Genomic DNA, 57,671 nt, shown 5'->3' on the forward strand with positions numbered 1-57,671 from the left:
ATCCAGAATCCAGGTATCGGGGCTGAGGTTTTCTAGATTCTTGGCTCCGGTGGTGTAATACCGTTTTGTGGCATCCGCTGTCATCGTCTGGCGCACCCAATCAGCATTCTCAGGTGTCCGGTTCTGCCAATAGGCTCGCATGGGCTTCCAGAAGTCGCCCAATCCCTCCTCGTAGGCGTTGCCATTTTGCACAATCAGCGTTTCCACCCGCTCTGGATGCTGCGTAGCAAGGCGATAGCCAATTGGAGCGCCATAATCCATCAAGTAAAGACTATAGTGTTTTAAGCCGATCGCATCGATAAAGCCTGCCATCACTTCGGCAAGGCGATCGAAGGTGTAATCAAACTCATCCACAGAAGGCATGGCACTATAACCAAAGCCAGGGTAATCAGGGGCAACCAGATGGAATTTATCCGCAAGCGCAGGTATGAGATTGCGGAACATGTGAGACGACGTTGGGTAGCCATGCAATAGCAAAATTGTTGGATTATCACGGGAACCAGCTTCGCGGTAGAAGATATCTAAACCATCGATTGAGATTGTGTGATATGTAGTCATGAGATTACTCCTTGACAGCATCTATTTCACATCCTGACGACGACTTTGCTCCCGGAAGTAGTCGCGCCAGCTTTCGGGTAAGGCTTCAAGTTGAGCCGCTTGGTGAAGTAACTCTGGATTGTTCTGCTCATGAGTATAAAGCTGAGTGATATTAGCAACAGTAATATTGTTGTCATCCCGGCTCACCAACTCTAAAGTGTCTCCGGCTCCAACTTCGCCCTCTTGCAAAACACGAAAGTAAAATCCAGTTCGACGACTTGCAAGAAATCGTTTAACCATATCAGGTCGTCCAAACCGAATCCTCAGTTTGTAACAAGGTAGACGAGGTTGTGTCACCATCAGTTTTACAGTGCCGAGATGGAAGCAATCCCCAATGTTCACTTCCTCTTCTCTCAGCCCAGTGGTCGTGAAATTTTCGCCAAAGATACCTAATGGCAGCTCTGTGTCAGGCAATTGACCTCGCCAGTAATCGTAATGCTCGAACGGATATACATAGACTGCTTTGTCTGCTCCTCCATGAACGGTGAGATCGGCTTGCCTATCACCGTCTAAATTGAGCGATCGCAGCATCACCCGTTCGCTGACTGGTTCTTTGAAAATTCCAGTGCTAACTGTTTTCCCTTTCCAAGTCACTTCACGCGGCAGTCCGACGTTTACAGAAATGAGTTTCATGAGAATTTTAAATTGAGTCAATAGTCAAGTATCTAAATTGAATCAACAAATAAGTTAATTAAAGAGTGCTTGATGAATTAAAGGTGTAATGATAGCGATGTTCTTCGCCAACTCATCGGAGAGAGAAAATCGCTGTTTTAAGTAATTAGGAGCGTTGTAACTCACCCACACCTTGCCATCAGTAGTTTCCCATGCCAGTACTTTCAAGGGTAAATCCAGGGCGATTGTTGGTTCTGCCACTAGGAGGGGAGTTCCGGCTTTCGGGCTGCCAAACAGCAACAACTGCGTCGGACTAAGCTTGTGTCCGACTTTTTCGGCTTCAGCCTGTTGATCAATACGGGCAAAAACTGTGATGCCTTTTGCTTGAAGGATGGCTGCAAAGCGATCAATAGTTTCAGTCACTGCATACGGGCTGAACTGGTTGATGATGCCGTTGTTTGCATTCATAGCAGTAGACTCCTTACAGGATAAAAACTAGGTGATATGGTCGTTGCTCCGGCTTCTCAAAGATTGAGGTCTGACAATCCGGGATGATCATCGGGACGACGACCCAGTATCCAGTGGTATTTGCGATCGCTCTGGTGAATTGGCAGGTCATTGATGCTGGCAATACGCCACCGCATGAATCCGTGTTCGTCGAACTCCCAATTTTCATTGCCGTAAGAACGGAACCAGTTGCCGGAATCATCATGCCATTCGTAAGCAAACCGGACAGCAATTCGGTTGTCCCGAAAAGCCCAAAGCTCTTTGATCAGACGGTAGTCCAATTCTTTAAGCCACTTACGTGTCAAGAACTGTACGATCGCCTCACGACCAGATAGAAATTCTGAGCGGTTGCGCCAAATGCTATCCGACGTGTAAGCGAGTGATACTTGTTCAGGGTTACGTGTGTTCCAAGCATCTTCTGCGATTCGGACTTTTTGGATGGCGGATTCACGATCGAAAGGCGGCAGGGGTAGTCGAGGATTTTCGGCATTGTTCATATTTAGTATAAAATATTACAGAAAATTTGATGCCTACTTATCGCTCAGGATTGGGCAGCGTGAACATCACCGTTTCGCTGGTAATTACCTTGTGCGTGGGGTCGGCTAGTTCGATCAGTACCTTGTGTGGGCCAGGTTCCAGTCCGACCAGGATCAACGTTTCGCCGCTGGTATCGACAAAGTGCCACGGCAAATCGTCAACGGTGATGTGGATGTGACCGATGCGCGGCGATACTTCCAGGGCGGCTTTGCCGAACACTGGCAACACACGCAGATTCTCCGTCCGGTACTGGATGAAAACGCGGCCCTGGGTCAACGGTTCGGGAAGCGGTGGATCGACAATCAGCTTGGCCGGTTCTTCATTTTCGATTGCAATCAACGGTGATGATCCGATAATGTCCCTGGCGCTCGGTGTGTAGGTGTTCATGGCGGTTAAATGCATGAGAGTGGTCGATAGATCCCTTTGAAGGTAAAGAGGTCTATGGTCGTCATAGCTGTGGAGAAGTCATCAACGTTTCTTTGATGCGAGTTCCCAGACCGCATCTGCGAATGCTGTGGGATATTCCTGGGGCAGGTTATGACCGATATTTGGAATGACCCGATGCTGGCGATCTCCGCTAAACTTCGCTGCCGTCGATTTCCCATCGGTTGCTGGAACGACACCATCTGCGTCCCCGTCCAGCGTGATCGTCGCCACCGTAATGGTCGGTTGCGCGGCGAGCCGCTGCTCAAGCTGCTCATACATGGGATAGCCGGCAGCAAGTCCAAGGCGATGGCGGTAGGAATGGATGACGACCTCCACATAATCGGGGTTGTCGAAGGCGCTGGCGTGTTGATCGAGCGTTGCCTCGTCAAAGCGCCAGTTCGGCGAATTGCGAGTCCAGAGAATCCTCGCAATCTCACGTCTGTTAGCCGTCAGTCCGGCGCGTCCGCGCTCGGTCTGGAAATAGTATTGATACCAGATCCCGGATTCGATCGCGGGTGAAAGTGGCAGCCCTGCCTTGGCAATGTCCTGGATCAGGTAACTATTGACGGACACCAGACCGGTGCATCGTTCAGGCCAGAGAGCCGCAACAACGCAAGCGGCTCGTCCACCCCAGTCATAGCCAGCAAGCACAGCACGGTTCAACTGCAATGCATCCATCAAGGCAATCACATCGACACCGATCGCGGCTTGCTGCCCGGAGCGTGGTGTTTCGCTGTCGAGAAAACGGGTTGATCCATGTCCCCGCAGGTAGGGAACAATCACCCGACATCCACGTGTAGCAAGCATTGGTGCAACGTCAATGTAGCTATCGATGGAATATGGGAATCCATGCAGCAGCAACACCGGAGATCCATCGCTCGATCCTGTTTCATAGTAACCGATGTCGAGGACACCCGCCTTGATCTGCTTGATGGGAGTAAACCTAAATTCAGATCGTTTGGGCTTGTCGAAGCTTGCGTGTGCGTTACCCATGAGTGCCATTTCTGTGAGAATGCTTGCTGCTGCCGTTCCCAGAAAGCGGCGGCGGTTATGTTTAATTGCTTTGAGCATAGGGTTGACTCTTTGGATTGATTGATGAGGCGATTGCACAAGGCGCAGTGCTGAAAGCAAGCGCCGAGCATATTCCCCTCAGTTCGCAATCAGTTGGCGAGAATGAGATGTGGTGAATGGATTTACCGCTACAACATTGCTGCCACAATGTCGTCTGTAGACAGAACGGCGTTAGCAACATAGCCAAAGTTGATCAGTGCTGCCTTATAGCCATCACCGAGATCCGGATGGCGCGGGGCAGCCGTTGCATCCTTGACGACAAGGACCTCAAATCCCTGTTCGATCAGATCGCGCAGGTGAGCTTCAACACAGAGATTTGCCAACATTCCGAGCAAAATGACTTTGCTCAGGTTGCGCTTACGCAGTTGCAAAACGAGATCATTACTTTGCGGTCCATAGACTTTATGGGGGCTGACCACGATGGTTTTACCATCCTCAATAAAAGGCTTGTAGCGATCGAGCCAGTCGGCGCCCGATCCTAAGAAACCATCCAGGCTTAAGGGTCCAGTGCGAACAAACTCCTTTACCCCAAGCATCATCTGCTCCAAGGTTCCGGCAAATTTCCAGTTGTAGTCAGTGGGGTAGTAATAGTGCGGAGAGATGAAAACCTCAAAACCATTCTGCTTTGCGGCTTTGAAGATGCGCTCGATGTTCTCGACCGTCTTGTTCTCCTTAACACTGCCACCCACCAAATCCCAGGAGACTCCTGTTTCACTCAAGACATCGTTCTGCGGATCGATAACGACGATTGCGGTGTCATTTTTGTTGATGTTCATGTGTCTCCTGATGTGTTCATGTTCACATTTTTCTCTGTTCTGGAGCGATCGCACTGAACTTTCTCAATCCCCTTGCCCGGACTCTCAAATGCGAACTGTGGAGCTTAACTCTGACTTACCCAACGAAGATTGAATAAGTCATTGAAGAGGAAAGGGGGCAGGGAGCAGGGAGCAGGGGGGAGAACCCCATAAATAAACTTAGGCGCTTGAAACTCCTTTTGGCAGGGAAATTCCAGAATCTTTCTCCCCTGCCCCCTGCCCCCCTGCCTCTTCGGTCAGAGCAATCTCAAGCCCGCGACACCAAAACCTGGCAAGAACGAGGATTCATTGCAACTGGCGGTTAAAGAAGCGATGCCTGCGGCGGTAAACTACGCATCCTATTGCAGATGTTTCTTCAATTCAGCAGCAGCTTGAACAAACAGAGAACGAACTGCCGGAACCTCAGCTAAACCATTCAGCAGTCCGAAGTCATGAATCATGCCGTTGTAACGCACGGTTGTTACTTTTACCCCAGCTTCATCCAGCTTGCGCCCATACGCTTCGCCTCCATCACGCAGAATATCGCTTTCTGCCACCTGGATTAACGTCGGAGGCAATCCTTTCAGTTGCTCAACAGTAGCCTGTAGGGGAGAGGCGTAGATTTCTTTGCGTTTTTCCAGGTCGGTCGTATAAAGGTCATACATCCACTTCATCAACGGTGTAGTCAGGAAACGCTTATCACCAAATTGGTGATACGACTCTGTTTCAAAACTAGCGTCTACGATCGGCCACATCAGGATTTGCAGCTTAATGTGCGGCCCTTGTTTTGCTTTCGCCATCAAAGTAGTTACAGCCGTCATATTACCGCCCACACTGTTGCCTACAACTGCCAGATTTTTGCCGTCAACATCAATCTCCTCACCATGCTCGGCAACCCATTTGGTCGCGGCATAGATTTCATTAATAGCTTGTGGATACTGAGCGTCTGGAGTGCGAGTGTAGTTGACAAAGACAGCCGCAAAACCTGAAAGCACAACGAGATCGCGAACCATGCGCTTGTGCGTTGGGTAATCGCCCAGTACCCAACCGCCGCCATGAATAAAGATGAAAACAGGCAATGTGCCTTTGACCCCTTCAGGTCGCACGATGTTGAGCGTAATTGGATAACCGTCAGAGGTAATCGTCTTCTCAGACTCCTCAATGCCTGAAAGATCGACTTTAACGGAAGCCTGTGCATCCACAAGTACTTGACGTGCTTCGAGTGGAGTTAATGTCTCTAACGCCACACCCCCTGAATTCAGCACTTTCAAAAATTCCTTCACCTCCTTGGAAAGACGCGGATCATCTGCGACTTCCAAAATTTTTGCTGCTTGCGAGTTTACTTGAGCAACCATGACATTCTCCTTTTGATGAATAGTAAACAATCTGTTGAAATAGCACTGTTAAGCTAATGAACTTGACAGTGTTAATTGATGGGCAATGATTGTAGATTACAATAACTTTCTATCGACATCGCTACCCAGTCGAAATTATTTCCTGCTGGTAGTTAGTATGGTGTCCTCCTTTACAACGTGAGTGGTCAGAAAGCGACGAATATGGTCTGCGATCGCATCTCCTTCCTCTTCCAAGGCAAAATGTCCGGTATCGAGTAAATGAAACTCAATGTCTTTCAGGTCGCGTTTGTAGGGATCAGCGCCTTCAGCAGGAAAGATGTAGTCATTCTTACCCCAAACAATCAGGGTAGGTGGTTGATGTTTGCGGAAATACTCCTGCCATTGCGGGTACAAGGGCGGATTTGTGCCATAGCTATAAAACAGCGCCAGTTGAATCTCAACATTTCCTGGGCGATCGAGGAACGGTTGATCCATGTTCCAGGTATCAGGGCTGATCGCTTCCAGATTGCGAACGCCGTTAGTATATTGCCACTTAGTTGCTTCCAGTGTGAAAAGGTGTCTGAGCTTGTCAGCATTCTCAGGAGAACGGTCTTGCCAGTAAGCCTTGATTGGGTCCCAAAATTCGCGCAGACCCTCTTCGTAGGCATTCCCATTTTGGACGATGAGTGCTTCCACTCGCTCTGGATATTTAGCTGCAATCCGATAGCCAATGGGAGCGCCATAATCCATCACGTAAAGGCTATAGCGTTTGAGATCGATCGCGGTAATAAATTTCTCCACGATCTGAGCTAGGTGATCAAACGTGTAATCAAACTCATTCACAGTTGGCATCGCACTGTTGCCGTAACCCGGATAATCGGGTGCAACCAGATGGAAGCGATCGCCAAGCGCAGACATCAGATTGCGAAACATGTGAGAGGAGGTTGGGAAGCCATGCAACAGCAGAATTGTCGGATTATTGCGGGAGCCAGCTTCTCGATAAAAGATATCTAAACCATCAATCTCGATTGTGTGAAATGTGGTCATGACTTTACTCCTTGTAAGGTTATTTGAATCTTCAATTCCATTTTCCAAAATTTAAACATCGTAAATTCGGTGAGGATTTTATCTAAGTCTTCAAATCTGTGCCATACCGCCATCGACAAACAGCTCGATACCGTTCACAAAGCTGCTGTCGTCTGAAGCGAGAAAGACAACGGCTTTGGCAATCTCATCGGGCGTGCCTACTCTTCCCAACGGGATGGTGCTGGCTTGGCTGGTCACGAATTCCTGCACCTGCTGATCACTCAGTCCCAAGAGATTGTAACCGGGAGTAGGAATCACGCCAGGACTAATGGCGTTAACCCGGATCTTGCGCTCTTTGAGGTCGAGTGTCCAATTACGGGCAAACGATCGCACGGCGGCTTTGGTAGCGCTGTAAACACTGAAGGCTGGAGTGCCCTTTATGGAAGTGACCGAGGCGTTCAGAATAATGGAAGCACCTTCTGGCAACAGAGGCAGTGCCTTCTGCACGGTGAACAGCAAACCTTTGACGTTAGTGTTGAACGTTTTGTCAAAGTGTTCTTCGGTGATTGAGCCGAGTGGGGCGAGTTCTCCACCGCCAGCATTGGCGAAGATTACATCGAGGTGTCCTTGCTCTTGTCTGATCGTGGCGAACAGGCGATCAATATCTGCGAGATTCGACACATCACCCTGAAGAGCGGTGACATTTTCTCCAATCTTCTTCACCGCAGCATCAAGTTCGTTTTGACGACGACCAGTGATAAAGACGTAAGCCCCTTCTTCTACGAACCTCTGGGCTGTCGCTAGTCCGATCCCACTGTTACCACCCGTCACGAGTGCGATCTTACCTGTAAGTTTACCCGCCATAAAACTTCTCCGTTTGTGTGAATTTCGCATTGAAGTTTGCCCTCAATGCGCTGGATAATTACCCCGATAATCGAGGGCACTGGTAACGATCGCGCTGACAAAACCACCCGCGATTGTGGGTAGGTAAAAAATAGGTGTTATCGTTTCTGACTGATCAAAGATGCAACTCCACCATTCGTCCGCAGAGTGAGTACTTATCGGAGTGCTTGATTGATTAAAGGTGCAATGACAGCGACGTTCTTAACCAACTCATCACAGAGAGAAAATCGCTGTTTTAAGTAATTGGGATCGTTGTAACTCAGCCACACCTTGCTGTCAGCCGCTTCCCATGCCAGTGCTTTCAGGGGTAAATCGAGAGCAATTGTCGGTTCTGCCACCATTAAAGGTGTTCCGGCTTGCGGGTTGCCAAATAGTAACAACTGCGTCGGACGTAGGCTGAGTCCGACTTTTTCAGCTTCAGCTTGTTGATCAATGCGGGCAAAAATGGTGATGCCTTTTGCCTGAAGGACGGCTGCTAATCGATCAATGGTTGCAAGTACTGAATAAGGGCTGGGCTGGTTGATGATGCCGTTATTTGCATTCATAGCAGTGGACTCCTTACAGGACAAAAACTGGGTGATTATGAGAAACTCCGCACCTTTATGTACAGGGTAGCTTTCCGGGCAAACCCAGCATTTCGTCGCCGATCTCGGTGGAAATGCGCTCAAATAGCGCCATGTCCGGTGTTTCATTCTCATCCAGTGTACCAACTGCTGCGATTAGCCGAGCAAAGCCACTCGGCGCAGCAACGACCAACCCGCGAGCTGGCTGATCACTGAGCGCAGCAACCACATGGGGTGTGCCAGCAGAAATCAGAAAGCTGTCGCCAGCACTCAGCACAACCTTGTTCTCACCCGCCCAGACCGTGAACTCCCCTTCCAGCACGTAGAGTTGTTCGGAATAGCGCGTGTGGCGATGGGGGGGTGTTTGTGTGCCGGGAGGAAAGTAGCCTTCGATCAGATCGTACTGACCTCCGGTAGTAGCGTGGTCGGCAACGATATTGAGACGAGTGCCAAAAAGCCAGAGAGATTGTGCCATCAGATTACTCCTGTTGATTAATTGCTTGCGTAATAAGCAGTAATTTTGATTGTGTGGTTAAGAACCTGGAAACTTAATGATTTGCAGTGACAATAGCTGCCATCAACTGCTCAATGTTCCAGCGATGCCTGGGTTGGGCTACGCCTACGCTATACCGAATTCCATTAATAAACAGTGCTGGGGTAGCCGTTACTCCACTGTGTAATCCACTTTTAATATTTTCATTGATCCGATCAATGTACACTTTTTTAGATATATCTTGCAGAAATTGGGAAATATCAAGTCCTAGATTATTAGCATATTCCACCAGATAGCCGTTTCCCAACTCTTGTTGATGGGTGAACAGCATTTCATGCATCTGCCAAAATTGACCTTGGACAGCAGCCGCTTCCGCCGCTTCCGCCGCACGTTGAGCATGAGAATGGATCTGTATCTGTGGAAAATGACGGAAGATGAAGCACAAATAATTCTCCCCCAAAGAAACACTAAGCTGTCGCCCAATGACTTTAATCAGCCTGTAAACGTCCGCACTCTCTTGACATTGATAGTCCCCATACATCACCAGCACTACGATGGCATTCAGCACACCTTGTATGTGATCTTGTGTTGAAGGTGGGATGAATAACGAACTGCGTTCAAGGTCAAAGCTCACTAATACCTCCGACGGTTGTATATTCAGCGCTGGCGATGAGCATACAACCCTCTTTCTACTTTCTTTGTGTAAAATAAACTTAGATATTGCAACTAAATTGCTATCAATGTTTGCCTGAATTAAACATATGCAATTAACTCTAACTTGTCATCCACTAAAAGTTGAAACTTTTGCTCAATAGAGTGATTGATAAATCAGTCCATCTCAAAATGGAAAGTTGGCTCCAACTAAAGTTGAAATTTGGATTCCAACTTTAGTACAACTTACTTACAAATTGACAATCCCTCGTTTAACAGCAATAATGACGGCTTGAGTGCGATCGCTCACTCCCAATTTACTTAAAATTCGATTAACGTGAGATTTGACGGTGCTTTCACCGATACTTAAAGTAGTGCTAATTTCTAAATTACTCATTCCTTGCGCCATTAAACGGAGTACATCTAGCTCTCGCTCACTCAGTTCTGGATTGCTCATCCTCTGCACCAGTTTTGCGCCCACTTCTGGTGGAATATACTGCTGACCGCGATGAAGCGTGCGAATAGCACTCAGAAGTTCGTTGGGTTTAGCATCCTTGAGCAAATATCCTTTAGCGCCTGCTTGTAATCCGCGATAGATATCTTCATCACCATCGTAGGTAGTTAGCACAACAATTCGGGCAGCTTTAAATTCAGCACAAATAACACTAATGGCTTCAACTCCTGCTATCTGCGGCATTCGTAAATCCATTAGCGTTACATCTGGTTGGTATTCACGAAAAAGAGCGATCGCCTGTTGTCCATCTTCTGCTTGAGCAATCACCGTCATCTCTGGATCACGGTTAATGATGGTTGCCAATCCTTGCCTGACAATGGAATGATCGTCAACAATCAGAACTCGAATAGTCGTTGATTGGCTCATAATTATTAATTATTTTTAGTCTCGATTGATAATGACAACAATTTCTGTTCCTCGTCCAGGTTGGCTGTGAATCGTCAGCTGTGCTCCCAGGTGTTCTACCCGCTCGCTCATTCCCAGCAATCCAAATCCGCCAACAGATGGGATGCTACCAACCCCAAAGCCCCGTCCATCGTCTTTAACACGCAGGATACATTGGGCATTGTCATACACCAACTCAACACGAATTTCGCTAGCATCAGCGTATTTTATGGCATTGGTTAAAGCTTCCTGTCCAATTCGTAGTAAGTTATTTTCAACCTCGGCAGGCATTGAATAGGCTGTGCCTTTGATTTCGTAGATCAGATCTGTATCGGCAGCCGCTCTCATTTGAGTCACAAGGCGATGAAGGGCACTTTGTAAATTGCTATCTTCCAAGAGATGAGGGCGTAGCGCTGCCACCGATCGACGCGCCTCAGCAAGCCCTGTTCGTGCGAGTTCATCAATCATTTCCAGATGTACTTGGGTTGCCTCGGGATCGTCCGCTAGCACTTGCGTTGCCGCTCCCACTTGGAGCAGAATGCCTGTGAAGGACTGGGCTAGCGTATCGTGAATTTCTCGCGCCATGCGGTTGCGTTCTTCCAGAATTGAGGCTTTCTCGGCGCGTTTTTGATCGCTAATGTCTGTGATTAGACTATAGAATCCTCTCACTTGAGCATTGCGATCGCAATCGGGGAGCAAGGTAGCGCTGATGCACCTTTTACCAAGCGAAAAAGGAATTTCTGCTTCCAGGGTTACAGTTTGCCCTTCAAACACTTGATTAATAGACGGCTCAACCCGTTGATAAACCGTCTCACCTAAAAGTTCATGAACAGACTTGCCCAAAATCTCATCTCGACTAAGGTTAAACCAGACCTCATAGGTGCGGTTGACAAACTGATAGCACTGATTTGTATCCACATAGCTGATCAGAGCAGGTAGAGCGTCGGTGATCAGCCGTAATTCCTGTTCTCGCTCGCGCAGTGCGGCTTCGCTTTTTTGTAAAGCCACCGTTCGTTGGGCTACCTGTTGCTCTAAGGTGCGGTTGTAATCGGCTAGCAATTGCTCTGCTTGTTTGCGCTCTGTGATGTCTTGAAAGGCGACGATCGCATAAGCCACATTGCCCTGTTCGTCAAAAACTGGAGTTCCCCACGCCTCAACTGGAATGGTTGCGTTATTTCGATGAATTTCCATATCATCAACTGTGGTGCATTCACCGTTCAAAGCCCGGATGATTGGCAGTTTATCAGTTGGATATTTTTGATCCGTTCCTGCCAGATAAAATTGATAAACCTCTGAGAATTGCTCTGGTGTTACGCAAGGATCAATTCCTTTACCCACTAACTGAATTCTCCGTTGATTGGCGTAGTAGGGGCGACCCGCCGCATCCAATACTACAATTGCCACTGGAATCGCTTCTAGAAATTGAGCCATCTGACTTTCGCTAGCGCGTAGCTGTGAGTAGAGTTTGGCATTTTCGATTCCAATGGCTGCCTGAGATGATAAGAGATGCAAAACTTGCGTTCGCTCTGGTGTAAATGCTCCAGTCGCTAACTGATTTTCCAGATACAACACACCCACGAGTTTAGCTTGATTCAGCAGAGGTAAACATAAGATTGATTGAGTTTGATTGTGTTGAATATATGACTCATTAATAAAATTACCTTCACGAGTAGCATCATTTAAGATGACAGATTCATGAGTACGAATAACATAATTAATAATTGATTCAGGTAGATGATTTGCAGTTGAGATAGATTGCAGCACTTGTGTAGTATAGACATTCTCACCCTCATTGAGTTCACCAGATGCTTCAATCACCCATTTTCCTGAGTTTTCCAAAATCAAAAATCCGGTTTTTGCGCCAGCATTCTCGATTAATATCTTCATTAAGGAACTAAGTAACTGATCCAGTTCAATTTGACTCGAAATCGCTTGTGCTGCTTTCATCACCGCCGCTAAATCGAAAGCGATGTCTGAGCGATTAGAGGTGGTTCCAGAAGTTTTGGGGATTGGCGCGTAAGCCATGCCCGACGACTGAGGAAATAGCTGCGGATATCGAGTTTCTAAATCTTTGACCTTTGCAGTTGCTCCCCAGCGATCGTAGCAGTAGTGCGCTTCTTTCATATAGGTTTGGGCAAACTTTTCCCGACCACGAGATAGATAAAATTTGGCAGCTAATTCGTAGGCTAAGGCTTCTTCTTGCAAATACTCGTTGTCTTTAGCCCTTTGAATGGCTTGCTCGTAGAATTCTTCTGCCTCAAGCAACTGACCCAAAACTCGTGCTGTCTCTGCTTGCACTAAATAATATTTATGCAAATGATTCATGGGCGCGTAATGTGCCCATTGCTTTATTTTCTCCTGGCTAACCGCAATTTTTTTGAGGATTTCCTCTTGCGCTTGAGTACTGCTTTCAGGGTATATTGCGAGTCTTGTCAAAGCATCATATAGGTAGTAAAAAGGCGCAATAGGTGTGCCTATTATTCGGATTAAATAACGTTCTGCTATGGTTGAGTTTTCAACTGCCTGAGCATACTCAGAAAATAGGTAGCACAGGAAAAGTTTATTGAAATAGACATCAAAGATTGCAGTTCCATCATTTGCTGCTTCGTGTTGTGGCAATCCATTCTCCTCATTGTAGAATTTGCCAACTAAACGGGTTGGATTGACCGAGTATCCCATCAAATTTGCGATCGCCTGATGAAATATTTGATTCCAGGTTAGTGCTGTTTCCTGTTTGATTTGACGAATTGCTTCATTGTATTCCCTCATCTCGTGTTCAACCTCCAAGAGTTCGTTTCCGACAATATAGGAGTTAAAGCAATAAGAGTGAGCGCTATAGGCAGCAAACTCTAAATCTCCGGTTTCTAGCCCACTTTGATAGGCTTCTACTAATGGCTGTAATGTGTCTCTCACATGATCTTTCCAATGAATGATGAAGGTATTCACGATGAGCAATGTTCTAGCTCTGAGTGAATGGGACTTAGGTTGTGACAACTGCCTTAAAGCTAACTGTCCAAACTCGTAGCCCGTCTCGATGTCTTCGACCTTTCCACACAGAACTAATCCAAAGTTGGCATAAGCAAAGGAAGATGCAAACGAATTTCCATGCTCGAATGACAAGCTGACTTGTTTAGATACCAGTAAGGTCATTAAATCAGGAGCGGCAATCCAGGCCGCAATCGTAATTCTAGATAGGATTCGCATTGCTGCTAACTTGTCTGGCTCAGTCAATTCCGGCAAATGGAGCAAGTCCTTAATCTGTTTCTCACTAAAGAGTGATGTGATTGCGTCTAGTTCAAGCTGAATATCTAACTGACTGGGCGTTACGCAAAAACTGATCCCCAGTTGCTGCAACACTTGTAATCCAGTGTTAATTGCTTTTAATAAGTGGTTCTGCGCGATGTCAGTTTGAATTTTAACTTCGTAAACTTTCGCAATGTCGAGAACAGTTTTAGCTTCTTGGACAACGATCGCCACCCAGTATTCTACCTGTTCAAAATCGCCACACAAATATGCTAATTCTGTTGTTTCTAAATATAAATCTAAGGTCAAGTCATAGTTTGTTTGCCAACTAGACGCTGCCAGCCAAACTCTTGCTGTGGCTAAATATTTTTTCCCTACAATATAGGCGATCGCAGCTTTTGCTTTCTGCCCTGCAATTAAATTTAATCTCGCAATTTCATTGCGTTCGGGTTGATCTGTGACAAGCTCAATCCCATGATTAAGATGATCAACAATTTCAAACAGCCTGTCTGATAGTCGCTCCGGCAAGGTTTTTCCGAGGAGATTACGACCAATTTGTAAATGAACAACTTGTTTCTGCGACTCATCGATTAAGATATATGCTGCTTGCTGCACGCGATCGTGCAAGAACTTATACTCTTGAATTAACAAGTCTTCGTCTAATTCAGATAGAGGTTGAATTAACCCAGCTTGGATGGCTGCCAGTAAATCCCGGAAAATTGCTTTAGGACTTTTATCACAAACAATCGACAATGTATCTAAATTAAATTCAGCTCCAACACAAGCGGCTAAACGGAGAATTTGCTGTGTAAACTCTGGTAGTTTCTTCAACTTGTGAAGCATCAACTCCACAACATTATCGGTAATATTTTGGGCTTGAATCTGAGCAATATTCCACTGCCAGCTTAAGTTTTCAACATCAAATATCAGCAGATTTTCGCTATACAGCATTCTCAAAAATTCACTGACAAAGAAAGGATTACCCTCAGTTTTACGCAACACTAACTCAGCTAAGGAGCAAACAGTGTCTGCATTTTGATGTAGCGTCTCGGCAATTAACTGAGATAACGGCTCAAGCATTAAGGGTGCTAAGATAATTTCCGGAAGCACTGCCCCTTGTTTTCGCAGTCTTTCTAATGTTAATACCAGTGGATGCGTTGGATTTACTTCATTATCTCGATAGGCTCCAATCAAAAATAGAAATTGGGTTTGCTCATCCAGCAGCATCAGTTCGATTAACTTCAGCGTTCCTGAGTCTATCCACTGCAAATCATCTAAGAAGATCGCCAGGGGATGTGACTCTGAACAAAACACCCGCAAAAACTGCCCAAAGATTCGATGAAAGCGATTTTGAGCTTCATCGGCTCCAACGGACGGTACAGGTGGCTGTTTGCCGATAATTAATTCCACTTCCGGGATGATATCAATGATAATTTGTCCGTTGCTTCCCAAAGCTGTTAGAAGGTACGATCGCCACTGTTGCACTTGTTCGTCTGATTCACCGAGTAGTTGCTGCACCAATTTTTGCAGGGCATCCGCGATCGCACTGTAGGGAATATTGCGCTGGAATTGATCAAATTTACCAGAGATAAAATAGCCGCGTTTTTGGGTAATTGGTTTATATATTTCCTGCACTAACGCAGATTTCCCAATTCCAGCATAGCCAGATACCAACATCATTTCGACTGGGAATTTTGGATTGCCCGTTTGTTCCCTTTGTGAAGTTGTTTCGGAATTGTTTGGTAAACAAGCGACGCGATTTGACTCTGGACACGCTACGCGAACAAAAGCCGCCAGTAACATTTCAACTTCCTTGTCCCGTCCATATAGTTTTTGGGGAATTTGAAACTGATCCGAAACGTCTTGAAACGCCAGTTGAATGCTAGAGATTTGACCGATTTCTGCTAATTGATCGGCACAGATTTCTAAATCTGCTTTGATTCCCCAGCTACTCTGATAGCGATCTTCGGCATTTTTCGCCATCAGTTTGAGAATGATATCTGAAACTGGCTTGGGAATTGTTGTATTTATTTCATCAGGCAAAACCGGATGTTTGGCAATATGACAATGGACTAGCTCAAGGATGTCCGTTGTTGGAAATGGCAGGTGTCCGGTTAGCAGTTCGTAGAACGTCACACCAAGGGAGTAAAAATCGGTGCGGTAATCGAGTAAACGGTTCATGCGCCCGGTTTGCTCTGGAGATAGGTATGGGAGTGTCCCTTCTAAAACATGAGGGTTCTTGAAAGTCGGATTCGTGCGGTGAAATTGGGTGGCAATTCCAAAGTCAATAATTTTAACAACGCCAGTATCCAGATTCAGGACTATGTTTCCAGGGTTGATATCTTTATGAATGACATTGGCTGCATGGATTCTGCCCAGAATGTCGCTGATCGCGATGGCAAGACTTAGAAAAGTGGATAAAGGCATGGGGCAGAAGATATCTGGGCGCTTGTGCATCCATTGTTCTAGAGACTCTCCCCCAAAATCTTCTAAGAGAATTACCAGAGTACGTTGATAGTCCTGCTGGCTGTATGCCTTGACAACTCCTTCTAAATTGAGGGAACGGGTAATTTTATATTCCTGTCTGTAGCGAGTTAGTTCTTGAGGTGAGGGATAATCAAGCTTTAGCATTTTTACAACGATCGCTACTCCATCGTCTCTGATGCCTCGATACACTAGAGAATTAGAACTTTCATAGATTTTTTTTTTGATGGCAATACCAGGTAGAGCAATCATAAAGCAACTCTTGAGAGTATGATCTGGCATACCTCAAACTATACAGCAATTCTCATTATGAGAATTATTACTCCCCAGGTATCGGTTGAGGATGCTCTGCGAATTAGTGGTGCCGATGCCGTCTATTATGGTACTCAGATGCCAGGTGCATCGAATGCTAAAGCAAAACGCGAATTAAATTTTCAGCCTCGACCCTTGGAATGGATGGTTAACACCGCCGTGGCTCATGCCAGTTAACAATTTATAGGGAGAAGTTTAAAGATGAAGATTGCTCAATATGGAACAGCGATTGTGGTAATCCATGCGATCATAAACGGATTGCATGGTTTAGCACATGTGGAAATCCCAGTTACCCTTTCTCTTGTTCAGAGTTTATTTGTAGGTATTGTGATTTTTCCGATTCCGATCATTGCAGCCGTTTTACTTTGGACACAGTTCTACCGCATTGGTAGCTGGCTATTGCTCGGTTCAATAGCAGGATCGCTGCTTTTTGGAATCTACAATCATTTAATCGTGATTAGTCCCGATCATCTGTCTCAAGTTTCCTTTTCAGGTTGGGGTCTGGTTTTCCAAATCACAGCCACCCTGATATTAATTGTGGATGGATTAGGCTGTTGGATTGGTATCTGGGCATTGAAAACGATTCGGCAACCAGAAACGGTTATATGAGTTATTTCATATTTTCCCTAAATACCACTGCTGGCTCTAAATGGGGAGCAGTTTTTTCATTAGACACACACAGCGAATTATCCAATTTCTCATGGCACGGTATCAAACATGAACCACACACTCAAGAATAAACGCGCACTCATTACCCAGAGCAATTGAAAATAGGAGAAAAACCATGACTCATGCCAACTTATCTACAGCTACACAGGAAGCGGCAACTGATACTATTCTGGATATCGATCTCGATGTTCAAGCTGAAAAAGGACCAGACCTGCGGAAAGATCATCCCAAAAGCCACGGCTTAGTTTGGGGAGAATTTATTATTGAAGACAACATTCCCGAATCATTACAGGTTGGTATTTTCGCCCAGTCTCAGACTTATCCAATTTGGGTGCGTTTCTCAAATGCTTCCGATGCCGAGAAGCGCGGTAAATTCAAGTCTGATTTAGAACCCGATATTCGAGCAATGGCGATCAAACTCATGGATGTAGAGGGTCAAAAAGTACTGGATGATGAGCAGGAAACTCAAGATTTTCTGCTGCTTAATACTCCGATCTTTTTTGTGAAAAATGCTCAAGGGTTTGCCATGCTCACCAAAGCAAGTGTTGGTAAGGCAGATCCAGAAGAATTGCGATCGCTAGCCCCCACTTTTGAAATCCTTAAGGCCGTGACCAGCAAACAAGTTGCCAATCCTTTGCTGATTCAATACTGGAGTACAACGCCCTATCAATTGGGTTCTCAATCGATCAAATTTTCCGTAAAACCTCAACAGCAAGAGTCTCCCAATTCGATCCCCGACTCCGAGATTTATTTGCGTGAAGCAATGGTCGCCTATCTGTCGGCAGACTCTCAAGAGGCCACCTTTGACTTTCTGGTGCAGTGCTATGTCAATGACGAGAAAACCCCTATCGAAGATCCGATGCAAGAGTGGAAAGAGGAAGACTCACCGTTTATTAAGCTTGCAACTATTAGAATTCCCCCTCAGAAATTCGACTTCCAGGAGCGGGATCGGTTGAATGAGGGACTCTCCTTCAACCCCTGGCATACCCTGACTGAACACGCGCCCCTGGGTAGCGTTAACTTAGCTCGCAAGAAGGTTTATCAAGAAATTGCAAAGGCTCGACGGGACTATATACAACACCGCATTCAAGAACCACAAACTCACAGTTCAGTCTTGGATGACCCTCAGTAGTCTCTCTTTAGGGATATTCCAAGAAATCTATTATCCAATCTTCTGGGGTGGGCATCCTGCCCGCCTTTGGCTACGGACGCTCTAAAAGTTGGAAAATTTTTCATCAATATTTTGGGATTGCAAAAATAATCATGCATGAAAAAATTTTCTTTAAAAGTTTTGTCGTCCTGGCAATTTTATTTACCTAAAAACAGCAGAGGTACAAAAGGAGGATATCATGACTCAATATGACTACATTGTGATTGGTGCAGGTTCGGCAGGCTGCGTTGTCACTAACCGTCTGACAGAAGACAGTGAAACAACAGTGTTATTACTCGAAGCTGGCAACCCAGATACTAAACCGGAAATTAAAATCCCGTTGGAATGCACAAATCTACTAGGCTCCGAGGTGGATTGGGGATATTTCTCTGAACCAGAACCGTACCTCAATAACCGCAAAATCTTTTGTCCTCGTGGCAAAGTTTTGGGGGGCAGCAGTTCGATTAATTTCCTGCTTTATGTCCGAGGCAATCATCACGATTATGACCACTGGCAGGAATTGGGTAATCCCGGTTGGAGTTACCAAAATGTACTGCCAGATTTCTTGAAATCTGAGAACCAGCAACGCGGTGCCTCCGAATACCACGGTGTGAATGGCGAGTTGAGCGTGACCGATATCATTTCCCCGGCTGCAATCTCCCAACGATTTGTAGACGCATCTGTGGCAATGGGATATGACAACAATCCTGATTTTAACGGAATGCAGCAGTCAGGGGCAGGATTCTATCAGTTCACGGTCAAGGATGGTAAACGGCACAGTGCCGCAGCAGCATTTCTTCTGCCCATTCTCCAACGTCCCAATTTGACAACGATGACAGGAGCATTAGTGACTCGATTATTGTTTGAGGGAACCCGCACCGTTGGGGTGGAATATATGCACGAAGGAAGGTTGCACCAAGCCAGAGTCAACCAGGAAGTGATTTTAAGTGCTGGCGCGTTCGATTCGCCCAAGCTGCTGATGCTTTCCGGCATTGGTAATGCAGAACACCTGCAAGCTATGGGGATTTCTGTAGTCGTTGACTTGCCAGGTGTCGGTCAAAACCTCCAAGACCATGTTTTAGTTCCTATGGCATACGAGGCAGCTCAGGATTTACAACCTGCAATCACTAGTAATGGCATTGCTGAAGCTGGATTATTTTTGCATAGTGAGGGAAATCAGGAGGTTGTGCCAGATTTACAGCTTTTTTTCGGGCCGATTCTGTGGGCACCTCCTGGCTATCTCAACTCTGGTGTAGGCTTCACGGGTCTAGTCAGTTTGACCCATCCCCAAAATATTGGAAGTGTCAAGTTGCGTCCTGCCGGAGGCAGCAGCGCTTCGCTATCGCCTGACCCCAAAGACGCACCAATCATTCGGATGAACTATCTCCAAAGTCAATCCGATGTGCAAAAGCTCGTTGAAGGAGTTAAATTAATGCGCCAATTATTTCATACCAGTGCCTTTGATCAGTTTCGAGGCAGAGAAGTCGCGCCTGGTGCCGACGTTCAGAGCGATGAGGCACTCGTTGCCTACATCCGGGAAACTTGCGGTACTGTGTTTCATCCGGTCGGCACCTGCAAAATGGGAACTGACCCAATGGCGGTTGTAGACCCCGAACTACGGGTATATGGGGTTGAGGGGTTGCGTGTCGTAGATGCATCAATCATGCCAACTCTAACCACGGGAAACACTAACGCGCCCACAATTATGATCGGCGAAAAAGCAGCCGATTTAATCAAGCCCCAGGTGGTGTTTCACAGTAAGCAGATCAGCGCAATTGCAAACTAACTCGCTGGCGCGATTTCTAAATATTGTATTCACCTTGGGCGATCGCATTCCTCTCAAGGCCGTCGTTCTAGCAAATCCTGTTAAAGTTTTCTGCCATCGGGCAATCTAGAACTAAAGCGCATTTCAAAAATTAGGTGTTTGCAAAAGTTTTCGGTCTACTTACTGTGACGTTGAAAAAAATTCCAAATTGTTTCACTGGCATTAAGCCCCAGTTTAGCATTGAATTTATTTAGGCTCTCGTCAGTTGAAGAACCACCAGGCCAAAAATGTCCACCGTTTACTACTGCTAGCTGCCAAACTTCTGAGTTGCCACTACAACCTTTGTAGAGAGAGGTTTTCACTTGAACTTCAGAAAACTGCGGAGATTGATTCGATGAGGTACATTGATCATGCGATCGCCAAAAATCTACCATGTCTGAGATCGAAACCAGCGCTCCTCGTTGAGTGTGATCATCACCTTCATAAAGTACATCGTGATCGTTTGTACCGTTGATCATTAACATCGATATGGGAGTTTGAGGCTGGCAATTAGGTTTAAGTCTAACTGGGAGCGAACCAGCTACTGATGCAAAACCAGCAATTTTATCAGGTAATTTACAGGCCAATGCTTGGGTAAGTATTCCACCTCTAGAAAAACCGGTGGCATAAACTTTATGACTATCAATACTGATTTGCTGCTGAAGATGATCAATCAAAGCACTGACAAACAAAACATCATCTACCCTTCCTTGAGCATTACCTCTAAGACTCCATTTTTGGTCAATCCCATCTGGATAAACAACAATAAATCCTTTTTGATCTGCTAATTCATTGAAGCGAGTCACATTACTTATAGACCGACCACTACCATCATCCCCATGAAATACTAAAACTAACGGCATCGGGCGGTCTGGATTATAAGATTTTGGAGTATAAAAATAGTAAGTACGTAACTTTCCTTGGTCATATAGCTCTCCATAATTATCACCATTCACGATTTTTTCTTTAGCTATATTTTTTTCTTCAGCCTGGATGGAATTTGAGGCTGTCACTAAAGTAATTGTAAGTATAAATATCAGAAAATTTTTAAGAAATCGAGAATTATAATATATATTCATAGTTATTAAATTGAATCGATTAAGGTACTTTCATTCACTTCAAAAGTCTTATTTGCCAGTAAAGTTTTTCCTCATCGTTTCATATTCAAATCTCCATCAATCAATTTGCTTGATTTCTCTACAGCATTCCTCAATAATTTGTGAACATATATTCTCATCTAATCTTTAGGATTATAGGAAGTTTTGCCTGTTACACGACTTAATTGGTTTGCTGTATTGTTCTGAATACGCCTGGCTTTGTAAAAAATTATCGGTTGGGTTAAGCAAAGCGCAACCCAACAAAGCCTCGGAAATGTTGGGTTTTGTTCCTCAACCGCCACTTGCTTCAAGTCGGGAAACCCGCCCAACGCAGTGGCTCCCCAACCTACGTAGTTTAAGGTTTTGGCGCTAACCCAAGCGTATTGGTATTATTCTCAGTCTAAAATACTAAATAAGAAGAGACAGTGGACTAAAGTCATAATTTCAGTATGACTTTAGTCATATTTTGGACTTTGGAGAAAAAAAGGTGTGCGCGGGTAATGTTTCACCCTATCCCACCAAGAATCGTTGAGTATTTCTACCTAATTATTTTCCCCGTCCATACCCACTGAATTATTATCTCCTGGCAGATGGTTTTATTCAAACGAGCGTCAGTGCAAATCAAGAGAGATCGCCCTTTGTAATATCTGCGCTTTCACACTCACTTCATGAGAGCGCGATTGTTGGCCAGTCTAATCTTGAGTCTTTTGTTGATAAATTTGCGGTGCAAGAATGACTTGAATTTGCTTTTCCTGGCATTTTTGAGAAAAAGCGCGAATTTGAGCTTCTTCATCTCCCTCAATTGACAAAGAGTTCAAAAATCCTTGAAATCCTAAAAAAGCTAATTCGTAGATAGCTTTTTGACTAAAAGCACCTTGAAAATAGCCAGTGTGGGTATCAACACCTTGAGGATCTCTATTATTAATAGACTTCCGAATAAATGCCAAAGTTAGTAAAATATAATTCCCAAAATTTATCGCTGGCTTTCGTAGAGCAGAACTAACAACTCCTATCTGATCACTCCGATCATCTTTATAATCTGTACAGTCAAAATATGTAAATAAATCTGCGGGCTGAATCTCATTTTCGGAAATTTCAGTTATCTCTTCAAGTTTTCTATGTTCGCTACTAGAAGAACGAATTTCTAAATAGTTATAAGGTTTATCGAGTGTGTAATCTTTCTCATAGTCTTGTTTCTGTAAATTAACAACTCCATATCTGGGTGTGTGACCAACTGTATCATTTTTGTTGTTAAAATGCTTAACTGTTATATTACCAAGTCTGTAGCCACTAATACGAGTTCGTGCGGGGAAACTAAAGTAATTTGCAGCAGTGGAGGTAAGTCGTAACGCTAAGTCTCCCTCATTACAAAAGATATAAGCTTCTTCGCACCGACGTAAAGAAGAACGAAGAAAATTAGCTCGTCCTGGCAAGATAGTTTCTACAGGAACATCAGGTGCAACTAGCACAAGTCTGCCTAAGCGAAATACATTGCCAATATCTGAATCAGGTTCTTTATTAATAGATTTAACGTCAAAAATATCAGAGAGGATACGAATTACATCTGTAACTACAAAACAACCCATACTATGACTAATAAATGACAATTTAATGCGTTTATTAGCGGGTAACTTTACTGTAACATCAAGCTGTCTAATCAATTCAACTAAGTCTGTTACACCATAATTAATCGCTCTATAAGTATCACGAAAATAAGTAGATATTCTGAGAAAAATTAATGTAAAAATAATTGAAGATACAATGCCAGATAAAATTAACAACACCGTGAAAAAGTGGACAGCGCTATTACTCAAAATATCTAGGAACAACAAAACTATGGCAGACCATATACTAATTGTTAGTCCCACAACTAAATTGATAGCTAGTAAAGTTGGTAGAGAATACAGTGCGTTGATTAGCTTTTGCCCAAAGGAACCAGACTCATCTGTTTTTATGGGATTTTCAGAAGGCCATCTATATCCTATAAAAATATACTTATTTGGTTGCTGAATATGTGTATTAACATATTCATAAATCTTTTTGCAGCCTGTCTCTGTATCAGATGGTGTAGAACTATATCCATGAATATTTATAATAATTTCTGGTTCTGGGCTTGATTGCAAACTTTCAGCAATTTTCCCAATCATCTTTTTGGCTGAAGGTTCAGCTTGTTCATCATTGATATTAAAAAAGTTTTGATTAACAACTGTTGATAAATAGTTGTTAGAATTATTTTCTTCTGTCTCAACATTGAGTTTGGCAGTACTAACTACGAAATAACCAGAGATTTTTTCTTGGTTATTTTTGTTAAATTCGTAAATTTGATACGGTTGATTGTCTGCCAGATTCTTCTTATCAGGAGAGTTCGTCATATCTATTTTCCTTTACAACTTAGGTTAAGTATATCGCTTAGGGACTGCATCTGCTCACATTCTGAAGGTAAGTAATCAAAGTATTATATGAGATAATAAGCAGACTGAGATATTACTATCAGGATTATCCTTTCGTTTTTTTACATAACAAACTAGCTGTTACTAATATTACTAAAGGCATTGTATTTTGAGTTTATTGCAATCACTAAACACTCATTTGGAACTCTGGAAAGCATATCGTTAAAAGCAGGAGTATAACGACCATCTTCATCAACAACCCTACGGAGAGTATACTCACCAGCTCTAGAAAGTCCGCCGAACCAAACGTTCTTTCTGTGCCAAATATCTCCATTGAGAGAATTTTTGTCTTGGGACATTGTAAAATTTATAATCAATGTTGAAATTGGTATTCCCAGTAAAATAGGTATGATTTGAGCTTGCTGCAAAGTTTCATCTTCAAACTGAATTTTGTAATTTACCTCAAACCATTGAGCTAAATGTAGTAATATCCAGCCAGGAATCGAGTTATGAAAAGTCCACTGCAACGGTGCAAAGACTGGCAAAATCAAAATTCTGTTCTGTGTGTCCCATTCTAAATTGTACATAGTGATGCAAGTATCTGGCAGTGGATTACCATCCATAAAAAACACACCTTTAAGGACAGATGGTAAGTTTGTTTGTTTAATTGGAATCATCCAGGTTGCAATATTATTGAGTTGTTTTTTCTCGATTAATTCCGTCATACTAATTTATAATTCGTAACTAAGACAATCTTAAAAAGCCATAACAATGACCAGATCATAACTCAGCACTCACTACTCACAGTCGTTGAGCAAAACCTTGTAGCACTAAATTATTGGGAGTAACGGCAGTCACTTTTTCAAAATCCCACTTGACTTCTGTAATTGAGTCCCATTGATAGTTCTTGAACAGATGTAAACAGAAAATCTTGATAAAGCCAATTGATAAGGATCTACCAGGACAGGCTCGCTCATGTCCTTCGCCGTTCCAAGATAAGATATCTGAAAAATTCCGTGTTACGTCAAAATCATCTGGATTTTGATATCTATTGGCATCCCGATTAGCTGTAAAAATAGAGCCAAGCAGGCGAGTACCTTTTTGGAATGGACATTTTTGTTCTCCAATCTCAACTTCACCCGCTTCAGTGGTGAGTTGGCTAACAAATCGCACAGGTGGATAGAGACGAGCTGTTTCCAGAATCACTTGATTGAGAAGTGTTGACTTTTCTAGAGCGTCTGGGTCTAAACTTTCCTTGCCATTCCAAACTGCATTGACTTCTGACACTACATTATTTCTGAGGGCATTATCCAAGCATAAAACACCAATAACAGATCCTAAAAGCCCACTCGTGCCAGCAGTACCGGCAATATGAATCATATCGAAAAGGCCATTAGCGATTTGGTGTTCGTTCAACTGATACTGAGCGCCTATTTCAAGGTAAGATACCCATTTGGTAGATTGTTGATATTTCTTGGTTAAATACTGACGATGCCGAATTTTTGGCACTGTTAATATTGCTAGCAGATACTTGCTAATAAAATTTGGCAAGGATGCGAGAACCAAACCTTTTATGTAACTGCTTGATCCTGTGATTTCTTCCTCAGATAAAGATATCTGAAAAACCAGTTCGTGCAAAATCGACAGCATGATCTTTGGCAAATCGTTGCCGATGTGTAATTTGCTCTGTCTAGCAGCCTCTAACAGGCTTTGCTCAACTAGATACCCTAAAAAGTCTATCTGCTCTGACGGTTCCGGTAAGGCTTGTGAGAACACAGCACGCAGTCCTGTGTGTTCGTTCCCGTTTGTTCCCAAGCTCAGAGGATTATCGAGCAGGTAGCTAGGAGCTAATATTCTGATGATACCTAAATCATTTCCTCGCAGTTGTGGTTGGGTTTGCATTAGTTCTCTCACTTGGGTGTGAGAGGAATGCATGATTGCTTGGTCTACTGCAAAATACTTGTCTCCAATATTATCCTTACGGATGTAGAGAAAATCCCGCCATGCGTTGAGCATGATTGAGGCATCCATGTAATAAAAAACTAAGCGTAGAAGCTTGCCGATCGCAGTGTCATAACCTACTTTGGCTAGTATAGGTGCAAGCCATAGCTGGCGATCGTGACCTTTGAGGACTTTATCTTTAAGTGTCATAATATTTATTTTGGGGCATTGGGCATTAGGCATTGGGCATTGGGCATTGAGAGTACTTAGTCAAGAGCTAGGAATTATTATTTTCCTCATCTTCCCTACTCCCTTGTTTCCAATTCAGATATTGATGCTCTGAGGAATTTTAGAAGGAAGCAGATACTCATAGGTGGGACGGTGCAAATTACGTTGCTTGATGGTATGTTCTACCTGCTGAAGGTTAATCTGGAATGCCTGTAATAATGGTTTTACTTTCTGGTCTGTAAAGTATCCTTGCTGATACTCGCCCAGCTTGTTGTAGTATACAGACCCCAATAAGCTGAGTAGGTTGTATTGCCGTTGCGCCTGATCTAAGGGAGGGAGCAAATTGAGGTAGTCTTGCTCAGTAACTTCTCTTTTGAGAGTTGAGGCTGGTAAATAACCTGCCATCGGAATGGCTGGACCATAGCTCATCAAATCTTTTTGGGGAAAGTTAACGGCTGCGTGTTGAGCGCTGGCAGTGAAAATAATCAGCGTAGTGGCATCAATCAGGTAATTGAGCGTTTTGATGCGACCATCTTCGCCAAAATCGGGGATGCGACCACCATCGTAAGCTGAGATTTCGGCTGCCCAAGCTTGCAGGGCTGTGTCTTTCTGAATGTCTTCATTCGTAGTGTAATAAAGGTTCAGGTAGTCCCAAACCCATTGATGAATAGCATCCCAGACTAATAGTGCATCATCCCGGTAAGGATAAACAGGCAATAGGTTGGGATCATCCACACCACGCTGTTGGAATTGCTTGGGTAAGATGGCACTATTAAAACCATAGCTTTGCAACCCTAACACTGCTAAAACGCGAGAGTTATCGATTGATGCTGAGAGTAATCTATCAACGCCACCGGCAGGAGCAATGAGAATGCGTTGGGCGGCATCGTTAATTGCTAAGGTGCTGTCAAAATGCGGGCGCAGCAGAATTCTTAGGGGATGGGTAACTGACAGTTGTCGATAGGTTGCGATCGCAAAAACACCAACTAACAGGTGAGTTCTTGCTAAGTGAGTAATCGGTTCGTGAAAGTTGGCATCTGCGATTTGGACAATTGTTTTGGCAAAAAGCCAAGGGTATTTACCGGAGTTAGGGGTAATAATGGGATAATCTGCTCCTGGGGTTTGACCGCATTGAATGGCGATCGGACGGAATAGACGGGTGGGATCTGAGCCTTTGGGTAAGGCAAAGAGTGCTAGGGGAGCATAGACATATTTTTGCTCATGTGGGTATGTACCGTTGATCGCGCCGTCTAAAATTTTATAGTCAGCTAAGTAGAGCCTTCCTTCAAGTCCTGCTGCTGCTAATGAATCGTCAGTTCCCATCACTGCTTGGTAATGCTCGTCTGTGACTGGGAAGCGATCGCCTGGACTGGTTACTCGCTCGATCATCACGGGATTGTAGCCACCTACTCGCATGTAGGCAAATACTTCATCTTCCTGGTAAGTTTTAGCGATCGCTGGTACACCAATCTCCGGAAACAAATTTTCGTAGTCCTTGAGACTGGTTGCGTGTCCTGTGGGCTGTCCTTCATATAGAAGCGTAATTACCTGATTTAGAGTATCTCTGAGGATCACAAGTCCGTTTTCTTTAAGAATATGAAAGAAAAGATCGTCGAGTTCTCTAAGATCCTTAGATATCCCTTTAAGTAAAAACTGGGGGAGAATTTGCAGGATTCTCGCCATAATGTTGAATTGAATTGGGATTGCTCCCTTGAGCAAGGCTTCTAAAATAAACCTTTCGACATCATCACGAATCGATAAAGAACCCTGATTGCCTCGGTTGACAATCAGGGTATTGACAAAAATAACTCGTAACTGCTGCGCTAATAAAAAATACCAGTTAGTCGCGAACTCTTCTGCAACAGAAAGCTGATCCACCATCGCAATAGATGGAATATGGGTGTAGTTATATTGATACTCTTGCCTAGCTATGTCTAGAGTATAAGTGCTTGAGGAACTGAGCGAATTATCTGATGATGAAGCAGTCATTGACCCTACTCACTTGTAGTACGGGGAACTTTAACAGTTTAGAATAAACAAATTTAAGTTAGCTAAACGTATTATCGCAATCAAGTTTAAAATTCTGATTTTTCTCAAAGAAATTTTATAGAAACACTCGACTTCTGAACACAGGATAAGCGCATCTGCCCCTACCGCGTGTTTCTAAGGAATAAAAATTAAATAACATACAATTTATGTCCCTGGCTTACCTCACCCTCAATCCCTCTCCTTATAAAGGAGAGGGAAGCCAGAGACAGGATGAAGTTTTGCATTTTATTTAATCTATGTTCCTAAATTTAATCTACACTTTGGCAATTTTGTCAATCTGCCAACAATCAGAAATAATCGCAGGCGCTTGGTCAAATTGGCTGATGGGAGCGGGTTTCATGTCACGATAGTCCAGCAGTTGGACTAGGATGAGGTAGGCGATCGCTAAAATAATAGAAATCGCACCTGTAAGAATGGCAATTATTTTCGAGCGGTTCATTAGTAGTTCCTGTAATACAAGTTATTGTGCCGTGCCTATATCTACATTAATACTTGAGACACACACTACACACTTACCGATGTTTTCAGGAGTGCTGTTAGCGGATAGCTATTGTTTAGCCCGTACTGAGTGTATGTACTTGGTACAGAAGCTTGTACCCTGTAAATAGACTGTTGAAGCTGTTATCGATCACGCGAAAGCACAATAATATGGCTTTTTCTCATGAATTTCAGCGCTATCGGAGCGTGCGTCCAGGGCAGATGCTCCAAGGTCTAGTTATTTCCATCCTCCTACACTCTACTTTACTGATTGGGAGCAAATATTGGCTCAGAGCTTTTACGCCTGAGCCTAAGGAAGAGATTCCAATTGAGGTAGTTGAAGTTGATCCCAATGAAACACACATACCCCAAAAGTCCTCATTCCGGGCTACTAAAGATTCTATTGCCGGTGGTAAAGCTTTACCAAAAAGACCTGTTTCTGCTGTGAAGTCAGCTAATTCCGATGCACATAAAGCCTCTAGCAAAAGTCCTTTTGACTTAACAGCTTTATCTCCAGCAAAGGTATTCCAGCCAGAACCAAGGCAGCAAAAAGCGGAATCACCAAATCTATCTCCTCAACAACTCAAGCCAGAGCCAACAGCGATCGCACCTGCACCTATACCAGAACCCAAACCACAGCCAACAGCGATCGCACCGCCACCTATATCACCAGCATCCAAGCCAGAGCCAACAGCGAGCGCACCTCCACCTATATCACCAGCATCCAAGCCAGAGCCAACAGCGAGCGCACCTCCACCTATACCACTAGCATCCAAGCCAGAGCCAACAGCGAGCGCACCTCCACCTATACCACTGCCAGCCCGACCACAGCCAACAGCGATCGCACCTGCAACTATACCACTGCCAGCCCGACCACAGCCAACAGCGATCGCACCTCCACCTATACCACTAGAACCCAAACCACAGCCAACAGCGATCGCACCTCCACCTATACCACTAGAACCCAAACCACAGCCAACAGCGATCGCACCTGCAACTATACCACTAGCGCCCAAACCGAAAAAAATAGTAGTAGTGCCTAATATTACACCACCGTTAGCTCTACAGCGAAAAACAGCGAGCGCACCTGCTATTACATCATCAGAACCTAAACCACAGCCAACAGCGATCGCACCTGCTATTACATCACCAGAACCTAAACCACAGCCAACAGCGATCGCACCTGCTATTACATCACCAGAACCTAAACCGAAAAAAATAGTAGTAGTGCCTAATATTACACTACCCTTAGTCCGACCGCGAAAAACAGCGATCGCACCTGCTATTACATCACCAGAACCTAAACCGAAAAAAATAGCAGTAGTGCCTAATATTACACCACCGTTAGCCCGACCGCGAAAAACAGCGATCGCACCTGCTATTACATCACCAGCAGCCAAACCGAAAAAAATAGTAGTGCCTAATATTACACCACCGTTAGCCCGACCGCGAAAAACAGCGATCGCACCTGCTATTACATCACCAGCAGCCAAACCGAAAAAAATAGTAGTGCCTAATATTACACCACCGTTAGCCCGACCGCGAAAAACAGTGATCGCACCTGCTATTACATCACCAGAACCTAAACCGAAAAAAATAGTAGTAGTGCCTAATATTACACCACCGTTAGCCCGACCGCGAAAAACAGCGATCGCACCTGCTATTACATCACCAGCAGCCAAACCTAAGAACTTAGGTCAGTCGGGAACTAGATTAAGTCGGCGAACACCATCTCAAGCTCAGTCATCTCTGAAAAAAGGTGCAGCAAGCTTGCTGGGTGGTACTCAGAGTGTATCTAGTCGGAATTTTAGCGGTGATTATCTGGCAGCCTTACCTAATTCCAACCGCGATCACCAAGCTCATTCTGGTATTGATGCCAGCAGTCAAAATATAGATATCACCTCTTACTTAAAGCAACTACAGCAAAAAGTCAAGCAGCAGTGGCTACCAGAAGTGAGCCAGTCTTCCCGGCGAACGGTGCTTTACTTCACTATTAAGCGTTCCGGGCAACTAAGCAATCTCCAGCTAGCCCAAACCTCTGGATTCAGCGTCACTGATCAAGCAGCGCTCAAGGCTATACAGCGATCTGCACCTTTTGCACCTTTGCCCACAGGATATACCAGCAACCACATCGATATTCAATTTACATTTAATATCAATGTCTATGGGCAGCTAAATTTATCGGGGGATGGTGGCTAGGCTGTTGACTTTATGGGTTACAGTCTATCGCCGTGTAGATAACGGCGATGCTGAAGGACACGCACAATTATAAGTAACTGAAGTGCGTAGGCGTAGCCCAACCTAGACATCGCTTTAACCAGGGGATATCTACCGCCTCTTACCCCCAGATAGTGATATCCACGCCGTCAAAACCACGTCTCAGAGCGCATCTGTATCTATCCATCTTCTAAGGTAATGATACTGGCTGCGTCTTACGTCATCAGTTCATAACAGAATCTCATAGCGTCAAATCCTTTCGCTCTAGATATTCTAACGCTCCCTATAAAGAGGAAGAGGAAAAAGAAAATGCCCAAGTACGATAGACCACAACCCCCTGTATTCGAGCGAGTTGAAGACGAACGCCTACACCGTCAGCAACGCCTAGCTGCTGCTTTTCGCCTGTTTGGTAAGTTTGGCTTCACCGAGGGAATTACAGGACATATTACGGCTCGTGATCCGGAGTTTACAGACCATTTCTGGGTCAATCCATTCGGGACATACTTCGGTCATATCCGAGTTTCAGACCTACTCTTGGTTAACAGAGAAGGTGAGGTGGTTAAAGGCGATGCTGAAGTAAATCGAGCTGCTTTCGCCATCCATTCTCAAATTCATGAAGCTCGACCTGATGTAATTGCAGCCGCTCACGCCCATTCACTTTATGGTAAAGCCTGGTCTAGTTTAGGTCGTCTGCTTGAGCCCTTGACTCAAGATTCTTGTGCTTTTTACGAAGACCATGCCCTATTTAACGATTTCACAGGTGTTGTTTTAGAAACTTCTGAAGGTCAGCGATTGGCGCAAGCCTTGGGGTCAAAAAAAGCCATAATCCTACGTAACCACAGCATTTTAACTGTGGGACATACAGTAGATGAAGCTGCCTTTTGGTACATTAGCTTAGAGCGATCGTGTCAAGCCCAACTGCTGGCACAAGCTGCGGGTAGACCCACTACTATCAAACACGAAACAGCCCGTTTAACACAAACTCAAGTGGGGTCACATACAAGTGGGTGGTTCAGCTTCCAGCCACTTTACGACAGGATTGTGCGCGAAGAACCTGATTTGCTGAATTAGTGATTGATCAGGAGGCAGGAGGTAAACCCGATAAATAAATTTAGGGGTTTCAATAAGGACGCGGTAAATATACGCTACGCATCTCGAAATACATATTTTCTTCTTTTTTCATAAATAAATTTACTTGATCTAAAAGAAAGTGGCAGAGGGCAAAAAATATATTTTCTTGCTCCTGCCTCCTGCCTTTCTTTGGTAAGGTAAGTAGCCGCTCTCCTAATCCTAATGAACGATAGTAGTTTTTCTGGGCAGAAATTGCTGGAGTTACAGCAGAATTCAAGTATTTAAACCACATCTGTCGTAGGGGCACAGCAATGCTGTGCCCTTACTGCGTGGTCTATTTACCTGAAAATAGCTCTAATAAAAAATAATTTATTTCTTCTAAACTACGGCAATCCTATCGGATATATGTGTATTATGTATAGAGTAATAAAATAACCAACTTCAAAAGGCAAATTTTGAAGTAATCAAACAATATCGTCTGATATGTAGCTAATTTTGCCGTGTTTATTTGAATATCTTCTCAAAGCTTGCTCGCTTAGAGTATTTACCAAGCTGGAAGACACTAGAAAGTCAAAAGGAGTGAATGTGATCAACGCCATACAGATTAACGAAAATTTGACGACCACAGGACAAGTTATAGCAAAACAGCTTGAGCAAGCTATCCAAGAAGGTTTTAAGTCGGTTCTGAATCTGCGATCACCTGATGAGCTAGGATTTTCCCAGGATGAGCAAAAAGTAGCGGAAGCATTGGGGCTGTATTATCGGAATGTTCCACTCAAGGTGGATTTAAAAAATTTGAATGAAGAGGCAATTACCAAAATCCTGACGATACTAGAACAAATCCCGAAACCAGCAGTTGTGCATTGTGCAGCCGGGATGCGATCAACTGGAATTGCACTCTTAAGTATCGCTATCCAGGAAGGATTAACACCAGAGGAAACCTTAGCAAAAGCTAGGAATCTGGGTTTTGGATTCTTTGAACATGCTGGCGTTAGTCCCCGGCTAAAGCAATTATTTGTGGACTACGTTAACAAACACGCGAAAGTAGCTGTACCTATTTGCTGAAATATTTGTACTTAGGGACTTCCAAATAAAAAAATACTCAACTACTTCTTGTGGGGTGGGCGTCTCGCCCACCTGTAGCCAAAGCGATCGCTCCATAGTAACTGGTGGTTTAAAGCTTTTGGTTGAAGGGCGTGAGGGTGCGATCGCCTTTAAGCCATCAAGCTATAGGAAGAATAAGCACTTCCCAGAAAATCTAAAAATCTTAGCTAAGACTATTGGATTATTGAAGAATAAGCGTTACACTATTCCCATGAACCTTAGCCAAGCTTTTTGGGAATTAATTAATGTCAAAAATTATATATGATGTTATCCAGCGTTTTGAGGTAGAAAACGGCGTTCCCCGTTTGATTTCAACAAATATCCAGGTGATTGAAGGTGGAGAAGATTTGCTGTCTTTGGCTACCAGTATGCTGGAGAAACTTGGTTTTTATGACAAGTTTGAAGAGAACCGTACATCTCAGTACATAGGATATCGGCTTAAGAATCCTGTAAAAGGAGCTAAACGTTATCAGCTTGTTTTAGCTCAAAGACAGGATAGTTTATGTATTTCTATTCCTAAGACAATACTAAAACAGCATATTATAAATATAAATATTCCTGATGGAATAAATGAGGCAATTGATTTAGGTAAAGACCCAACTGGAAAATATTTAAATGGACTTGGGATTACCTCAAAATTTGTCTGGGTTAGACCGGGTATGACTTTTGCTTTTAGGCAATTAGTTCAGTATTACAAAATTTCTATAGACAGATTGCCTCAGCAATATGCTGAAGAGGATAATGAAGAATTTAGCTTTTATTTAATGGATCATATTGATGTAAACTCTCAAGGAAGCAATCTGTATAATTTTGAGAGTTTTTTGAAAAAATATAAAATAGCTCTATATATTTATGAAGACAGGCTATTTCCATATACAGGTCAATTTTCTGTAGTTTCCAATGAAAGTTTAGAAGAATTACTTACATATTTTGTTAAAATTATTATGGTAAAAAGTTAATGAGCATTAAATCAAAAAGATTAATTAATTCTTATGAAGAAAGGATGCTAGAGTTTTTGCAAACCTGCATAGATGAAAATTATAAAATCCATACACAGGTTAGCTTATGCCAATTTTGTGAACAAGACAGCAACCTTGATATCGAACTAAGAAAGTTTTTATTTAGCTCCAGTGTAGACGCTCTGATAACTAATTCTGACTATAAACCTTGTTTAGTCGTAGAATTCCAATCTTCATATCATGATTATTCTGAAGCAAGAGAGCGCGCTCGCAAAAAGGCAACTTTACTCTCTCTTGCAGCAGTTCCCTTACTTTATTCACGGGTAAAAGACTTTGGATTATTACATCTTTACTCTCAATCTGAAGAAATAGTATGTAATTTATTTACAGGAAATCGCCGAGAAAATGCCCAAGCGCTAATTAGAAAGTATTGCGAACAATCTATTTCTTCTGATGTTCGAGTTACAGCTTGATAAACTACAATATGTTTGCACGCCAATAGGGAGAAACTTCAGCGATGCCTCCGGCTGTAAACTACGCCAAATTAACAGACTATGGTATCGCTTTGACTCCATCAATTTACTATAAAATTATAGATAAGTTTTTATATCAAAGGAGCGGTTATCCTTCCAACAGCAGCACAAGCCCTAAAGTGTGTCTACCTGTGTCAATTATTGACGACTGTCTACAAACCAATTTATATGCTGCGTCTGGATGAACGCACTGGAAAAATATTCATCTTGGCTGGAGAAGATATAGAAATTCTGATTAGTCGTGATGGGAACTGGGAATATCCATGAGCAAACCAAACTTTGATGCTATGAGCAAGGCAGAATTACGCGCCTACGTCATTGCACACCAAGATGATCAAGAGGCTTTTTACGCACTTGCGGATCGTTTGACGGCAAAACCTCCCTCTGCGACTTATCCCGCCTCCATGACTCCAGAGGAAATCCACAAGGCGATATTAGACATTATTCAACAGAAACAGCGTAGGCGCAGCCCGTCGTAGACATCGCCAGACTCCGAAAAAACAGCATAAATTTTTAACACCCTTGCTCGCAACCATAACCAAGGTGGTACACTACATCCATGCTAGGGGTGCCTACATAACCAGGCTGAGATCACACCCTTAACACCTGAGTCTGGGTAATACCAGCGGAGGGAAGCTGTTTATCGAGGAATTATAATATGCGGACAGAATGGGTTGCTAAACGACGTGGGCAGGGTAATGTATCTCAAATGCACTACGCCCGCCAAGGTGTTATCACCGAAGAAATGCACTACGTCGCCCAACGGGAAAATCTCCCTGCGGATCTCATTCGTGAGGAAGTGGCGCGGGGGCGAATGATTATCCCGGCTAATATTAATCACACTAACCTAGAGCCGATGGCTATTGGCATCGCCTCCAAATGTAAGGTAAATGCTAATATCGGCGCTTCCCCCAACTCTTCTAATCTTCAGGAAGAAGTTGATAAGCTGAATCTGTCCGTGAAGTACGGTGCTGATACCGTGATGGATTTGTCCACAGGCGGCGGTAACTTGGATGAAATTCGCACCGCTATCATCAAGGCTTCGCCAGTTCCCATTGGTACAGTACCCGTTTACCAAGCTTTAGAAAGTGTCCACGGCACAATCGAGAACCTGACTGCTGATGACTTTCTCCATATCATTGAAAAGCACGCCCAGCAAGGAGTAGACTATCAAACTATCCACGCTGGGATTTTGATTGAGCATTTGCCTTTGGTGAGAAACCGGATCACTGGTATTGTCTCTCGCGGTGGCGGTATTTTGGCGCGGTGGATGCTGCATCATCACAAACAAAACCCGCTTTATACTCACTTCAAAGACATTATCGAGATTTTCAAAAAATATGATGTCTCCTTCAGTTTAGGAGATTCCCTGCGTCCTGGCTGCACCCATGATGCCTCAGATGAAGCACAATTAGCTGAGTTGAAAACCCTTGGACAGCTAACTCGCAAAGCCTGGGAAGATAATATACAGGTGATGGTGGAAGGGCCTGGACATGTGCCAATGGATCAAATTGAGTTCAACGTCCGTAAGCAGATGGAAGAGTGTTCTGAAGCACCTTTCTATGTGTTGGGGCCATTGGTGACAGACATTGCTCCCGGTTATGACCATATCACTTCGGCTATTGGAGCAGCAATGGCTGGATGGTACGGTACTGCAATGCTATGTTATGTAACACCTAAAGAACATTTGGGTCTACCAAATGCCGAAGATGTCAGGAATGGATTGATTGCCTATAAAATAGCAGCTCATGCGGCGGATATCGCTAGACATCGCCCTGGTGCAAGGGATAGAGACGATGAACTTTCTAAGGCGCGTTACAACTTCGATTGGAACCGTCAGTTTGAATTATCACTCGATCCAGAAAGAGCTAAGGAATATCACGATGAAACTCTACCAGCAGATATCTATAAAACTGCTGAGTTTTGTTCGATGTGTGGGCCTAAGTTCTGCCCAATGCAAACTAAGGTTGATGCTGATGCGCTGACAGAATTAGAGAAGTTCTTGGCGAAAGAGACTGTTACCCAAAGTTAGCAGATTGTCATATTGAGTCCGGTTGAATACTTGTAGCGGTTTTCACAGGATGAGATATGGGATAGAACACCCTATAGGGGCAATTGATGAATTGCCCTTACGACAGATGTGGTTCAAATACTTGAATTCTGCTTTAAAATCCAATTTCAATGGTCAAGCTGCGAATCTTTCCTGTATCTGCGTCAGCTTGCTCTGCAACTTCCAGAGTCCAGGTTCCTTGGGGACTTTTACCTTTAAAGGCAGCAAGTTTAAGGGTGTTTACTTCGTCATAGGTTGTTTTGATATTATCTGTACCTCCGCCCTGGCGATCGTGCAGAATGATCGGAAGTATGCCTATTTGCACTGGGGGAAGGAGAGTAACTACAAGATCACCAATAAAAGTATGCTCGATGTCTACATTAACTTTGATGGATTTGATCAGGCTGGTATTAGCGATCGCTAACGATAATGTTGATATCTGCAAATCGTTAATCGGAATATCTTGCACTGCTTTGAAAATGCTAATCGGCGATGTTTGATCTGGCTTGGCCAATTCTACAGCTTTGAGAGCATTGATTCGACCGTAACCGTAGAAAGGGCTGCGACCATTTTTATCATATTTACCTCCAGATGGATCAATGCGATCACTGGAGCGTTTAATAATGTCTCGCACTTCATCCCAACGCAGATTTGGGTTTCTGGCAATAATCAGGGCTGCTACACCTGCTGCACCTGGACAAGAGCTGGAAGTTCCGCCGAATTCGTTTGTGTAGTTACCTTCGGCTTCACCCAGATTTCGATTACCCGAATTATAACCAACTACACCAGAGCGATCGGTTGTCCAAATTCCAGTGGTTTGAGAACTGTCGCCATTGTTGCTGGGGAAGGCGCACCAGACCGCCTGACCAAAATCACTGTAAGCGCTTCTTGTGCCAAAATCGTTACAAGCTGCGACAGCAATCACCTTTTGGTAGCTGGCGTAGCCGTCATTATCCACGCTTTCGTTACCATTGCCAGCCGCGAATAAAATTACACAGCCCTTGCCGTTGCGTCCTTTATTGATTGCAAAATCTATCGCAAGTCGTGTAGAGTCAGGCAGAGGTATTTTCTGGTTGTGTACAGGATCGTTTGGCTCAAACCAAACACCGTCTGCTGGTCCCCAGCTACAAGAAATGACATCAGCACCATTTTCAGCCGCCCAAACAAAAGCATCTGCTTCATCCTGTGACCCCAGTGCCGAAGCTAAACGAATCGGCATCAGCTTTGCACCCGGCGCCACACCAGATGCACCAAAATTGCCGTTTGCACAAGCTACTCCTGCACAGCCCGTCCCGTGGTTATCGTCGTTTCCCGGTCTGGGATTATTAGTTTTACGTGTGACATCACGCGGGGCAACAATTTTTCCAGAGGAACGCAACTCTTCATGCTCAAGATCCACACCGTCGTCGATAATTGCAATAATCGCCCCTGTGCCATCGCTTAACTTCCAAGCTGCCTCAACGTTGGCATGGGCGTTAATTATTTTACCATTAATTGTTATTTGCTTTAAGTGCCACTGCTGCGAGAAAACCTGACGTTGGCGTGATTCACGTGCTAGTTCAGGATGGCACAGTTCTACTGATTCCTCATTCAGAAGTCTCTCGGCGATGTCAAAGATGGCTATACCAGTATTTGCCGGTGCATTGACAAAGTAAGCATTTTCTGAGTATTCAAGTTGGCGTTTAATTGTTAAGCTGTAACGTCCTAAGACCTCTTGGCAGACCCTTGACTCTTCTTGGTTATCGAATTTAACGAAGAGGTTTTCGGTGTAAACTACAGGTTGTCTGGATATTGGATCGACAAGAACACGTCCGGCAAATTGGACTTCAGGCTCTTGGTTGAGAATATCACGGGCGCGATCGCGCAGAGCCACACCCTGATTCGGAACTTTCGCTTGCAGAATTTCGACACCCGCTTGCCGAAACCGCGTTGTTAGCTGAAATTGATTGAGGATGCTACGAGCTGTGGGTGACACAGGTGCGGCTTCAAACGGTCTTGCACCAACAAGAGTACTGCGGTTTTCGGTACGCACTACAACGTGTTCGTTACTGATCGCAAGTTCATACTGTTGGCCGTTCTGTCCACCATAGCGAACCTGAACCATAATTTAATCTCCTGGGATATTAATTAATTCGTGGCGAATTCTCTACCTCCCTCTGCAAAAGTTTCTCTTACAGAATCAAAAAACAAAAGAGCGATGTCGGGGTTTTCTTGGGCAATGTAAACAAAATACTCATCAATATCTAAACTGGCTTTGGGTGTAATGACTATCCGCCTTGTGATTATTTTTCTTGATGCAGCTAGTTTATCAAGTGCGTGCCTTTTTGCTGCCACCATTCATCATTAACTTCTATTGCCTCTCTACTTTCAAGCCCTGTAATTAAAAGTTCTTCTATATGTTCTTGCATCTTGCGTTTTTGGTCTTGAGTGATTAACTCTTGTAAATATTCGCTAACTGAACAGTAGCCACCTTGAGCTACTTGTTCTTTAACAAAGACTTTCATCGACTCAGGCAAGGAAATATTAATGCTACTCATAATCTTGGGAGTTAAGTTGAACTATTTTTTCCATCTTATCAAGATTGTTAGGCGTTGTCTTTGGAGCAATTTCTGCAATTATCTTGTTCATCGTAGGTGAATCGTAGATGATCTCACCTTTGTTGATGAGAGAATAGCGATCGCCAGTGTTATTCTTAGAAATATTAGGAATTAACTAATTACGTGGGCAAATGAGTATCACTGTCAATGTTTCTGAAGTAACTGCCAAGTTTTCTGAATTGCTGAGTCAGGTATTACTTGGTGAAGAAGTCGTGATTGCACAGAAGGGGATTCCAGTTGCACGCCTAATCGCTGTCACAAATACTGCCTTACCTCGAATTCCAGGATTAGATAAAGGTAAAGTTATCATTGCACCAGATTTTAACGAACCTTTACCAGAAGATATCCTCAGTGATTTTGATAGTTCTAATTTAGTTTAGCGATGAGAGCTTTACTGGATACCCATGTATTTCTTTGGTGGGTGACAGATGACCCGCAGTTATCTTCCACCAGTCGCAGTATAATTGCTGATTCTGGTAATATTTTATTTCTGAGCGTGGCAAGTGTCTGGGAGATTGTCATCAAGACTAAATCGGGTAAGCTAACCTTACCTGAACCTGTAGAACAATATATTCCAAGCCGACTAGCACTGAACCGCTTCGAGAGTATAGACATTCAAATGACACACACTCTACAGGTTGCTACTTTACCAAACATCCACCGAGATCCGTTTGACCGGATTATGATTGCCCAAAGTCAAGTAGAGAATTTGCCAATTGTCACAATTGACCAGCTAATTGCACAGTATCCTGTCCAGACTATCTGGTAAAAAGATTTTTTTAGACAAGAGCGATGTCTACAACGGGCGTAGATGCAGCACCTTGGTTGATGAGAGAATAGCGATCGCAGACAAATACCTAATTTTGCCTATTTTTTGCTAATTAGTCTATTAATTCTCCTATTTGTCGTAAAACTTGTTCATAAAGACTCCGGCTGACCCAATATTGAGCAGTATTAATCATAGCATCTAGTAAGGGTTGCACCTGTGTAATTATCTTTCTATTTTTTGCTAATAAGAGAATACCTAAAGTACCAATTGTTTGTAATCCCAAATTTTGAGCTACTTGGCGTGCTTCACGTTCATCTAGCAAAATTTGCCGTTCTCCAGTTTCTAGCGCTAAGGCAATCGCTTCGCGTTCACCATTATCTAATTCTGGCGGTATATTTAGTGTTATTGTTGAAACTGAGATAACTTGCAACCATCTGGCAGCGATCGCTTGCAATATAAATTCCGATCCTGGAAAACTTACAATAGTCGTTTCAGAATAAACAGCTTGGGGAATAACAATTTGTCTAAATGTAGTCTACAAGATATCAAGACGATTAATAGCTGCAAAATTTATCAAAGGCGTAGCGTTACAAACAACGGTCACAATCTCTAAAAACTTGCTTCAATCATTTGAATATCTTGAGATAAATCTGCTTCATTGTAATGACGCTTAATTTTTTTTTGTCCTAAAAGTTTCTGAAATTCCCATATAGGCAAGTTAGCTAGGTGACGTGCTTGACTAAAGGTAAAAATATTCTGTGCGTACAACTGTAAAGCTAATTCCTGGAGAATAGCTCTTTCACCTTGATTTAAGGAATCAGGTGATATTTGCAAGTTGATGGGTTGGATAAATTGACTCATTACCAACTCGTGTTAAGTAGGGCTTACTATAGCAATCCTAAATCATTCGTGAACAACAAGATCCCCGACTTCTTTGAGAAGTCGGGGATCTGAGCCTAGCGATTTTCACAAATCAAATAGGATTGCTATAGTTTTATCATAAGAGTTTTAGACATCGCGCAAAGCCAATTTTTTAATTACGAATTAATTTTTTAGCCAATCGCCACAGCAGGGAAAACGGTAGAATTGCGATGCCGCAGTAGTTAAAGGTTCCATATCCTACTTTGAGTATGTGTATCCTCTTTACTTACATAACACACCGCTTTTGTTCTAAGCTGATGTTGTCTCGTTCCCAGTCTCCGACTGGGAATGCCGTTTTAGAGGCTCCGCCTCTTGAAAAGCGGCAGAGCCGCCAGGAGGCGCGTTTCCAGCCTCTGGCTGGAAACGAGGTTCGAGGTTTTAAAAGGGTTTGCGCTTAAGTTGACACCAATGGCAAGATGCCCACGGCACAAAAGTTTTACTATTGCTTTTTAAGTTTCGTAGTCTGGCGATGCATTATGGCAATTAAGTTAAAAAATTGAGATTTATCGGAATATTTCCGATTTTAGACACCACAGCGCTACTTTTTCAACTTATTGCGTCTTATATCTAAGCTTTGCTTCTTAAAATCATCGTGCTTTTAGTTAATATTGCTGAGGTGAATATTACACTCGCTACTAATTTTTGTGGATTCTACTGAACCAAAATCTGGCTTTAATAAGCCAAGCTAGCTCTAGAATACAATAAAAAGAATATATATATGTCTCGTCAAAAACGTACATACCGCGCTCTAGAAAAAGCTGAATTAAGACTTGCTGGACTCAGAGCAATTAATCCTGATATGGATTTTGGAGATACTCGCAATGTCCAAAACATAACCCAAATAAGTCAGCAATTACGTGTCAAAATTGATGCTTATAATACTGCTCTATCTGTGATTGACTCTTCTAAAACCAATATGGATGAATTAGAAAAAACTTTAACTGACCTTACTGATAAAATGCTAATTGCAATTGCATTTACTTACGGTACAGACAGCAGTGAATATGAAATGGCGGGTGGTCTTCGCAAAAGCAAACGGACTCGTAAAAGCACAGCCACACCCTTAAAGGCAACTTCTTAATCACATACTACTTTTTTGGCGGTGCGTTAGATTAAACCCGTAACGCACTCTAACCCTCTTCTGTCACTCTCCGAAAACTTTTGCCATTTCTGAATTCTAGAGCTTTTGTATATGAAGCGATCGCGCGATTATTTTCTAATAACAAATATAAGACCAATTTTTTTCTAATAGTATAGCTTGTATTGATTGCCTCATGAGGCTTCTAGCGATCGCCCTCCCGGAAAGTGACAGAAGAGGGCTAATGGCTCTATTTTAGCATTTAACCCCTTTTTAAAGGTGTCAAAGTAGATGGGGGCGTAGGGATTTGAATCTGGGGAGCTGGTATAGGTATAAAGCGATCGCAAACAGACTTAAGAATACGATTAATTTGTCCTTCGTAAGCACATCCAATTACAGTTTTTCCATATTCATGGAGCTTTTTAGCTAAGGCGGCAAATGCACCATCACCTGATACAATTACAAAAACTTGCAGTGTCGGACGACTCTGAGCTAATTCCATGACATCAATAGCTAGTTGCATGTCTGCTGCATTCCGTTTGTAACTATAATCAAAAATTTGAATTGCTTCAATGCCAAGTTCTTGAATCTCATTCTTGAGTAGCTTTAATCGAAAATCACTCCAGTCAGCATAAGCGCATTGGATAGCAATTTTATTAACTAGGGTAGTGTTTTCGATATCTGTTTGAATTTGTTTCAAAGAAAAATTTAAGTTGGGATTGTTTCTACCCATTGTTAAATTCTCAATATCATAGAAAATAGCTGTATTAAACTGCTCAATCTTGGGTGAAACGTTAGTTGTGGTAGTAAACTGCTCTACGCAAACCTGACGCTGTTTTAAGTTTTGAAACTCAGCTATTAAAGACGCTATTTCTGTCTTGAGTTCAGAATTTACTTCTTTGTGTTCTAATTGTGTAATTACTGTTGTTAAATCATTGATTTGCAGCTTTGCTTGTTCTAATTCCTGCTGCAATTTTTCAGTTAATATATTGATTTGACTCTGGGTTTGGACAGTCTGCTCTCGAAGTTCCGCCATGTTTCTGGAAAAAATTTGCTGGCGTTGCTGATAAGCAGTTACCAAAGCTTGCTGGACAATATCCCATTCTCTGGGAAAAGCCTGATGGGTACACACTTGTAAAACTGTTTCGTAACCAGCGATGGCAATTTCTAAATTACTCGCACGGTTCCCTTGCTCAAAGCCTTGAATAATCGTACTCAGTTTGACAATGACTCTGGCTATATTAATAGCCTTAGTAGGTTCTTGAGCAAAGCGATCGCTTACCCATTTTCGCAATATTAAAGCTAAATTATCGTTGATTTTGCTTAAGTTATGTTGCAGAAGTGGATATATTTCCTGATTTTGATAAATTGCCTTTAATAAATCCATCAGGAAGGTTTGTTCTTGGTTAGCAGCTTCGTTTGGCATAGTTAAATCCTTGACAATACATATTTTAAGGCGATGTGGAACTCATTCTTGAAACCCCACTTCCATTCCTCTCCCCCAAAGGGAGAGAGGCTTTGATTCTTGCTCCCCTTCCCTTGCAGGGAAGGGGCTGGGGGTTAGGTTTAAAATAAAGTCGCACACGGCGCTATTTTAGGTTAGTATTCCCAAGTTTTCATGCTATCTAACAATTAAAGTGGCGTAATCCAATAAGTAATGCCCCGGACAATTTGTTTGTTAAAACCAAACAGAAGTAAATTTTCTTTAGATAAACCTACATAAGTCCAATGTGGGACATCATTTTCTACAGTTTGAAACCAACCATTTTCATTCAGAGCTTTTATCTGTTCTTTATTAGATACGCGTAAATCAATTGCTAATCCCCAGAGATGTTGTGAAGTTCCAGGAGGTGCAACCAAACCAAGGATTTTTGTTTCTTTACCCTGTTGAACTTTTGCTAAAATTCTATCGTTAGCATATTTATGCCAAAATTTTAAATTTGTGTTGAAGGTGCGAGTACAATCACCAGAACCATAACCAGATTTTAGCAGAATTTTTTGTTGGATTCGCGCTTTATTAAAAGCATCAGCCGCCGATTTTTGTAAGTAACAGTCGTTAGTGCCATCAACATGAGCCATTGTTAAACTAGCTTGAAAATCTTGGGTTTCTTGTTCATTTGCCAAGATATCTTTTGGCGGCAGTTTAATTCCGACATCTTGATTTACAAAGACTGCGCCATACGCCCGCAGCAAAATATATTCATAAGTACCAGGCTGGGGAATTGTGGGTAACTTTTTTGCGATCGCAGATAAAAAACGCTGTTGATCATTTAATTCTGGGTTGGGAATAAATGGTTGTAATATTGTCTGCTGAGAATTATCTGTACAAGGTAATAAATCAGTACTCAAGCATCCGTTTAATGGTTGAGCAGTTATAGTCAATTGGTTGGGGGTAATCTCATTACTAGCTCTTAAGAGAAAAATGATGAAGATAACTATAGCAATAAATTTTGTCTTTTTTAAACATTTTTTCATAAATAAATTAAGTAGTTAATTTAGATTTAATTTTATTACAAAAATTTATAAAATTTTGAAAACTAGATAAGTGGGAGTTTTGAGTTTCAATCCTTTTTAATAATTGCTCTAGATAATATAGCTTCAGTACATCACCAGGATTTTTTTTAGAATAGTTAATATTTTTTGCTCTAAATAATTCTTTTAAATAAGCTTCATGGAACTGAGCATGAGTGTTGAATTTATCATAGTTACCCATTAGCTCTGGGCAATTAACTGAAACATCATAATAACGCGTATAATCTAATAATGGTTGGCTTTGGGGTTGCCTTGAGTAAATTTTTCTATTTCCTAAGAACCAAGTTTCAAGACAACGATTTTGGATGATTATAACAAGCTCTGTACTTCCCATCTGAATTTTTTCAGCAGTTAAAAAATCATAAATTTCCTGCTCGATACAGCTAACTGTATTCTCTTCTGCATCTAGACAGACTACAAAGTAGTTATACTTGCCATTTGCATTGATGTCTGCAACAGCATTAGGAAGATGATTGTAAATAATCGAAGGATAACCTTCTGCGCTGAATAGATAATAGTTATTTTTATTGACTTCATCGTAATTCTGAACTTGTTGCAGTTCTGGTAACAGATGTTTTAGCCAAGCTGGATAAACTTTTTTTTCAGTTCTTTTCCCTTCAACAAGAAAGTATAGATTCATCCGACTGCAATTCCTTCCTTAAAAGCCTCAAGATTAATCAATTGCATAAAGGCTTCATGTCTAGATTTTCCAAGATTATAATCTTTGGCATTTTTAACTGTTACTACGCCACCTCGACGAGTCACAATTTTCCAATGCTCCATCCCAATTTTATTAATAATATAAGGATGGTGGCTAGTGATTATAAATTGTAATTTTCTGTTTTCTAGTAGTAAGTCACTTAAAATATCAATACAGTTAACTCCCAAGCTATTTTCAAATTCATCAATCAAAATCACAGTTCCTTCTGTAGATAAATAAAGTTCACTAATATGCATCAGTGTTCTAAACATTCCAGAAGATATACGTTGTTGAATAATCCAATTATTAACACCTTTTTCTTTAATATTAATGAAAGGATAGTCTGCAATCATTTTAGGTAAATCTTTATCTTTGTCAGGTTCCATTCTGATATCTTCTACCTGGTCAAATATATCTGTAAATAACTGTTTAATTTCTTGAAAAGTTTCTGGATAATGATTATAAACTAATGCTAATTTAATTTGAGTTGGTAAGTTACTTTCCTGAATTTCTTCTAGAGAATAATATTTTTTTGCTAATGATTTAGGACTAATAGTTAAAGACTGAATAATATCATATACAAAAACAGAATTTTCTCCCCTTGATTGATCGCTATAAATAACTTTGTTAAATCCATCTTTAACAGGTGCAATATCTTCTTCCTCGCTCAATATTTTAACGGCACTTTCAAAAGGTGAGAGTTTTGGTAATTTATTACCATTAAATACTATCTCATGATTATTTCTTTCTATAATAACTTTTCCATTTACAGATAAATGTTCTCTGTTGATTCTAAATTTATTTTTTTCTGCATCTTTATCATCAATCATGAATGCATCTACCTCTTTGGTTTCAAATTCACCAGTCCATTTATATTTATAATTATTTGAAGAGAAATCTATGTCCCATTCCACACCATTCAAAGAACCACCTCTAGCTATCTTTCGTAAATTCATAATAGATGTAAGTATTTGTGTTTTCCCAACACCGGATATACCAACTAAAAGATTGAGTTCAGAAAAATGTATCGGCTCAAACTGCCATTCTAGTTCATGGTCATAATAGGTTATTTGGTTGATTCTCATATTTATACCTACAGAAAATAAACGAAGCTGAATAATAAAGCCATAAATCTGATTATAATTTACCCTAATTAGTCTTCTATTTATAGTCAATTTAATAACTTTATTATCAAAAAGATACCTCCAGCAAACCACCGGAACAGTTAAAATTGAAAAGGACTTTAAGCTTGCTGATCCTGTAAGTATGACCATGCACAATTCCGTTGAATTCCAAGACGCTTTTGATGTCATAGTCGTCGGTGCAGGTCACTCCGGTTGCGAAGCAGCTCTCGCCTCTGCCCGCCTCGGTTGTCGTACCTTGCTATTGACGCTCAACTTAGATAGAATCGCTTGGCAACCTTGTAACCCAGCAGTGGGTGGCCCGGCCAAATCCCAGTTGACTCATGAGGTAGATGCACTCGGCGGAGAAATTGGTAAAGTAGCAGACCGCACCTACTTGCAAAAACGTATCCTCAACTCTTCACGAGGTCCTGCTGTTTGGGCATTACGCGCCCAGACTGATAAGCGCGAATATGCAGCAGTGATGAAAAGTATTGTCGAGAACCAAGAAAACTTGACAATCCGCGAAAGTATGACAACAGATTTGGTGCTGGGCGCTAACGGTGAAGTCATCGGCGTTGAAACTTATTTTGGTGTAGGGTTCCAATCTAAAGCAGTTATCTTGACAACTGGCACCTTCCTGGGAGGCAAAATTTGGGTTGGTAACAAATCAATGCCAGCCGGACGCGCTGGAGAATTTGCGGCTGAGGGATTGACACAAACTCTAAATCGCCTGGGATTTGAAACCGGAAGGCTAAAAACTGGAACTCCCGCACGGGTAGACAAGCGATCGGTAGATTATAGTAAAATGCTAATCCAGCCAGGGGATGAAGATGTGCGCTGGTTTAGTTTTGACCCAGATGTGTGGGTAGAACGAGAACAATTGCCTTGCTACATCACTCGCACAACCGCCGAAACCCATCGCCTAATTCAGGATAATTTGCACCTTTCACCCGTCTATGGCGGTTGGGTGGAAGCCAAAGGACCGCGTTATTGTCCCAGTATTGAAGATAAGATTGTCCGCTTTGCTGATAAGGAAAGCCATCAAATTTTTATTGAACCAGAAGGAAGGGATATACCCGAACTTTATATCCAAGGGTTTTCCACAGGATTACCAGAAAATTTGCAACTGCACATGTTGCGGACTCTCCCCGGTTTGGAAAAATGTGTGATGCTGCGTCCGGCTTATGCTGTGGAGTATGACTATTTACCAGCAACTCAGTGTTATCCCACATTAATGACTAAGAAGATTGCGGGGCTATTTTGTGCTGGGCAGATTAACGGCACCACAGGTTATGAAGAAGCCGCAGCTCAAGGGCTGGTGGCGGGAATTAACGCAGCTCGATTTGTGCGCTCTCAAGAAATGATTGTCTTTGCGCGTGAGCAAAGTTACATTGGGACGCTAGTTGATGACTTGTGTACAAAAGACCTGCGGGAACCTTACCGGATGCTTACCAGTAGGTCAGAGTATCGATTGCTGTTGCGTTCTGACAATGCCGACCAACGCCTGACACCCTTGGGACGAGAAATTGGTTTAATTAGCGATCGCCGTTGGGATCTATTTACCCAAAAACAAGCAAATATTACCAGAGAAAAAGAAAGATTGCAAGTTACACGAGTCAAAGAACATGATGAAATTGGCATAGCGATCGCATCTGATACCCAGCAATTAATTAAAGGTTCCATTACCCTTAATGAGTTACTGCGGCGTCCGGGATTCCATTACGTTGACCTTGACAGGTTTGGACTGGGAAACCCCAACCTCAACCGCGCCGAGAAAGAAGGCGCAGAAATTGACATTAAATATTTTGGCTATCTCGCTAGACAACAAAATCAGATTGACCAAATTGCCCGCCAAGCGCACCGCCACTTACCTGGGGATTTGGACTATACAACAATTGATACTCTTTCCAAAGAGGCACGGGAAAAGCTGACTCACGTAAAACCACTCACTCTTGGCCAAGCAGCACGTATCGGTGGTGTAAACCCAGCCGATATTAATGCCTTATTATTATATTTAGAATTGGGTAGAACCAAGAGCCGGTCTAAGTTTCCAGCGTTAGCTTCACACAAAGTTGATAAAGACTGAGTATAGTAATAGGGAAGGAGATTGGTATGATAGATGACATAAATCTTAGTACTGACATTATCAACAATCTTCCGATGAAAGTTGAGTTTAATACCAACCTCAATCAACTCGTCTAAATCGGATGGGGGATTGGGTGTTTGATTAATAATTTACGCTGTGTGCAACTTTCTCTCAAACCTAACGCCCAACCCCTTCCTTACTAGGGAAAGGGAGCAAGAATCAAAGCTTCTAACGCCACTTGCGACCCTGTGGGAACGCTAAGAGCGAAAAAGTTGGGCATTGCCCGCCCAACGAAGTGGCTCCTCTCTGTGGGAGAAAGGTTTGGAAGCGGGGTTTCAAGAATAAGTCGCACATTGCGTTAATCCTGATTTCCAGGCAGTAAGGGCGGCGTTTCTCCGTCCTAGCAACAAAGATAAAACATCTATGTTACAAGAAGCCAGCACCCGTCCTCGTCTCATAATTGTACCGGAACCATCAGAAGACTTAATCGCCAACGAGCCTTGGTCGATAGAAAACTATGCTGATGGCCTAATGGATGAACTCTTTGCCGATATCGACTACATTCTAGATGTTAGTGGTAATCTGCCTTTTCAAACCGTTAGGCTCAGTAGTCAGAACAAATCGCAGTCTGCTACTGGAGTTTCCCCCCAACCTCAACATCAGTCGCCTTCAGAAAACGCGCCTCTGCAAACAGTTACGATCCCCACACGGAACCAAGCAGTACAGTCAGTTGTTCAAGATAACCACAAACACTTAAGTACTGTGAAATCAGTTAGTAGAAAGCGTCAAAAAAGTAGTCGGACTTTGGGCAAACTACTGATTGTGGGAACAACTTTAGGCGTGGCGATCGCTGGTATTATCTACCTGATTGGGTCTGGAGTCATATATCTTTTAAATATCAGATTGCCTGAATCAGCTCTTCTAGTGCCGCAAGGGCAGTCACAGTTGCCTGTAAAAACAGAAATTGAGGCAGAATTAGTTGACTATATGCTAGAAGCGCTAGCAGTTATAGACAAGGAAGAAGCAAAAAGCAATCAAAAACCGGAATTCTCCAGTCGGGCAAATACTAACCAAATAGCCCTTGGTAACGAGCAAATAACTGGTAATCTACCAGCATTTTCACCAGCCCCTAAACGTTCTGGAAATGTTGTTGAACGCATCTATGTCCCCGTTTATCAAGCGCCGTCGCCAACGCATTACGCGTTCCCGGCTATTCCTGGTAGTCCCAGACTTTTACCACAATTTGGCAATGCGTTAAAGGAATCTCAACCGAATATTGTTAAATCTGCTCTGAATTCAGTGCAACAAGCTGCCAAACCTGTAACCGCCAACTTTGCTGCGGCTGTACAAGCCGAATTTAAACGTGTGGCTGGGAAAACTGCACCCATTACCGTGCGGCAAACACCCAACCCTCTACCGGCATTACCAGTAGTTCCATTGCGGGCTGCACTCGCACCAGAATCAGAGCCAACTATTACCCAAGAACAAGTATATCCGGCAACTGCGATCGCGGTTGCTCCTAGTGATACTTTAGAGGGATTGCTAGAGTTGGGCAAAAAATCTGCCGCTTTGTTTAAAATTGATGGCGTGACTCGCCGCATCAATATGGGTGAAAGTATTGGCTCAAGTGGTTGGACACTAGTAGATGTTAGTAATGGCGAAGCTATTATCCGACGTAATGGCGAAGTGCGATCAATTTACGCAGGGCAGAAATTGTAAAAGTTTTTCTGTCAGCAGCTCTTTCACACACCAAAATATTGCCGCTATCTTTGCCTGCCAACTAACTAATCGCTATCTTGCGCCCCCAACGGCTGTAACAACTCATGAATTGACAAAATGGGTATAGATGAACTCAAAAAACCTTGCGTATCGCGTGTCAAAATAGCGTCTAACCCTTGAGTAATAGCACAAGCAATTTGAACGGCATCTTCAAAATCAGCTAAACCAGATCCGAACGCTGATTCCAAGACGGCTCGATTAACGGCACAAATTACCATAGCAGTTAGCGTTTCTGAAACTGCTTGACGTGCTTGCTCGATGCTGCGAGTGTGTCTTCGGGAAATATAAAAAATATCTGTAAGTGTTGTCGCTGTAACATATCCAACGATACGACCAGAATCAATCTCCTGAAACAACAGTTCCGCGTCTTGGAAAAATGGCTCTCGCTCCAACAGAAAATCTAGGACAATATTGGTATCAATTAAAACTTTCACTGGAGATACTTGTCCACCCGTCGCTTTTCTAACATTGCAGCCACTTCTTCATCAGTCGGTGCCGGCTGATCTGTTTTTAACAAGCCTCGCATCCGTCTAATCGCGCCAGAACGCTCAGGCTTAGAAATTGGCGTGTCTTGCAAGGACTCAATGATGGCGCTCACCAGTGCAAGGCGATCGCTCGGTGGTAGCTTGAAGACCTGTTCCTTCAATTCTTGTAGCAACATAGACGGCTCCTATGGTCGAAGGTGTCTATCATCTAGTATGAGCGATCGCGCCTTCTATGATCAGATTTATTGACCCTGCTACAGCAGATTGCCTTGGGATCATCACTGACTATTTCTGCTCCGTCCGCTCCAACGTTTTGTTAAACTACGCTTTGGCGATAATTTTACGATTTCCCAACCACTTTCAACTTGCTGTTTCTGCAAATCCGCAAAAATTGCGTCCAAGTTATAGTTGAACGACTTAGCATATTCTTCACGAATTCGGTGAATTTCTTCTACAATTTCGTCTTGCAAGATAATTAATCTCCCAAAAGTTCATAAGGTGTAGAAAGAATTGGTAGCTCATAATAAAAATCAAGACTGATCTCTGTTAACTTTCCCTGAAGTTGAGCATAGATACATACTTATAGCAAACCAATATCTAGAGCCTATCACTAACACTAAAATAATGAGATGTAGCGATTATCAGATTGGAAGGCTTACAGACACACTTAGCTGATATTCAGTTGTAACATTGGACAAGACCCGGCGATAAACAAATAACATATATAGGACTAGTATTTGATTTCTGAAAAGATACGTAGGGTGTGTTAGCGACAGCGTAACGCACCATCATCAAGGGTTTGGTGCGTTACGAACTGCGTTCTAACACACCCTACAATACCTAATTTTGTTCAAAAATCAAATATGATTCCTATATAACAGATAGCGACTGATGAACTTAGCAACCATAAGGTTCTATTTATTTTTAGAACGAGGTTTAGTTCGTGTATGATTTTCTTCATAGTCTTTTACCTCCTTCGCCACCTTCTGCTGGTGGCACACTTTCCGATTTTTTCCGTAGCTTAATCGCTACGTAAAAAAGGGGTGTAGCAATCTGTGAAATGTTATGAGCTTTCGCCATTAGGTCTCTCCCCTCAGAGAGACTTGTGGAATCCAGAAGCAAAAATTTTGGTTCTCTATATTCCTATTCTTATAAAATAGCAAACATCAAACCCTATCCTCGGTTGGGTTTTTACTACTTATAACCAGTGATAACCGATTAATTATCTCAAGAGATTACTGGAAGATGGAACTCAAAAGGCAACCTTAAACTATTGCCTCACAGACAACTTGGTGGTCGAATGGCAAAATGCGGCGGCGGCAAGCAACCTCGACTACTCCAAAGGTAGCTTTCATCAGTCCGCTGCCCGTACATACAGTACTGAGAAAACCTATATTCTGAACCCTGGTAGTTGGGGTGTTAGTAGTCCGCTTTGCTCATAAAAAATCTATTATGAGTGGGCGATTTAATTTTATTTGCTAACGCTACTCGACTAAATTGATAAAGCTATTACGAAAAGAATAGACCTGATAAAAGCTTGATTTATGGATTATAACTGTACAGACGGGCTATAACGCTCCTAACTCTTTCTTTGCAATATGATATATAAACCCCCTCAACAAAAGCTGTTGAGATGGATTGCATTGTTCCTAATTGGAACATTTCTGCAATTGTTGTTCTACATCCCGACACCAGTTTTATCCCAATCAAATAGCTGTAGCAATATTACAGCCCCGCTCACACCAGAAGAACAAACTTACGCTCGTGCTGCTTGGCAGTATTTTGTCAAAAATTATCAGCCAACAACGGGATTTACTAACTCTACCGGGGGTTATCCTTCGGGTACACTCTGGGATATGGGGAATTACCTGATGGCATTGAATGCTGCACGATGGTTGAATCTGACTGACCAAGCAGACTTTGATGTTCGCCTGAATAAGTTTTTGACGACTCTCAACAGCTTGAAGTTATTTGAAGATACCTTACCCAATAAAGTCTATAATACAGCCACCGCACAGATGGTTGATTATGGTAATAATCCGCTTGAGCGGGGTATTGGTTGGTCTGCTTTGGATGTCGGGCGAATACTGGCGGCGTTTGATGTCATCCGCACCTGTCATCCTCAATATAATGATTGGCTCAAAGGAATTGTCGCAAAGTGGCAAGTAGCGCGATCGCTCAAAGATGGACAACTTTTTGGCGCGACTGTTCTCCCAGACAACAAAACGTTACTGGTGCAAGAAGGACGACTTGGCTATGAAGAATACGGCGCTAGAGGTTATCAACTTTGGGGTTTCTCTGCACCCAAGGCTATTTCCCTAGAACCGTTTAAGTTAGTTGAAATTAACGGTGTGCAAATTCCCGTTGATACCCGTGACTTTAAAACCACCAATGCTAATAATTATGTTGTTAGTGAGTCTTATATCCTTGATGGGATTGAATTTGGTTTGCAAGGTGAGTTAGCTGATTTTGCTGCCAGAGTCTTAGATGTGCAAAAACGGCGTTTTGATACCACAGGCCAGTTGACTGCCGTTACAGAAGATAATATTGACCAAACACCCTATTTTCTTTACAACACTGTCTACGCTAACGGTGCAACCTGGGCAACAATCACGGATGCCAATCAACCTTATCCACAGTTTCGCAGCATCAGCACAAAAGCAGCTTTTGGTTGGCGCTATCTTTTTCCAGATAATGCCTATGCCCAAAAAGTTTTTGATGCAGTCAAGGATCTCCGCAGTCCTGATGATGGTGGTTATTATGCTGGTATCTATGAAGAATCAAAACAACCCAACAAAGCTTTGACAGGTAATACTAATGGGTTAATTTTAGAGATTTTATACTACAAAGCTAGGGGAAATCACCCTTTAATTGCTTCCACTTCTGCAAGTGTGTCTACTAGTAAGCCCAGCGAAAATGCTTCTCCTGCAACACCTCCAAATCAACCGAATTCTCCTGGTAAGCCCAACGAAAATGCTTCTCCTGCAACACCTCCAAATCAACCGAATTCTCCTGGTAAGCCCAGTGAAAAAACTTCTCCTGCAACACCAGCAAATCAACTAAATTCTCCTGTTACACCTCCGATCGCAACCCCTGCGAACAATTCTAAAGTTATAGAAGTGACAGTTGCACCTATTCCACCAGTGGATAATCCTGAATCATCATCTAACCTGAAGCTAGATCGACCACTGACGATTATTGAACGGCGCTATGCAGGTGCGGCTTGGGGATACTTTCAAGCAAATTATCACTCCAAGAGTGGGCTGATCGACGATCGCAGTGATTTCAAAGGCGCAACTCTCTGGGGATTGGGAGATTATCTGGCAGCACTCCATGCAGTGCGATCGCTTGATATAATTACCGCGAAAGAATTTGATCAACGCACCCGACATCTTTTAGCAGCTTTGACAAAGTTACCGTTGTTTGCTGGTGAATTGCCGAGTCGGAGTTATGATACGCGATCGCTCCAACCAATAGATTATGGTGGAAATCCAGTTCCAGAAGGAAACGGTTGGTCAGCTTTAGATTTAGGTAGAATCCTGGCAGCGCTTTACAACTTAAAAACCTGTCATCCAGAATACACGGCTGCCGTCGATAAAATTGTGCTGGATTGGTCATACTTGCGTGTGGTGCGTGAAGGTATTCTTTCCAGTGCTACTGTCACCAAAGAACAAGATGGGCGAGTTATTACCCGCGTCAACCCGGAAACCCGCTTAGGTTATGAGGAATATGCAGCTCGTGCTTTTCAATTATGGGGATTTAATGTTGAGCATTCTGCTGTTGGCGGTGAATATCAAACTGCCTCAGTAGAGGGAGTGAAAGTACCAATCCAACGCCGTCGCACAGATACTAACTCCAAAGTTAACCAATACACAGTTAGCAATCCTTTCTTACTCTATGCACTGGAGTTTGGACTAGATCCACAAATGCGATCGCTCTTTGAACCAATTTTTCAGGCGCAAGCTGAACGTTACCGTCACACTAACATCCTCACAGCTTCAGCTACCACTTTGATTGATCGTAAACCTTACACTGTTCACAGTACAATTACTGGGCACGGTGAGTCTTGGGTGGCTTTAGGAGACGATGGTAAACTAATACCAAAGGGGCGATTGGTAAGTACAGCAGTCGCTTTTGCCTATCATGCCTTGCTTCCAGAAAACAAGTACACTCAAGAGTTACTGCAAGGAACGACTGATTTATATAATCCATTAGTGGGATTTTATGAGGGCTTCTATGAAACCACAGGTAAAACAGCAATTGGTTTCACCAGCAGCACCAACAGTATGATTTTGCAATCGTTGCTATACGAAGTGACGAATGGACAACCCCTAATTCGTCCGACTACCAGCATGAAATCTCCTTGGTGGGAAGAAGTTACTAAGGGAGATTCTGGGCGAGGTTTACCCAACACTGCTACACAACAAACCAAGTTAATTTCTCATAGTTCTGGAAGTTACTGGGTTTCAGGTAGCGAAAATACTACGTTAGGAAGTGGTACAAAAGTTACAAATTGAATCAGAATTCTGACCAAAGAGGCAGGGGAGCAGGGAGCAGGGGAGAAAGATTCTGGAATTCCCCTGCAATTCGGGTTTCAAGCCCCTAAATTTATTTATGTCAAAAAGCTCAAAAATAGCAACCTTAATTGATTTGGGAAAATCGAAAGTTTAAGATTTCCGACTTATTAAATAAGTCGGAAATCGTGTTATTTACGACTGGTTTAGCTTTGCTATAGCTTTTGCAACAACTCCTGAGTTAACTGAAAGAACGCTTTTGAACCAGCTGATTGGGGAGCAATTAAAACAGCTGGCATAAAGCTATCAACAGCCTTAGCAACATTGACATCAACTGGTATTTGTACCTTACAAATTTTTTCTACACCAAAATCTTCAACAACGCGGTGCATCACTTGTTTATAGTATCTGCCAGTGAGAAGGTTAGCGCTGGACATACTAAATACAATTCCCAGCATTTTTATATCTATCTTGCTTTCATGTCCGTGACTGTCTTTTAATTTGGCAATCCGTCTTTCTAATAGTTGAATACCCACTATAGATAAAGGTTCTGGTTTAGCAGGAAGTATGTAGTAATCGCTGGCGGCTAAAGCGCTACGAGTCAATAGATTATAGCCAGGGGCACAATCGAGAAGGATAAAATCATATTCTTGACGTACTGGTTTTAAGATGTTATTAATCAAGACTCTTTCAAAGCGATTCCAAATCATTTCAAAGTCTTGTTCACCCAAAGCAGTTGCTTGTTTATGCAGCATTTCTGACACAACAAATTCATCATACAAGTCGATATCTCCTGGTAATAAATCCAGTCCTGGAAGATTACAAACCGGGGATTGAATGATATCTTGAATTGTTAGTTTTGCTTGTGGGTCTGGATTGATAACTTCGTCTATTAGATACCTAAATGTCTTGCTTTGTTTACGACGCTTGGCAAAATCTAAAGGCGACATTAAACTGAGTGTGGCGCTAATTTGGGTGTCTAAATCAAGAACAAGCACCCGCTTGCCATGATTTTTAGCTAAACAGGTAGCTAAGTTGACGGTGAGGGTGGTTTTACCAACGCCACCTTTCATATTTGCAGTAGCAATTACATATCCCATTGGTTGAGTCCTCTGTTGACGCATTCCCATCTAGGTAGCGTACACCTATCTCGATCTATTAAATCTTCCATTAAACTTAATATTTTCGGAAACTCATTTGTAGGCGTTGAGGTAGGTGACACGATTTAATCTCAGCCGTTGTGCTGTTTTTTGATGAAAACAGCTAGTTACAGCTATTTTCAGGTAAATAAACCACGCAGTAGGGACACAGCAATGCTGTGCCCTGACGACAGATGTGGTTCAAATAAATGAAAACAGCTATAAATTGCTGTCACTTTGGTTGAAAGCTAGATAACATTAGATTCGGCGTGTTTACTAGTTCGGGAGTGCCAAAATGTCTAAACAGCTGGGTCAAAAAATTGCACCGACACCTATATCAAATGATATCAATGTGGTGGATTTGATTGATCAATACTTCACCGCTTATAACTCAGCGCGGTTGCGGGAAATCTGCCAACTTCTAAGCCGCGATGTGCTAAAGGAAGGTGTCACGGTGGGAGTTAGCCTTTCCGGTGCGATGACACCAGCAGGATTCGGAGTTTCAGCCCTTGCACCCTTAATTCGCAACGGCTTTATTGACTGGATGATTAGCACTGGTGCAAATCTTTACCATGATATGCACTACGGTTTGGGTTTTGAACTCTTTGCTGGTAATCCGTTTTTGGATGATGTGAAACTGCGCCAGGAAGGCACTATTCGCATTTATGACATTATCTTTGGTTACGATGTGCTGCTGGAAACTGATGCGTTCATCCGCAAGATTCTGCAAGGGGAAGCGTTTCAGAAGCGGATGGGAACGGCTGAGTTTCACTATTTATTGGGTAAGTATGTTCGGGAAGTAGAAAAGCAATTGGGTGTGCAGCATTCCTGCTTGCTGGCGACAGCTTATGAGTGTGGCGTCCCTATATATACGTCTTCCCCAGGAGATAGTTCAATTGGGATGAACGTGGCGGCTTTAGCTTTGGAAGGTTCGCAGTTGGTGATAGATCCATCAATTGACGTAAATGAGACGGCTGCGATCGCATATAATGCCCGTGAATCAGGAGGTAAAAGTGCAGCTGTAATTCTCGGTGGCGGTAGTCCTAAGAACTTTTTGCTACAAACTCAACCGCAACTTCACGAAGTATTGGGGCTAGAAGAACGAGGACACGATTACTTTGTGCAGTTTACCGATGCGCGTCCAGATACAGGCGGTTTGTCTGGAGCAACCCCATCGGAAGCCGTCAGCTGGGGTAAGATTGACCCGGAAGAGTTAGCTAACACAATTGTTTGTTATACCGATAGCACGATCGCTCTACCACTGGTGACAGCATACGTCTTGAATAAGTGCCAGCCTCGTCCCTTGAAGCGTGTGTACGACAGGCGAGAAGCCATTTTGGATAAGCTGCAAAAAGATTATCTAGCAGCCAAAACCCGACCATCGGATCAGATTCCAGCAGCAATGGCTGACAGTGCTTCACAGCAAACAGCGACTTATCCCTGCGGTCGGCTGATTCCGAATGCTAATTAGGGAGTAGGGAGTAGCGAGTAAGATTCAAAGCCTCTCTCCTTTTAGGCTACCGTGTACACACAAGTCTCTCTTGACGCAATTTACAGTTTATCGAATAGCCCAAAGAAACCTCACCCTGGTTTTGCTTGTGCAAAACCTGTCCCTCTCCTTACTAAGGAGAGGGATGTCCGTCAGGACAGGGTGAGGTTTTTGTTTTGGGTAATTCGATGACTTATGTGTACACCGTAGCCTAATAAGGAGAGAGGTCAGATCGGGAGCATCTCAGTTTTGCAAATATACCAGATGA

The 57,671-nt window shown here is 43.0% G+C and carries 58 protein-coding genes and 1 riboswitch (1 of these 59 only partly in view); of the genes, 20 read left to right on the plus strand and 38 right to left on the minus strand.

The genetic code is table 11. The features are described from left to right. From V7K36_RS23410 to V7K36_RS23480, 15 genes are all read right to left on the minus strand, one after another. Positions 1 to 558, minus strand: partial view of an alpha/beta fold hydrolase gene (locus V7K36_RS23410; protein WP_335119739.1) — the 5' portion only. 312 nt of this gene lie to the left of the window's left edge; the window shows 558 of its 870 coding nt (coding positions 1–558); the start codon lies at positions 556 to 558; the stop codon falls past the left edge of the window. Between the two features lie 21 nt (positions 559 to 579). Next, the gene (locus V7K36_RS23415) at positions 580 to 1,230 is read right to left on the minus strand and encodes an MOSC domain-containing protein (protein WP_335119741.1); all 651 of its coding nucleotides are present in this window, start codon (positions 1,228 to 1,230) and stop codon (positions 580 to 582) included. A gap of 54 nt (positions 1,231 to 1,284) precedes the next feature. Beyond that, positions 1,285 to 1,677, minus strand: a complete 393-nt coding sequence (locus V7K36_RS23420) for a DUF302 domain-containing protein (protein WP_335119743.1) — start codon at positions 1,675 to 1,677, stop codon at positions 1,285 to 1,287. A 56-nt stretch (positions 1,678 to 1,733) separates the two neighbouring features. Continuing rightward, on the minus strand, positions 1,734 to 2,213 hold the full coding sequence (locus V7K36_RS23425; protein WP_335119745.1) for a nuclear transport factor 2 family protein: 480 nt from the start codon (positions 2,211 to 2,213) through the stop codon (positions 1,734 to 1,736). 37 nt (positions 2,214 to 2,250) lie between these two features. Next, positions 2,251 to 2,655 (minus strand): DUF6130 family protein, encoded by a 405-nt coding sequence (locus tag V7K36_RS23430; protein ID WP_335119747.1) that lies wholly within the window; start codon positions 2,653 to 2,655, stop codon positions 2,251 to 2,253. Positions 2,656 to 2,721: 66 nt separating this feature from the next. Continuing rightward, entirely contained in the window at positions 2,722 to 3,750 is a 1,029-nt protein-coding gene (locus V7K36_RS23435; RefSeq protein ID WP_335119749.1) for an alpha/beta fold hydrolase, read from the minus strand. Positions 3,751 to 3,878: 128 nt separating this feature from the next. After that, positions 3,879 to 4,526 carry a cysteine hydrolase gene (locus tag V7K36_RS23440; protein WP_335119751.1) on the minus strand — a complete coding sequence of 216 codons (648 nt, stop codon included), beginning with the start codon at positions 4,524 to 4,526 and terminating at the stop codon, positions 3,879 to 3,881. 377 nt (positions 4,527 to 4,903) lie between these two features. Then, on the minus strand, positions 4,904 to 5,899 hold the full coding sequence (locus V7K36_RS23445; RefSeq protein WP_335119753.1) for an alpha/beta hydrolase: 996 nt from the start codon (positions 5,897 to 5,899) through the stop codon (positions 4,904 to 4,906). A gap of 135 nt (positions 5,900 to 6,034) precedes the next feature. Beyond that, positions 6,035 to 6,925 (minus strand): alpha/beta fold hydrolase, encoded by an 891-nt coding sequence (locus V7K36_RS23450; RefSeq protein ID WP_335119755.1) that lies wholly within the window; start codon positions 6,923 to 6,925, stop codon positions 6,035 to 6,037. A 90-nt stretch (positions 6,926 to 7,015) separates the two neighbouring features. After that, the gene (locus V7K36_RS23455; RefSeq protein ID WP_335119758.1) at positions 7,016 to 7,768 is read right to left on the minus strand and encodes an SDR family oxidoreductase; all 753 of its coding nucleotides are present in this window, start codon (positions 7,766 to 7,768) and stop codon (positions 7,016 to 7,018) included. 194 nt (positions 7,769 to 7,962) lie between these two features. Continuing rightward, positions 7,963 to 8,352 (minus strand): DUF302 domain-containing protein, encoded by a 390-nt coding sequence (locus tag V7K36_RS23460; RefSeq protein WP_335119760.1) that lies wholly within the window; start codon positions 8,350 to 8,352, stop codon positions 7,963 to 7,965. 55 nt (positions 8,353 to 8,407) lie between these two features. After that, a complete protein-coding gene (locus V7K36_RS23465) occupies positions 8,408 to 8,845 on the minus strand; it encodes a cupin domain-containing protein (RefSeq protein ID WP_335119762.1) in 438 nt (145 codons plus the stop codon). Positions 8,846 to 8,918: 73 nt separating this feature from the next. Continuing rightward, the gene (locus V7K36_RS23470) at positions 8,919 to 9,497 is read right to left on the minus strand and encodes a DsbA family protein (protein ID WP_335119765.1); all 579 of its coding nucleotides are present in this window, start codon (positions 9,495 to 9,497) and stop codon (positions 8,919 to 8,921) included. A gap of 267 nt (positions 9,498 to 9,764) precedes the next feature. Next, positions 9,765 to 10,394, minus strand: coding sequence for a response regulator transcription factor (locus V7K36_RS23475; RefSeq protein WP_335119768.1), 630 nt, complete (start codon positions 10,392 to 10,394; stop codon positions 9,765 to 9,767). Positions 10,395 to 10,409: 15 nt separating this feature from the next. Continuing rightward, positions 10,410 to 16,391, minus strand: coding sequence for a protein kinase domain-containing protein (locus tag V7K36_RS23480; protein ID WP_335119771.1), 5,982 nt, complete (start codon positions 16,389 to 16,391; stop codon positions 10,410 to 10,412). Positions 16,392 to 16,448: 57 nt separating this feature from the next. Between V7K36_RS23480 and V7K36_RS23485 the strand changes: the two genes are divergently transcribed. The 4 genes from V7K36_RS23485 (at position 16,449) to V7K36_RS23500 (ending at position 20,056) form a co-directional block, all read left to right on the plus strand. Next, on the plus strand, positions 16,449 to 16,628 hold the full coding sequence (locus tag V7K36_RS23485) for a hypothetical protein (RefSeq protein WP_335119774.1): 180 nt from the start codon (positions 16,449 to 16,451) through the stop codon (positions 16,626 to 16,628). Between the two features lie 24 nt (positions 16,629 to 16,652). Then, positions 16,653 to 17,060 carry a hypothetical protein gene (locus tag V7K36_RS23490; RefSeq protein WP_335119776.1) on the plus strand — a complete coding sequence of 136 codons (408 nt, stop codon included), beginning with the start codon at positions 16,653 to 16,655 and terminating at the stop codon, positions 17,058 to 17,060. Between the two features lie 175 nt (positions 17,061 to 17,235). Continuing rightward, complete coding sequence (locus V7K36_RS23495) at positions 17,236 to 18,252, plus strand: catalase family protein (protein WP_335119778.1); 1,017 nt, start codon at positions 17,236 to 17,238, stop codon at positions 18,250 to 18,252. A 217-nt stretch (positions 18,253 to 18,469) separates the two neighbouring features. Next, complete coding sequence (locus V7K36_RS23500; RefSeq protein ID WP_335119780.1) at positions 18,470 to 20,056, plus strand: GMC family oxidoreductase; 1,587 nt, start codon at positions 18,470 to 18,472, stop codon at positions 20,054 to 20,056. 155 nt (positions 20,057 to 20,211) lie between these two features. Here the strand turns inward: V7K36_RS23500 and V7K36_RS23505 are convergent, their stop codons facing one another. The 7 genes from V7K36_RS23505 to V7K36_RS23535 form a co-directional block, all read right to left on the minus strand. Then, positions 20,212 to 21,153, minus strand: coding sequence for an extracellular catalytic domain type 1 short-chain-length polyhydroxyalkanoate depolymerase (locus V7K36_RS23505; RefSeq protein ID WP_335119783.1), 942 nt, complete (start codon positions 21,151 to 21,153; stop codon positions 20,212 to 20,214). A gap of 710 nt (positions 21,154 to 21,863) precedes the next feature. Further along, entirely contained in the window at positions 21,864 to 23,543 is a 1,680-nt protein-coding gene (locus V7K36_RS23510; protein WP_335119785.1) for an alpha/beta hydrolase, read from the minus strand. 152 nt (positions 23,544 to 23,695) lie between these two features. After that, a complete protein-coding gene (locus V7K36_RS23515; protein WP_335119787.1) occupies positions 23,696 to 24,286 on the minus strand; it encodes a hypothetical protein in 591 nt (196 codons plus the stop codon). Positions 24,287 to 24,362: 76 nt separating this feature from the next. Further along, on the minus strand, positions 24,363 to 25,712 hold the full coding sequence (locus tag V7K36_RS23520) for a cytochrome P450 (protein WP_335119789.1): 1,350 nt from the start codon (positions 25,710 to 25,712) through the stop codon (positions 24,363 to 24,365). 114 nt (positions 25,713 to 25,826) lie between these two features. Beyond that, complete coding sequence (locus tag V7K36_RS23525; RefSeq protein ID WP_335119791.1) at positions 25,827 to 27,719, minus strand: lipoxygenase family protein; 1,893 nt, start codon at positions 27,717 to 27,719, stop codon at positions 25,827 to 25,829. Positions 27,720 to 28,032: 313 nt separating this feature from the next. Continuing rightward, positions 28,033 to 28,218, minus strand: a complete 186-nt coding sequence (locus V7K36_RS23530) for a hypothetical protein (RefSeq protein ID WP_335119793.1) — start codon at positions 28,216 to 28,218, stop codon at positions 28,033 to 28,035. A 613-nt stretch (positions 28,219 to 28,831) separates the two neighbouring features. Beyond that, a complete protein-coding gene (locus tag V7K36_RS23535) occupies positions 28,832 to 29,938 on the minus strand; it encodes a hypothetical protein (protein ID WP_335119795.1) in 1,107 nt (368 codons plus the stop codon). Here V7K36_RS23535 and V7K36_RS23540 point away from each other — a divergent pair. Further along, positions 29,862 to 30,455 carry an energy transducer TonB family protein gene (locus V7K36_RS23540; protein WP_335119797.1) on the plus strand — a complete coding sequence of 198 codons (594 nt, stop codon included), beginning with the start codon at positions 29,862 to 29,864 and terminating at the stop codon, positions 30,453 to 30,455. The two genes, V7K36_RS23535 and V7K36_RS23540, sit on opposite strands and share 77 nt — an antisense overlap. Positions 30,456 to 30,782: 327 nt before the next feature. After that, positions 30,783 to 31,544: a class II aldolase/adducin family protein gene (locus V7K36_RS23545; protein WP_335119799.1), complete on the plus strand. Its 762-nt coding sequence runs from the start codon at positions 30,783 to 30,785 to the stop codon at positions 31,542 to 31,544. Between the two features lie 49 nt (positions 31,545 to 31,593). Here V7K36_RS23545 and V7K36_RS23550 read toward each other — a convergent pair whose 3' ends face one another. Further along, positions 31,594 to 31,821, minus strand: coding sequence for a hypothetical protein (locus V7K36_RS23550; RefSeq protein WP_335119801.1), 228 nt, complete (start codon positions 31,819 to 31,821; stop codon positions 31,594 to 31,596). 308 nt (positions 31,822 to 32,129) lie between these two features. Here V7K36_RS23550 and V7K36_RS23555 point away from each other — a divergent pair, with 308 nt between their 5' ends. The 7 genes from V7K36_RS23555 (at position 32,130) to thiC (ending at position 36,172) form a co-directional block, all read left to right on the plus strand. Next, positions 32,130 to 32,609, plus strand: coding sequence for a phosphatase domain-containing putative toxin (locus V7K36_RS23555; protein WP_335119877.1), 480 nt, complete (start codon positions 32,130 to 32,132; stop codon positions 32,607 to 32,609). Between the two features lie 55 nt (positions 32,610 to 32,664). Continuing rightward, positions 32,665 to 32,913, plus strand: a complete 249-nt coding sequence (locus V7K36_RS23560) for a hypothetical protein (RefSeq protein WP_335119803.1) — start codon at positions 32,665 to 32,667, stop codon at positions 32,911 to 32,913. Next, positions 32,894 to 33,607: a hypothetical protein gene (locus V7K36_RS23565; RefSeq protein WP_335119805.1), complete on the plus strand. Its 714-nt coding sequence runs from the start codon at positions 32,894 to 32,896 to the stop codon at positions 33,605 to 33,607. The genes V7K36_RS23560 and V7K36_RS23565 overlap by 20 nt, the downstream gene beginning before the upstream one ends. Then, complete coding sequence (locus tag V7K36_RS23570) at positions 33,607 to 34,080, plus strand: DUF2726 domain-containing protein (RefSeq protein WP_335119807.1); 474 nt, start codon at positions 33,607 to 33,609, stop codon at positions 34,078 to 34,080. The genes V7K36_RS23565 and V7K36_RS23570 overlap by 1 nt, the downstream gene beginning before the upstream one ends. A 150-nt stretch (positions 34,081 to 34,230) precedes the next feature. Then, positions 34,231 to 34,407 carry a DUF6888 family protein gene (locus V7K36_RS23575; protein ID WP_442948510.1) on the plus strand — a complete coding sequence of 59 codons (177 nt, stop codon included), beginning with the start codon at positions 34,231 to 34,233 and terminating at the stop codon, positions 34,405 to 34,407. Continuing rightward, positions 34,404 to 34,619 carry a DUF6887 family protein gene (locus V7K36_RS23580; RefSeq protein WP_335119810.1) on the plus strand — a complete coding sequence of 72 codons (216 nt, stop codon included), beginning with the start codon at positions 34,404 to 34,406 and terminating at the stop codon, positions 34,617 to 34,619. The genes V7K36_RS23575 and V7K36_RS23580 overlap by 4 nt, the downstream gene beginning before the upstream one ends. 75 nt (positions 34,620 to 34,694) lie before the next feature. Continuing rightward, positions 34,695 to 34,791, plus strand: a riboswitch (TPP riboswitch). Between the two features lie 7 nt (positions 34,792 to 34,798). Further along, a complete protein-coding gene (gene thiC, locus V7K36_RS23585) occupies positions 34,799 to 36,172 on the plus strand; it encodes a phosphomethylpyrimidine synthase (RefSeq protein WP_335119812.1) in 1,374 nt (457 codons plus the stop codon). A gap of 133 nt (positions 36,173 to 36,305) precedes the next feature. Here the strand turns inward: thiC and V7K36_RS23590 are convergent, their stop codons facing one another. Genes V7K36_RS23590 through V7K36_RS23600 form a run of 3 tightly spaced genes read right to left on the minus strand, consistent with a single transcriptional unit; the run spans position 36,306 to position 38,727 of the window. Next, positions 36,306 to 38,294, minus strand: coding sequence for a S8 family serine peptidase (locus V7K36_RS23590; RefSeq protein WP_335119814.1), 1,989 nt, complete (start codon positions 38,292 to 38,294; stop codon positions 36,306 to 36,308). 23 nt (positions 38,295 to 38,317) lie between these two features. Next, positions 38,318 to 38,527 carry a hypothetical protein gene (locus V7K36_RS23595; protein WP_335119881.1) on the minus strand — a complete coding sequence of 70 codons (210 nt, stop codon included), beginning with the start codon at positions 38,525 to 38,527 and terminating at the stop codon, positions 38,318 to 38,320. Continuing rightward, positions 38,491 to 38,727: a ribbon-helix-helix domain-containing protein gene (locus tag V7K36_RS23600; protein WP_335119816.1), complete on the minus strand. Its 237-nt coding sequence runs from the start codon at positions 38,725 to 38,727 to the stop codon at positions 38,491 to 38,493. Before V7K36_RS23600 ends, V7K36_RS23595 begins: the two co-directional genes overlap by 37 nt. 191 nt (positions 38,728 to 38,918) lie before the next feature. Here V7K36_RS23600 and V7K36_RS23605 point away from each other — a divergent pair, with 191 nt between their 5' ends. After that, the gene (locus tag V7K36_RS23605; protein WP_335119819.1) at positions 38,919 to 39,167 is read left to right on the plus strand and encodes a type II toxin-antitoxin system Phd/YefM family antitoxin; all 249 of its coding nucleotides are present in this window, start codon (positions 38,919 to 38,921) and stop codon (positions 39,165 to 39,167) included. A 2-nt stretch (positions 39,168 to 39,169) separates the two neighbouring features. Then, positions 39,170 to 39,556 (plus strand): type II toxin-antitoxin system VapC family toxin, encoded by a 387-nt coding sequence (locus tag V7K36_RS23610; RefSeq protein ID WP_335119821.1) that lies wholly within the window; start codon positions 39,170 to 39,172, stop codon positions 39,554 to 39,556. 112 nt (positions 39,557 to 39,668) lie between these two features. On the opposite strand, the gene V7K36_RS23615 is transcribed toward V7K36_RS23610, so the two are convergent. After that, positions 39,669 to 40,010, minus strand: a complete 342-nt coding sequence (locus V7K36_RS23615; protein ID WP_335119823.1) for a DUF3368 domain-containing protein — start codon at positions 40,008 to 40,010, stop codon at positions 39,669 to 39,671. Positions 40,011 to 40,165: 155 nt separating this feature from the next. Further along, positions 40,166 to 40,417 (minus strand): UPF0175 family protein, encoded by a 252-nt coding sequence (locus V7K36_RS23620; RefSeq protein WP_335119825.1) that lies wholly within the window; start codon positions 40,415 to 40,417, stop codon positions 40,166 to 40,168. Positions 40,418 to 41,195: 778 nt separating this feature from the next. On the opposite strand from V7K36_RS23620, the gene V7K36_RS23625 reads away from it, so the two are divergent. Beyond that, the gene (locus tag V7K36_RS23625; protein WP_335119826.1) at positions 41,196 to 41,558 is read left to right on the plus strand and encodes a hypothetical protein; all 363 of its coding nucleotides are present in this window, start codon (positions 41,196 to 41,198) and stop codon (positions 41,556 to 41,558) included. 259 nt (positions 41,559 to 41,817) lie between these two features. On the opposite strand, the gene V7K36_RS23630 is transcribed toward V7K36_RS23625, so the two are convergent. The 4 genes from V7K36_RS23630 to V7K36_RS23645 form a co-directional block, all read right to left on the minus strand. Continuing rightward, positions 41,818 to 42,981 carry an NYN domain-containing protein gene (locus V7K36_RS23630; protein ID WP_335119828.1) on the minus strand — a complete coding sequence of 388 codons (1,164 nt, stop codon included), beginning with the start codon at positions 42,979 to 42,981 and terminating at the stop codon, positions 41,818 to 41,820. Positions 42,982 to 43,187: 206 nt separating this feature from the next. Continuing rightward, positions 43,188 to 44,030 (minus strand): D-alanyl-D-alanine carboxypeptidase family protein, encoded by an 843-nt coding sequence (locus tag V7K36_RS23635; protein WP_335119830.1) that lies wholly within the window; start codon positions 44,028 to 44,030, stop codon positions 43,188 to 43,190. 7 nt (positions 44,031 to 44,037) lie between these two features. Then, on the minus strand, positions 44,038 to 44,727 hold the full coding sequence (locus V7K36_RS23640) for a hypothetical protein (protein WP_335119832.1): 690 nt from the start codon (positions 44,725 to 44,727) through the stop codon (positions 44,038 to 44,040). Continuing rightward, positions 44,724 to 46,061 (minus strand): AAA family ATPase, encoded by a 1,338-nt coding sequence (locus tag V7K36_RS23645; RefSeq protein WP_335119834.1) that lies wholly within the window; start codon positions 46,059 to 46,061, stop codon positions 44,724 to 44,726. The genes V7K36_RS23640 and V7K36_RS23645 overlap by 4 nt, the downstream gene beginning before the upstream one ends. Between V7K36_RS23645 and mnmG the strand changes: the two genes are divergently transcribed. Then, positions 46,054 to 47,997 carry a tRNA uridine-5-carboxymethylaminomethyl(34) synthesis enzyme MnmG gene (gene mnmG, locus V7K36_RS23650; RefSeq protein ID WP_335119836.1) on the plus strand — a complete coding sequence of 648 codons (1,944 nt, stop codon included), beginning with the start codon at positions 46,054 to 46,056 and terminating at the stop codon, positions 47,995 to 47,997. The two genes, V7K36_RS23645 and mnmG, sit on opposite strands and share 8 nt — an antisense overlap. A gap of 199 nt (positions 47,998 to 48,196) precedes the next feature. On the opposite strand, the gene V7K36_RS23655 is transcribed toward mnmG, so the two are convergent. Beyond that, complete coding sequence (locus V7K36_RS23655) at positions 48,197 to 48,349, minus strand: hypothetical protein (RefSeq protein WP_335119838.1); 153 nt, start codon at positions 48,347 to 48,349, stop codon at positions 48,197 to 48,199. Between the two features lie 71 nt (positions 48,350 to 48,420). Here V7K36_RS23655 and V7K36_RS23660 point away from each other — a divergent pair, with 71 nt between their 5' ends. Continuing rightward, positions 48,421 to 49,716, plus strand: coding sequence for a hypothetical protein (locus tag V7K36_RS23660; RefSeq protein WP_335119840.1), 1,296 nt, complete (start codon positions 48,421 to 48,423; stop codon positions 49,714 to 49,716). Between the two features lie 65 nt (positions 49,717 to 49,781). Here the strand turns inward: V7K36_RS23660 and V7K36_RS23665 are convergent, their stop codons facing one another. From V7K36_RS23665 to V7K36_RS23680, 4 genes are all read right to left on the minus strand, one after another. Beyond that, positions 49,782 to 50,210, minus strand: coding sequence for a type II toxin-antitoxin system VapC family toxin (locus V7K36_RS23665; protein WP_335119843.1), 429 nt, complete (start codon positions 50,208 to 50,210; stop codon positions 49,782 to 49,784). Beyond that, entirely contained in the window at positions 50,207 to 50,437 is a 231-nt protein-coding gene (locus V7K36_RS23670) for a hypothetical protein (RefSeq protein ID WP_335119845.1), read from the minus strand. The genes V7K36_RS23665 and V7K36_RS23670 overlap by 4 nt, the downstream gene beginning before the upstream one ends. Positions 50,438 to 50,539: 102 nt before the next feature. Then, positions 50,540 to 50,731: a hypothetical protein gene (locus V7K36_RS23675; protein ID WP_442948508.1), complete on the minus strand. Its 192-nt coding sequence runs from the start codon at positions 50,729 to 50,731 to the stop codon at positions 50,540 to 50,542. A 487-nt stretch (positions 50,732 to 51,218) separates the two neighbouring features. Continuing rightward, complete coding sequence (locus tag V7K36_RS23680; RefSeq protein WP_335119847.1) at positions 51,219 to 51,341, minus strand: hypothetical protein; 123 nt, start codon at positions 51,339 to 51,341, stop codon at positions 51,219 to 51,221. Between the two features lie 518 nt (positions 51,342 to 51,859). On the opposite strand from V7K36_RS23680, the gene V7K36_RS23685 reads away from it, so the two are divergent. Then, entirely contained in the window at positions 51,860 to 54,778 is a 2,919-nt protein-coding gene (locus V7K36_RS23685; RefSeq protein ID WP_335119849.1) for a DUF3131 domain-containing protein, read from the plus strand. Between the two features lie 212 nt (positions 54,779 to 54,990). Here the strand turns inward: V7K36_RS23685 and V7K36_RS23690 are convergent, their stop codons facing one another. Beyond that, the gene (locus tag V7K36_RS23690; RefSeq protein ID WP_334829542.1) at positions 54,991 to 55,875 is read right to left on the minus strand and encodes a ParA family protein; all 885 of its coding nucleotides are present in this window, start codon (positions 55,873 to 55,875) and stop codon (positions 54,991 to 54,993) included. Between the two features lie 334 nt (positions 55,876 to 56,209). Between V7K36_RS23690 and V7K36_RS23695 the strand changes: the two genes are divergently transcribed. Continuing rightward, positions 56,210 to 57,385, plus strand: coding sequence for a homospermidine biosynthesis protein (locus tag V7K36_RS23695; RefSeq protein ID WP_335119852.1), 1,176 nt, complete (start codon positions 56,210 to 56,212; stop codon positions 57,383 to 57,385). The last annotated feature ends 286 nt before the right edge of the window (positions 57,386 to 57,671 follow it).

The sequence above is a fragment of the Nostoc sp. genome, assembly GCF_036919555.1.
GTDB lineage: Bacteria > Cyanobacteriota > Cyanobacteriia > Cyanobacteriales > Nostocaceae > Nostoc.

Bases quoted from the DNA above. Each gene is read 5' to 3' on its own strand.
- V7K36_RS23415 (WP_335119741.1), bottom strand. From the start codon at position 1,230: ATGAAACTCATTTCTGTAAACGTCGGACTGCCGCGTGAAGTGACTTGG.
- V7K36_RS23420 (WP_335119743.1), bottom strand. From the start codon at position 1,677: ATGAATGCAAACAACGGCATCATCAACCAGTTCAGCCCGTATGCAGTG.
- V7K36_RS23425 (WP_335119745.1), bottom strand. From the start codon at position 2,213: ATGAACAATGCCGAAAATCCTCGACTACCCCTGCCGCCTTTCGATCGT.
- V7K36_RS23430 (WP_335119747.1), bottom strand. From the start codon at position 2,655: ATGCATTTAACCGCCATGAACACCTACACACCGAGCGCCAGGGACATT.
- V7K36_RS23435 (WP_335119749.1), bottom strand. From the start codon at position 3,750: ATGCTCAAAGCAATTAAACATAACCGCCGCCGCTTTCTGGGAACGGCA.
- V7K36_RS23440 (WP_335119751.1), bottom strand. From the start codon at position 4,526: ATGAACATCAACAAAAATGACACCGCAATCGTCGTTATCGATCCGCAG.
- V7K36_RS23445 (WP_335119753.1), bottom strand. From the start codon at position 5,899: ATGGTTGCTCAAGTAAACTCGCAAGCAGCAAAAATTTTGGAAGTCGCA.
- V7K36_RS23450 (WP_335119755.1), bottom strand. From the start codon at position 6,925: ATGACCACATTTCACACAATCGAGATTGATGGTTTAGATATCTTTTAT.
- V7K36_RS23455 (WP_335119758.1), bottom strand. From the start codon at position 7,768: ATGGCGGGTAAACTTACAGGTAAGATCGCACTCGTGACGGGTGGTAAC.
- V7K36_RS23460 (WP_335119760.1), bottom strand. From the start codon at position 8,352: ATGAATGCAAATAACGGCATCATCAACCAGCCCAGCCCTTATTCAGTA.
- V7K36_RS23465 (WP_335119762.1), bottom strand. From the start codon at position 8,845: ATGGCACAATCTCTCTGGCTTTTTGGCACTCGTCTCAATATCGTTGCC.
- V7K36_RS23475 (WP_335119768.1), bottom strand. From the start codon at position 10,394: ATGAGCCAATCAACGACTATTCGAGTTCTGATTGTTGACGATCATTCC.
- V7K36_RS23480 (WP_335119771.1), bottom strand. From the start codon at position 16,391: ATGATTGCTCTACCTGGTATTGCCATCAAAAAAAAAATCTATGAAAGT.
- V7K36_RS23485 (WP_335119774.1), top strand. From the start codon at position 16,449: ATGAGAATTATTACTCCCCAGGTATCGGTTGAGGATGCTCTGCGAATT.
- V7K36_RS23490 (WP_335119776.1), top strand. From the start codon at position 16,653: ATGAAGATTGCTCAATATGGAACAGCGATTGTGGTAATCCATGCGATC.
- V7K36_RS23495 (WP_335119778.1), top strand. From the start codon at position 17,236: ATGACTCATGCCAACTTATCTACAGCTACACAGGAAGCGGCAACTGAT.
- V7K36_RS23500 (WP_335119780.1), top strand. From the start codon at position 18,470: ATGACTCAATATGACTACATTGTGATTGGTGCAGGTTCGGCAGGCTGC.
- V7K36_RS23505 (WP_335119783.1), bottom strand. From the start codon at position 21,153: ATGAATATATATTATAATTCTCGATTTCTTAAAAATTTTCTGATATTT.
- V7K36_RS23510 (WP_335119785.1), bottom strand. From the start codon at position 23,543: ATGACGAACTCTCCTGATAAGAAGAATCTGGCAGACAATCAACCGTAT.
- V7K36_RS23515 (WP_335119787.1), bottom strand. From the start codon at position 24,286: ATGACGGAATTAATCGAGAAAAAACAACTCAATAATATTGCAACCTGG.
- V7K36_RS23520 (WP_335119789.1), bottom strand. From the start codon at position 25,712: ATGACACTTAAAGATAAAGTCCTCAAAGGTCACGATCGCCAGCTATGG.
- V7K36_RS23525 (WP_335119791.1), bottom strand. From the start codon at position 27,719: ATGACTGCTTCATCATCAGATAATTCGCTCAGTTCCTCAAGCACTTAT.
- V7K36_RS23530 (WP_335119793.1), bottom strand. From the start codon at position 28,218: ATGAACCGCTCGAAAATAATTGCCATTCTTACAGGTGCGATTTCTATT.
- V7K36_RS23545 (WP_335119799.1), top strand. From the start codon at position 30,783: ATGCCCAAGTACGATAGACCACAACCCCCTGTATTCGAGCGAGTTGAA.
- V7K36_RS23565 (WP_335119805.1), top strand. From the start codon at position 32,894: ATGTCAAAAATTATATATGATGTTATCCAGCGTTTTGAGGTAGAAAAC.
- V7K36_RS23570 (WP_335119807.1), top strand. From the start codon at position 33,607: ATGAGCATTAAATCAAAAAGATTAATTAATTCTTATGAAGAAAGGATG.
- V7K36_RS23580 (WP_335119810.1), top strand. From the start codon at position 34,404: ATGAGCAAACCAAACTTTGATGCTATGAGCAAGGCAGAATTACGCGCC.
- thiC (WP_335119812.1), top strand. From the start codon at position 34,799: ATGCGGACAGAATGGGTTGCTAAACGACGTGGGCAGGGTAATGTATCT.
- V7K36_RS23590 (WP_335119814.1), bottom strand. From the start codon at position 38,294: ATGGTTCAGGTTCGCTATGGTGGACAGAACGGCCAACAGTATGAACTT.
- V7K36_RS23595 (WP_335119881.1), bottom strand. From the start codon at position 38,527: ATGGTGGCAGCAAAAAGGCACGCACTTGATAAACTAGCTGCATCAAGA.
- V7K36_RS23600 (WP_335119816.1), bottom strand. From the start codon at position 38,727: ATGAGTAGCATTAATATTTCCTTGCCTGAGTCGATGAAAGTCTTTGTT.
- V7K36_RS23605 (WP_335119819.1), top strand. From the start codon at position 38,919: ATGAGTATCACTGTCAATGTTTCTGAAGTAACTGCCAAGTTTTCTGAA.
- V7K36_RS23610 (WP_335119821.1), top strand. From the start codon at position 39,170: ATGAGAGCTTTACTGGATACCCATGTATTTCTTTGGTGGGTGACAGAT.
- V7K36_RS23620 (WP_335119825.1), bottom strand. From the start codon at position 40,417: ATGAGTCAATTTATCCAACCCATCAACTTGCAAATATCACCTGATTCC.
- V7K36_RS23625 (WP_335119826.1), top strand. From the start codon at position 41,196: ATGTCTCGTCAAAAACGTACATACCGCGCTCTAGAAAAAGCTGAATTA.
- V7K36_RS23630 (WP_335119828.1), bottom strand. From the start codon at position 42,981: ATGCCAAACGAAGCTGCTAACCAAGAACAAACCTTCCTGATGGATTTA.
- V7K36_RS23635 (WP_335119830.1), bottom strand. From the start codon at position 44,030: ATGAAAAAATGTTTAAAAAAGACAAAATTTATTGCTATAGTTATCTTC.
- V7K36_RS23640 (WP_335119832.1), bottom strand. From the start codon at position 44,727: ATGAATCTATACTTTCTTGTTGAAGGGAAAAGAACTGAAAAAAAAGTT.
- mnmG (WP_335119836.1), top strand. From the start codon at position 46,054: ATGACCATGCACAATTCCGTTGAATTCCAAGACGCTTTTGATGTCATA.
- V7K36_RS23645 (WP_335119834.1), bottom strand. From the start codon at position 46,061: ATGGTCATACTTACAGGATCAGCAAGCTTAAAGTCCTTTTCAATTTTA.
- V7K36_RS23660 (WP_335119840.1), top strand. From the start codon at position 48,421: ATGTTACAAGAAGCCAGCACCCGTCCTCGTCTCATAATTGTACCGGAA.
- V7K36_RS23670 (WP_335119845.1), bottom strand. From the start codon at position 50,437: ATGTTGCTACAAGAATTGAAGGAACAGGTCTTCAAGCTACCACCGAGC.
- V7K36_RS23680 (WP_335119847.1), bottom strand. From the start codon at position 51,341: ATGGCGAAAGCTCATAACATTTCACAGATTGCTACACCCCTTTTTTAC.
- V7K36_RS23685 (WP_335119849.1), top strand. From the start codon at position 51,860: ATGATATATAAACCCCCTCAACAAAAGCTGTTGAGATGGATTGCATTG.
- V7K36_RS23690 (WP_334829542.1), bottom strand. From the start codon at position 55,875: ATGGGATATGTAATTGCTACTGCAAATATGAAAGGTGGCGTTGGTAAA.
- V7K36_RS23695 (WP_335119852.1), top strand. From the start codon at position 56,210: ATGTCTAAACAGCTGGGTCAAAAAATTGCACCGACACCTATATCAAAT.